This window comes from Algibacter sp. Ld11, assembly GCF_045066735.1.
Classification (GTDB): domain Bacteria; phylum Bacteroidota; class Bacteroidia; order Flavobacteriales; family Flavobacteriaceae; genus Algibacter.
In genome coordinates, this window is sequence record NZ_JBISHH010000025.1 from 173015 (window position 1) to 230685 (window position 57671).

Here is a 57671-nt window from a genome sequence, read left to right on the forward strand (position 1 = left end):
GATACGCAACATATTGGGCAGGGAAAACCCAAATGAAGATTGAAGGGTTTAATTTCGATGAAGGTTGCTTTACGCCCGGAGAAGGCTCCTATAACACGGCTATTCCAACTACTGATTTTAGATTGGAAACCAGAAAAGAAACAGGTAAAAAAGTGATTTACAATGCAGATACAAACAAAGCTTTAAATGCAAAGTCTTATGTGCAATCGGGTTGGTATTGGAAACCTCATGTTCAGTTGATGAATGACCCTGGCAACTCCGAAAAATATGAGTGGTGGCCAAATACAAAAAAATCTAAAAAAGAATTTGGTTTAAACACCTTTGGTCCAGATGTAGAGTTAGAATTTATTTTCGACTTTATGGAGAGAAAGCAAAAAGAAGATAAACCATTTTTTATTTATCATACCAGTCATTTGGGACACGATGCTTTCGATTTTTTAAATCCAGATTCTCATAACAAATGGCCTGGGACTCCAAAAATTAGTTGGAACGGTTCCAAATATACAAGAACAACACCAAATGTAACAGGAGATAAAGGTAAATACGATACACATGGAACGATAACGGAATCGGGTATTTATAATCATGTTAATTATTTAGATTATCAAATTTGGCTTTACATGAATAAGTTAAAAGAACTAGGTGTTGAAAACAATACTATTTTTATTTTTTGTGCCGATAATGGAACAAGCGGTTATGGAAAATCTAGTCCTGTTTCACAAAAAGGGACACATGTACCACTTATAATATACGCGCCAGGTTTAAATTTAACTAAAAAAGGTATGCAAGATGTTTTGGTAAATATGTCGGATATGCTTCCTACTATAGCCGATTTGGGAGGTGTAGAAATCCCAGATTCTTATGAGGTTAATGGAAAAAGTTTAATGCCTTTTTTAACAACCAATAAACCAAAGCACAGAGAATGGATTTATGCTTATCATAAAGATAATCAAATTGTTCGTGGGGATTTAGTATTGAAAGATGGCAAAAATATCTGGTGGGATGTTAGCGGAAATCCATCCGATTTGATTTCGTTTCCAAAAATTACAGATTGGAGTAAAGTTTCAGAAGCGCATAGAAAAGAACGTGATGAGTTGAAAAAAATTATTCCAAATTTTGATCTTCATGCCACGGAACATGATGCTCCTAAGGGAGGTTCGAAAGCCCCAGAGTCATTAAAGTTAAAAGCACATTAATTATATTTAGTTTTATTTAATTTCAAAAAGCAGTCTTTTTTAAAGATTGCTTTTTTTTATACAAATTCGGTTTTGTAGTTTTTTCAATCTGCATATTTTTTATTAAAAACAAACGGGTGAGAATAGACAAGTTTAACAGAAGTAATAGTAAATCATATGTAATTTAGAACAACCCATTTGTATTGTTGTTTTGAGGATTTAATGCGGATATTTATATTCAAACTAAACAAAACTAGACTGTTATGACTAAAAAAAGCACACAACTATTTTTTATTTGTTATTGCCTTTTTGCATTTACCACAAATTTGCGAGCTCAAAGTAATATTAATTATGGACCAGATTATATTGTTTTTGATGCGGAAGAAACCATTACGCCTTTAGGAAACCTATGGACCATTAGAGAGCCAAGTAGCAGTAGTTATTTAGAGTATTTATTCTATCCAGGAAATTCGCCAGCCCCAATAAACGATACCTATTTAGAGTACAGCGGACCTTGGCAAGGAGCAGGGAGTGAATTAGAGTATAAGTTTACTTGTCCTAAAACAGGTACTTATCAAGTCGCGATGCGCCTCCATACACCTCTAAGAGAATCTAACAACCTCAATAAAGGGAAATGGTTAACGCCTCCTGGAGAAACCGAGCCTGTTTGGTGGGAAAAGGGAGATTTAAGAAATGACTTCTTCATTAAAATGGAAGGCAGTTTTACAAGTGGATCTAGTAAACACACAGAAACAGATTTAAGAACATTTCATAAGTTTTTCGGTAGAGGAGCAAATAAATGGGGAACCTGTATTAACTTGGAACATAAAGGGAATAACGGTGTGTTCTATAATTTAACAGCAGGCGAGGAGTATACTTTTTATTTAAAAGGACGATCTGCTACCGCTATTGTGGATTATATCGCTTTTTATGATACATCGTACCTTGCACATAGTATTAACAATCAAGGTCCAGATTTGGCATTGCAATTACCTGAAGAAATTCGACCTTATGCTTTACCAACGGGGATAACATTAAATCCAAGTACTTCCGACGTTAGAGTTGGAACATCGTTTCAATTAGAAACAATTATGGTGCCTGCTAATGGAAATCCAAATACAATATGGAGTTCATCTAACAATGCTGTAGCTTCTGTAAATCAAAATGGTGTTGTAACAGCGCAGGGCTCTGTAGGTGAAAAAGCTACTGTAACGGCTATGAGTATTATGGATAATGCTTTAATAGCTACAAGCGAAATTACGCTAATTTCATTTTTTAATATACCCGTTAGTTCAATATCTATATCTCCAAACCAAGTTAATATTATTGAAAACGATTCTTATACGTTAAGTACGAGTATTTTACCTGAGGATGCCGATAATAAGAACATGATATGGTCTAGTGGTAATGAAGCGATAGCCACTGTAGATCAAAATGGTATTGTAACAGGATTAAAAAAAGGAACAGTGAAAATTAGAGCTACTTCTATTGAAAACAGTGCAATATTTGATGAAGCAGAGGTTAATGTAGCTCAACTTATACCTCAAGTTGCCAAGATTACAAAAATCAATGATATGACTGTGGATGCATTTAAAACACTTCGGAATAATCAAATCGAAATAGGGGAAGCATTAACCTTAGAAATAGCACATTCAAACATTACAGAGTTTAATAATTCAGGATTTGGAAGACTTGTTGTTAGATATGCAATAAATAATGGCGGTACTGCTGTTGGGCCAAATCTTAACATAGAGAATATTGCTGTTGGAGGAGAAGAAGTGACGCAAACAATAACTTATACCGTTGCAGATCCTGGAACAGTAAATAATCCAGAACCTGCTGTTTTACAAATTTTTGCAGCACAGAATTTTGCAGGTATTAATAGTTTGTATTCAGGGTTTGAATTAGTGCCTGCTGGAACGCTATCAATTAAAGACGAAATTCTTGATGATAGAATTACTTTATTTCCTAATCCAGCAAAGGATTTTGTAATTGTTGATAAAGACAGTTCTATATCATCATTAAAAGTTAATTTGTATAGTATAAACGGGGTCTTAATTCAAACCCATGTTATCAATTCTACAATCTATAAAATCCAAACAAATCAATTAAGATCTGGACTTTATATTTTACAGTTTAAAAGTGAAAAAGCAATAACCATAAAAAAACTGATTATAAAATAGCATTTAATATTTAATGCTTCGTAACTTAAAAAAAAATGACCTATTTTTATTAGCAGGTCATTTTTTTTATAAAATATTTTAAATGAATTGATTGAAAAATAAAAGCGTGTCTTTTACGTGTTCTTCCCAATAGTTCCACTCGTGCTTTCCCTTAAATTCTTGATAGGTATGTGGTATGTTTGAATCTATTAATTGTTTGTTTAAGCATCTATTAAAATCAATTAAAAGATCATCTTTTCCACAGTCAAATCGAAAAGGAGGTAACTGGTTTTTGTTTTCAAGCATGGTTTTATAAACGGAAGTTTCGGTATGTTCATTTTTAACATAAAGCGCTTCATCTTCTTCAACAAATAAATGCATTTGTGTGATATTGGTTATAGAAGAATGTCCAGAAATGGCTTTATATTTTTCTGAATATTTTGCTCCTAATCGCAATGCTCCATAGCCACCCATGGATAACCCAGAGATGAATAAATCGGATTTTTCACTGGTACATTCAATATTTTCAATAACGGCATTATTTACATCTTCTACTATCCATTTTTCAAAGTTTTTTTGATTATGTGGTAAATAGGCAGAGCCATCACCCCATAAACCGTCTGATGGCATGGCAATAACCATAGGTTTTATAAGCCCTGTTTCCATCATTTTTAAAGCCGTAAAATGCACGCCAGCCTTGTGTGCCCAAATCCAAGCACTTCCGTAAACGCCATGTAATAAGGTTACAATAGGAAGGTTTTTAAGATTTTTCATTGGAGGCACATACAGACAAATATCGCCTCGCCCTTTTAAATTTGGGGTTTTTACTGTAATAAACCGAAGATTATTACTTTCAAAATCTGGATTTGATAGTTCTGTAGTTCTAAATTTCGACGCCATATTTGGTGTTTATTTTACTGTAAGTGTATGGTTTGTTTTCTTAAAATTACCTGATGTTGTTGTAATATCAACGTTCCCTTTTTTATTTGATTGTACAAAAATAACAGCCTGACCATTAAAGAATTTGCGTTCTGGTTTCGATAAGTTTTGCAAGTTAGTTGGGTCTCCGTTTCCTGAGGCTAAAAAGCTAGCGGAACCTTGGACATCAATTTTCATGTTTTCATTGTAATGTGGGCATAAATTACCGTTATTATCAACCACAGAAATAACATAAACACCAACTTCTCCTTCGTTAATTGTTTTAATTTCTGGTTCTATGGTAATATGATGAGGTTCACCTGCTGTAACTCTTGTCATTTCTGCGACTTGTTTCCCTTTTTTGTTATAGGCTACCACTTTTACTTCACCTGGTTCGTATACCACGTCATCCCAAACAATAGCATAGGCTTTGGTTAAATTCCAACTTCCTCCTCCGGAGGCCTCAACATTAATATTTGTGTTTTCGAAATCTAAGGTACTTAAAGGTTTTTTCGTTTGTACGCCGTAGCTTTTTCCGTTTACGAATAATTCAGCTTTCTCATAAGAGGTATAGCAAACCACTGGAAATGATTTTACGTTTAAATCTGGCCATGTCCAATGTGGAAAAAAATGAAGTACTTCTTCGTCTTTTTTCCATTGGGTTTGATATAAATAATATTTGTCTTTTTCTAACCCAACAAAATCAACAGGCGCAAAATAGGAACTTCTAGATTTGGCCTCGTGATAAGGAGATGGCTCACCTAAATAATCATAACCTGTCCAAACAAACTCACCGTAAACCGATGTGTTTTTTTCTTGAGAAGCGAATTCTTTTACCGCAGGATATCCCCAAGGCACTTGAGTAGATTCATAATTACCAGGATGTCCATCAGGAAATACAAATGTATTTAGCGATGCACCCCTTTTGTTATGAAGTGTATCAAAAACTACAGGGAACTTGTAGCTGTTACGAACACTTACGGTACCTCCTGTTTCACTAGCATAGAATTTTAAATTAGGATGTTTTTTACGAATTGCTCCGTAAATACCCGGTTTGTAATTAAATCCTGCAACATCTACAGTGTAAGCCATTCCGCTTTTTAAAGCATTATTGGCAGAATTAAAACCGGCCGTAGTAGCTCGTGTTGTATCTAGTGATTTTACAATTTTATTTAAATAATCTGTGATATTGTTCGGGTCTAGTTTGTACTGCTCCATAATTTCGTTACCAATACTCCACATAATAACGCTTGGGTGGTTACGGTCTCTAACAATCATGTCTGTTAAATCTGTTTTTGCCCATTCATCAAAATGAATTGAGTAACCATTGATTACTTTTCCTATTTGCCATTCATCAAAAGCTTCATCGATGGCTAATAACCCCAACTCGTCACAAACATCTAAAGCTTCAGGAGCAGGTGGGTTATGAGAAAAACGAATGGCATTTACTCCCATAGCTTTCATCTTTTTCATCTGTCTCACAAATAGTTCTCTATGAAAAGCTGCCCCAGTTGGTCCTAAATCGTGATGCATGTTGACACCTTGGAATCGCGTTTTTTTATCATTTAAGTAAAACCCGTCTACTTCAAAACGAATGGTTCGAATTCCAAAAGTAGTTTCGTAAGTATCTATCATTGTCGAACCTTCTAAAACTGTTGTTTTTAAGGTGTATAAATTTGGGTTTTCCAAACTCCATAAATTAGGTTTAGAAATTTCGAATTCCTCTTTTACCGTTTTATTGTTTTTAATTACAACCGCTGATTTTTTAGTTGCTACTATTTTACCCTCTAAATTAAAAATTTCATTTTTGATTATAAAATCGCCACTTCCAACAAGTTCTAAATTAAGATTTACAATGGCTTTCTTTTTTGAAACCGACGGTGTTGTTACAAAGGTACCCCAAGTTTTAACATGGGTTTTATTTGTTTTAATTACAGATACTTTTCTGTATAAACCGGCTCCAGGGTACCAACGGGATTGTCTATTAAAATTTTCTAATCGAACTGCTATAGTATTGTCTCCTGCTTTTAAAAATTTTGTAATATCAAAATGAAAGGAAATATACCCAAAAGGACGTTCGCCAGCGTACTGACCATTTACATACACTTTGGCATTGCTCATGGCTCCATCAAAAAGTAGTTGTGTTTTTTGTTCTAAATTTTTTGATGATACAGAATAATTTGTTCTATACCAACCGATTCCTGTATAAGGTAAAGCTCCAGATCTACCCATACGCAGTCTAGGTTTAGATTCACCATCTTGTATTACCATGGTTAATTGTACATCGTTTGCAAAGTCGAAATCACCCTTTGCGGCCCAATCATGAGGTACAGTAACATTATCCCATTTGGAATCATTGAAATCTTCTTGAAAAGCCGCGCCGTAATCGTAATTGGAAAATTTCCAATCCTTTAAGAGTTCAACTGTTCGGGTTTGAGCCTTTAGAAGGTTAATTGTGCAAATTAATATTATAATTGATAGGTATTGTTTCATGTATTTTAAATGTTTTTTTAACCTTTATTGGTTTATTCTGCTTTGTTAATCAACTTATAGGTTCTTATATAATCTATTAGAGCAGTTCGGTCTTCTTTGTTGGCACTCGCAACTTTACCACCATTTTCTGGAATCGGATTCCAATCGTAACTTTCAATAGAAAAGTGTATAAATAGTTGTTGGTCAAAATCTACAGGAGGTTTTATGGTATAAACATTTTTTCCATCAAGGTAAAATAAAAGTTCGGTCGGGCTTTTCCACCAACATCCATAGGTATAAAATTGCTCTGAATTTTTAATCTCTGGAAGCATCATATCTTGACTTCTTGTGGCTTCGTTACATTCGGTTTTTCTGAAAATGGTATTGGAATGCATGATTTTGTCCCAGACCTTTCCCCAATCCTCAGTTAAAGGTGATACGCTTCCAACAGATTCTGTAATATCTATTTCGTGTTTTTTACCACAATTATTTCTAGACATTAACCAAAAGCCACCGCCCATTTCGGTTTTACTCATTTTGAATTTAGACTCAAAATAATGTCCGTATGAAATAGGTTGAACCGCTCTAATAATACCACCGTAATAGTTGTAAATAGATGGTGTTTTATACTTTAAGCTAGTGAAGGTTTTTTCTAATTTTCCGACTTCTATTTCCATAAAACCTTTGTTGACTTTTATAGAACTTTCTTTGAAAAGGGCAGGAGGTCTTCCAATCCATCCGAAGTCTGGATGCTTTTCAGGATCGCCTATCCATTTTTTATTATCTAATTTTTTTCCATTAAACTCATCGGAAAGATTGTCTATTTTTACCCGTCTTTTTCCTTCGGGAGCATCTATTTGTGCTAATAAAGTACTATTATAAAAGAGGCAAGAAAATATTATAAAATAGAGGTTTTTCATTATTAATAAAGTTCTTAGTTATTCAAAAACAATCACGCCTTTTGCGTTTTTACCAGCAAGCATATCGTCAAAAGCTTGTTGTAGATTTTCTAGAGGATAGGTTCTGGTAATCATTTCATCTAACATTAAATCACCTTTATCATACAGGTTTGTTAGTTTAGGGAAATCTATTTGTGGGCGGCACTTACCGTAAAGAGGATTGATATAAATTTTGTCCCATTCAAATAAGCGCATGTCGATGGTAATCTCTTCCTCAATGCCACTAACTTGAACTGCGGTTCCGGCATTTCTTACCATTGCTAATGGTGCGGCACCTAATTCTGGAATGGCAGTACATTCAAAAGCATAATCTGCACCTCTTCCGTTTGTCATTTTCTTAACTTCTTTTGCAGCTTTTGTTAAACCTTTATCGTTTTTATCAGCTAAAAATGTGTGTGTTGCACCAAATTGTTTTGCCATTTCTAATCGTTCTTTATTAATGTCGATAGCAATAATTTTAGCGGCACCAGAAATTCTAGCACCTTGAATAACGTTTAATCCAACGCCACCAGTACCTAAAACAACAGCAGAACTGCCTGCTTGCAATTTTGCTGAATTTACTACCGAGCCATAACCCGTCATAACACCACAACTTATAATACTTGCCGAAGCCATTGGCATATTACTTTCCAATTTAACGCAAGCCGATTCTTTTACTAAAGTGTATTCTGAAATGGTACCTATGTTGAATGATCGCTCTATTGGTTTTTCATTCCATAGCGTACCTTCTAAATGTGCATGACCTGGTGTATAGCCATTACCACCAGCGGTTACTGGAGAGTTGCTTTCACATATATGTTGGTTTCCTTCCTGGCATTGAAAGCACGTCATGCACGGTGTTGCCCAATTTAAAATAACAGCATCGCCCACGTTAACACTAGAAACAGCGCTACCTATTGCGGTAACAACTCCTGCACCTTCATGTCCCATAACAATGGGTTTTCCCCAGTTTAAAGAATCGTGGTCGGTATGGCACAAGCCAGCTGCTTTTATTTTTACAACAACTTCGTCTTGTTTTGGATTAGCAACGGTTACGGAATCAATAATAAATTGGCCATCTCCTGTGGCAATAGCTGCTTTTGATATTATAGGCATATTTTATTTTTTTAAGCTAAAAAGCTATTAGGTTTAAAAGGTATGGATAGATCTGCGAGTTTTGTTTGATCTAGTTTTTGTTTGGATTTGATAAATTTTGTGCCTAACACAAAGGCTTTAGCATAATTAACGGCGTCTACCGCCAGTAATTCATCATTTTTAAAATACCAAGCTGAAAAGCTGTTCTCGGCATCTTCGTTTCTAATAATAATATTATTGTAACCTTTTGAGAGGCCAACCATTTGAAGTTTGACATCAAATTGATCGGACCAAAACCATGGAATGGTATCGTAAACCACCTCTTGGCCACATATGGCTTTTGCTGCTGTTTTTGCTTGGTCTACAGCGTTTTGTACAGATTCCAAACGCACGTGATAGTTGTAATGCGGATTATAGTGATAGGTACAATCGCCAATAGCATAAATATCAGGATCATTTGTTCTAGCCATTTCATTTACCTTAATGCCATTTTCAATGGTTATTTGGGCTTCTTGAGCTAGTTCTGTATTTACTTTAATACCAACACCAACAACAATTAAATCGGCATCTAATTTGGTGCCGTCATCACAAATTACGACGCTATAATTTTCTTTATTTTCAATAGAAACTACATTTTTATTTGTGAGAATTTCTACGCTATTAATTCGGTGTAATTTGGTGAAAAAATCAGACATTACAGGAGCTGTAACTCTAGCTAACACACGTTCTTCTCGTTCTAAAATAGTGACATGGGCTCCTAATTTTTTTAATGATGCAGCTGTTTCCAGACCAATATAGCCACCACCAATAATTACGGCGCGTTTTTTTATCGAATTATTTATTGTTTTTCTAATATTTAGAGCATCTGCTGAGGTGCGCATTGGAAACACATTGCTCGCTAAGTGTATACCTTGAATAGGCGGGATAAACGGTCTTGCACCAGTTGCAATCACTAATTTATCATAATGTTGTAAACTTCCGTTATTAAGAATTATTGTTTTTTCTTCTCTATTTATGGTTTTTACAGCGATACCGAGTTTTAGAATTATGTTATCCGTTTTATAGTTTTCCTTGGGAAATAATAAACTCTGTTCCGTCCCTTCTTCACTAGTTAAATAAGCTTTGGATAGGGGAGGACGGTGATATGGGAATTCTAAATCGCTATCATAAAGGGTGATTTCCCCTTCCCAACCCTCTCTTCTCAGTGCAAAGGCAAAATTAACACCGGCATGGCTTGCTCCAATTATTATACAAACCTTATTTTGTGTTGTGCTGCTCATTAAAATATTATTTAGCAACTGTTAAGATAAGTCCATCTAGGTCTTCATTAATTTTCATTTGACAAGATAAACGACTGTATTCACTAACGTTATCGTCAAATTCTAACATATCATTTTCTAATTCATCCGGAGCTCCAGTTTTATCCCATTGCTCAGGATTAACATGCACATGGCAAGTTGCACATGAGCAAACGCCACCACAATCGCCATCGATACCTTTAATTTTATTTTGAACTGCCAATTCCATCACAGATCCTGTGTTTCCTTCTACAGTTGTTGTATTTCCATCACTTGTTATAAATGTTATTTTAGCCATGTTTATAAGTTTTAAAGTTTATTAAATTTTACTTGAATACTATCAAAGCCTACTTTGCGCTCAAATTCATCAAGATTTTCTATGTTTTCTTCGCAATCTAAAATTTCCATAGATTTTACTTTTTGCGTAAGTACAGTTAAAAGTATTTTCATGATTTGACGCGCATGGGTTGCGCCTAAACAGTTGTGAGTTCCGAAACCGAAAGCTACATGCGGATTTACTTTTCGGTCTAAAACGACTTCGTTAGCTTTTTCAAAAACACGTTCGTCTCTATTGGCCGAAGCCCAACACATAGATATTCTACTTTGTGCTTTTATCGCATGTTCGCAAACTTGTGTGTCTTCTGTAGCAACGCGTCCCATTTGTGTTAGTGGTGAAAAGTAGCGTATTAACTCTTCGATAGCTGTGTTCATAATTTCGGGTTCGTCACGTAAACGTTTTAAAGATTTTGGATGGTCTGCAAAATAAGCAATGGAATTTGTTACGGCATTAATAACGGTATCTCTTCCTCCGGCAAAGGTTAAAATCATGACACCTTTAGCTTCTTCTTTGGTTAATTTTTTACCATTAATTTCTGATGCCATTAACACGGAGTATAAATCGTTTCCTGGACTCGTAATGGCTTTATCAAGTTGATTATCAATGTAATCGTATAGTATGTTTGCTTTGTCGCTATCTAATGCTGTATCTTCACTTCTAAAGACGTGTGTTCCCCAGGAAATCCATAAATCTGCTTCTTTTGAAGGCACGTTTAATAATAGCGTTAAGGCTCTAGATTGAAGTTTTAAAGCGAATTCTTCAACAACCTCTAATGTTTCCTTTGAAAGGGCTTGGTCAACAACATCGTTAATTATTTGAGATAAATCTTCTTGGTAAGGAGCTTCTAATGGGCGCTTAAACCAAGGCTCTACTAAATCTCTATAGCCTTTATGTTCAGGTGGATCAACTTCAAAAGGAATTTGGCGAGTATCTCTTATATGCACCTCAGAAGGTACTACAATTCTGCCAACTTCTTCACCGCCAGATTGAAATGTTTTCCAGTTATGAGCGCATTTACGAACATCTTTATGGCCCAAAACCATTGTTACAGGATCGTTTTGATCGTTCATTTTTCCGAACCCTTTATCAAGTCGAGCTTCTTTAAACGGGTCTGAAATTTTGCTTTTTTCCATGAGTTGAATTTTTTTCAAAATTGGATATAAAATGTTATTTATTAATAGTGTTTTTTAGCATATAAGTAATCTATTCTGTTATTAAATGTGTATTTTTGAATTTATAGTGATATAATAGAATATTTATGGAGGCTGTATTGGAACAAATTGAGTTAGGGAAGAAGCAATCTATTTTGGCTTTTGAATATGAGGCCGATCATTTTGATACACCTTGGCACTTTCATCCGCAGCATGAGCTAACTTATATCGAAGAGAGTGTAGGTACCAAATATATTGGTGATTATGTTGGTTTTTATGAGCCTGGAGAATTGGTGTTGCTTCGTTCTAATTTACCACATTGCTGGAAAAACCATAGTGATGAGAGTAAACAATCTAAATCTATTGTAGTGCATTGGAATAAAGGTATTTATCCAAAAGTACCAGAATTGCAACCTATGTTTACTATGTTAACTACGGCATCGAGAGGTGTTGTTTTCGATAAAGAGGTTGCTGCATCTTTTTTACCAAGGATTAAAAAATTGACTGAACTAAAAAATTATAAACTATATATTGAGTTATTAAATTTGCTTTCAGATTTGTCGGATTGCAATTATAAAACATTATCTGAAGCTCATTTTATAGATGATTTGCCTGTTGAATTTGGTAGTAGAATGAGTAAAATTCATGATTTTATTGAAAAGCGATTTCATGAAAAAATCTATTTAAAGGAATTGGCAGATTTAGTGAGCATGTCCGAACAGTCGTTTTCACGGTTTTTTAGTAAAATGATGGGACGACCCTTTTTTACATTTCTAAATGAATACCGAATTAATATAGCAAGTAGAATGCTTATAGATACTGATTTGACTATTGCTCAAATTGGTTATGCTTGCGGTTATGAATCGTTACCGTTTTTTCATAAGCAATTCAATAAGTTTAAACAGTCTTCACCTTTAAAGTTTAGAAAAAAATATACTATCAAATAGAATTGGGAGTCTTAATGTTTAGCCTCAGGAAAAGCATCATTAGTATACCTATAAACTTCAGCTTTTCCGGTACCTCTGGCTTCTGTTATTTCAATTTTCCATTGATTTCTTAAAGTATTTAAAATCTCTGTATACTTTTGGTTATTAGCTAAGTTATGAAGTTCTGCGGGGTCATTTTTTAAATGGTATAATTCTTCATAAACAGGTTGCTCTCCATTTAAGGGAGCATCAATATAACCGCGATATACCGCAATAGCAGGGTCGTGCATGCTGTAAAGCATTTCGTTTACAGGTATTCCCAATTCTTTTGCGTATTTAATTTCTTTTAGAGCCGAAACATTATTGTTTTTATAATAACGGATGTATTTCCATTCTTTATTTTGAACAGCTTCGCAACGTGGATTTCCAAAATGTGTAGACCATAAATTTTCGGTGTATACATAATCTCTAACTTCTTTTTTATCGCCAAAAGCTAGGTTAGAAATATCTTGTCCTTGAAAACTGTCGGGTTTATTAATGCCTGCCATTTTTAACATAGTAGGAGCGATATCTATGGTTTGTACGAGTTCATCACTTTTTCTACCTCTATTTTTCTTAGGAAGGTTGGGATTGAAAATAATAATAGGAACATGTGTTGTTTGCTCATAACACAAAGCTTTACCTCCTAAACCTTGTTGTCCGCCAAATAAACCATGATCTGAAGTAAAAATAATTATTGTTTTTTTGTCTAGTTTTAAATCGTTTAGCTTTTTGGTGAGATTACCAACTAATCTATCAATCCCGGTCATAGCTTCTAGTTCGCGTATGTAGCGCTCTTTTATATCTTTTGGTGTATCTACATAATTGTAACCCGTTTGCCGATCTTCGGCATGTAAAAGGTCTTTAGGTAATTTTGGCTTTTTAATATCGGCTTTGGCAATATAATTTTCGTGCAACGGGATTTCTAAATCTCTATATAAGGTTTTATAAATTGCGTCATCAGACTCTTTTAGTTTCATGGTACGCGTACTTGCTCCATGAGGTAAATTAAAATTTATGGATAGCATAAAAGGCTTATCGGTTGGTCTGTTTTCAATAAAATGCAAAGCACCTTTTAATTTTCGTGCATTTGGATCTAAAAAATCATTAACACCTTCATTTATAATTTCAGGTTGCGTAAAAGCAATGGCATCATTAAAAATAGCATGGTTATCTTTTGGGTAAAACCCTAAATGACCATGACCTGCATACCAGTAATCAAAACTTTTTTCCATAAGTCCGCTATTATATCCTCCTTTGCCAATAGGAGCGTGGTTTTTACCAATCCAACCTGTGTAATAGCCATTATCACGCATAATTACGGGGTAAGAGTTTTTCCATGCAGCATCGGAAACGCTGGTGCCAGAGTTGAAGTTGACACCGTGTTTACGCTCGTATTGACTTAGTAAAATAGATATTCTACTTGGTGTGCAAATAGCACTTGTAACATGTGCATTGGTAAATAAAATACCGTTATTGGCTAGTTTATCGATATTTGGTGTTTGCACTATGGGGTTTCCTGTACAACCCAATAAATCATAAGATTGATCATCGGTTAAAATGAATATAATATTTGGTCGTTCTTGTGCATTTAAAAATGACGTAAAAACAAGATATATTAAAAAAAGCTTTTTCATTTTATTGATGTTATAATTTATTTAAAATTGAGGGTATGTAATGTTGTTTGGATTGATGATGTTATGGGTTTGTAGACCATAAAGCTGCACTTTTTAACATAGCTCTTCTAGGAAGTTTTAAACCGGCAAGAATCAGTTCAGCAAAATCTTCTGGTTGTAACACGCTATCTGCAGAACCCTTTTCTGCAATACCTGCTTCAATCGACATATCCGATTCTATGGTGCTTGGGGTTAATGTAACAACCCTGATATTATTTTTACGTACTTCCTTCATTAAGGATTCAGACATGCCAATAACTGCAAATTTTGATGCTGAATAAGCCGATGTGGTTGCATTTCCGTTTAATCCAGCTGTAGAAGATACATTAATAATATCGCCTTCATTTTTGGAAATTAAGTACGGTAAAACTTCTTTGGTCACATAATACATGCCCATGAGGTTAGTTTGTATAATTTGAGTCCATTGATCAACCGGCATGTCATTTAGTGCGCCAAAGCCTCCAATACCCGCGTTATTAACCAATATATCTACACCGCCTAAAGTGTCTATAATTTTTTTAATGCTTGGTTTTACATCGTCATAATTTCCAATATCAAATACAGCATATGTAGCTTTAATACCGTAAGTTTCTAACTCGGAAACGGTTGCTTTTAAAGTGCTTTCTGTTCTGCCAGTAATGGCTACATCAATACCTTCTTTGGCAAATGCTATGGCCGTTGCTTTTCCAAGTCCTCTGCCACCTCCAGTTATAATGGCTTTTTTATGTTTTAAATTTTTCATTTTTTTTAATTTTATTTGGTCCAATAATCTAATACTAAAACGTCGGCTATAATTGGGCCTATTTTACCCACCATGCTTAAATGAGCCTTGTGAAATAAGTAAATTTCTCTAGCATGTTCATCTTTAAAAGTTAGTGTAAAGCAATGGGTTAAGCCTTTTGAGTGCCCTTCGGTACTGTCGTTTAAACCCCATTCTAGATTGGCTATTTCTGGAATTTCATTTTTAAGATTAACAAAAGCGGCGACAGCTTCATTAACTTGTGCTTCGGTGGCATCTTCTTTATAAGTAAGGTTTACCATATGTCGCAAAACTTTGCCATCTCTATTAATTTTTGGAGCAATTTTATAGCTAGCTATTTTTCCTAAATCAAACCTGAAAGAACCAGCTATTAAGAAATTCTCATTTCCGATTTTGTGAGATCTTAAACCATAATAGATAGAGAAGCCAGTTTCTAAATAATTGATAGGGGTAAGCGCTCCTTTTTTATTCAGTTTTAATAACTGTATGCTCGCATCGTCTCTTGTGCCAACGGCTAAAACAGCTTCGTTGTTATCTGTAGATACAACTTCAATTCTTGTTTGGCCTTGTAGTTTTGTGGTTTCATCATCTTTAAGAACAAAATGAGGAACCAAAGCCCCTTTTTTATTCACCTTAAAAACACTAACACCATCACCATGATAAACAAAGTTTGGTCTTTTTATAAAACCACCTCTTTTGTAGTATTTATGATGTCTGTGCCCCACAATTACGTATTTATTTTCGCCTAGAGTAACACCAGTTACGGGGTATGCTCCTGTTAAGTATCGATCTGTAGTGTTATCACTAATGTTATTTATATTTTTAAAGGTACCATTATCATAAACTCTAAAGCTACTTACGCCATTATCTTGAAAACCACCTGTGTATAAAAATGTTTTTCCTTTTATGTTGTGAACATACATGCCTATAATACCATCTGTATGGATAGTTTCATCATCTTTCATAGACTGAACATGGGTTAGTTTGCCATCATCGTGTATTTTGAAACTGCTTAACCCTGGAGTTTCTTCTAAACCACCAATAAATAGGTATGATGCTTTTTTCATGTGAACAACCTGTAGCGTAATGGCAGTTCCTAAATAGGTTTCATTTGTGTCTTCAACTAAAGCAACACGTTCTAGGGATCCGTTGTTTAAAATTTTGAATGTTTCAATAACATTACCATGTTTGTTTGCTACAAAAAGAAAATCTGTACCGTTAATGTTATCGGCCACCATACCTCTTGCAGGGCCTTTTTTCATGTGAAGTTCATGGTTGCTAATTGGGGTCAATATACCATCTTTATCTAAGCTGTATACATCTACATTACCAACACCGCCTGCATAGACAAAATGCGATCCGTTTTTTTCGTAGCTCGTAACAGAAACTGTATTCTTTCCTGTTATATTCTTGAAGTCTGTTCTGTAAAGCATTAAATCATTACCTTCTTGTGAGAATGCTATTTGAGTTATAATTAAGATGCTAAAGAGAATAATATGTTTTATATGACTCATAATTTTTGTTTTTAAATGTTGATAATTAATTTATAACGGCATTTGCTCCTACAGTAGCAATATCATGATCTTCTTCTATAGTACCACCACTAACGCCAATAGCTCCAATAATAGTTCCGTTTTCGTCTTTTATTGGTACGCCTCCTGGAAATGTTATTAGACCACCGTTAGATAGTTCAATATTATAAACAATGCCACCCGGTTGGCTAATTTTTCCTAAATCTCCTGTAGCCATATTAAAATAGCGTGCTGTTTTTGCTTTTTTAATGGCGATGTCTATACTTCCTATAAAAGAATCGTCCATCCGAATAAAAGCTTTCAAATTTGCACCAGCATCTACGACAGCTATATTTTCTAAAACCCCTAATTTTTCTGCTTCTTTTTTTGCGGCTAAAAGTGCTTTTAAAGCTTCCTCATCCGAAAGATCATTTGATATTTGAGCTTGTACTGTATTTGATAGTAACGTTAGTAAAAGTGCAAAAGCACAAATTTTAAAATGTTTTAGTAAGTTCATTATTCTAATTTTTAGTTTGAACTACAAAAATTGTAAACTCGTTTGATAAAATAGTTGAACAAGTTCAACTCTAAAAAAATTACTCAATTTGAAACTGTTTTTTTATTTTACTTAAAAATTCGTGTCGAATACCTAGATAAGCTGCTATTTGTTTATCGGTTAGTTTTGATACGATAGCGGGGTACTTTTCAATAAAATGGCTATATCTTTCTTTTGCGGTAAAAGAATGATTGTTAATTAGGCGCCTTTGCCATGAAACCAAAGCTTTTTGCGACATAATTCTGAAAAGCTTTTCAACCTTCGGCAGCGTTTTGTATAACACCATTTTATCTTGTTTTTCAATTAATAACACTGTACTATCTTCTAAAGCTTGTATGTTTAAATTAGAAGGTATTTGGTTCATAAAACTATCTATATCCATTAACCACCAATCTTTAGCGGCAAAATAAAGAGTGTTTTCTTTTCCTTTTCTGTCTATAGTAAATATCCTGAAACAGCCTTCTAATACAAATCCTTCAAACTTGCATATTTCACCTTGAGTTAACAGGAAATCTTTTTTTTTGATTGATTTAGTATAAAATGGTTTGCAGAATTCTTCTGATTCCGTTTTGGAAAATTCTACATTTTTAGATATGTTTTTTATTAATAAATCGTTTATCATCTATGGTTTTACTTACGTTTTTTTTAAAATCTATTAGTTAAGAAGTCAAGCCTATAATAGACTTTCTTCTTAATTTAAACCCAAGCAAAATATAAACTAACTTGCGTATCACTTATTCTATATTTTATTGATATATGCGTAATATACCGTGTTAGGCTTATTTCTATTATCTATAAAGTTAGCTGAAAATTTGGTTTTTCCTGCTTTTAGAGAAATAGTGAATATTGTTGATATATCATTTTTATGGATTGCTTTTTCAGTTTTTAATTGATTTTCAAATTCAATAGCTGCACTAACATAATTTAAACTTTTGCCTTCAGGAATATCTTTTTCTAAACCATGTAGTTGTTTTTTAGTAATTGCAGGCGTTGTCGCATTTATTGCTAAATTTGATTCTTTAGGATACCTTCTTAACTCAACTTCATAATCTCCGCTTTCTATAATATTTACACTCCAATAACCTGTGCCATTAATGCCTTCTCTTATATAGATTTGGTTCCATGGGTAGGCCCCAGATTCTGCGTGAATATCGTGTGCCGTTAAGGTAATAGGGTTTTCATTTTTGGAACCTATTTTAAAATAGATTTCTTCATTAAAATCTTTAGAAACTTGCGTCCACCAATTTTCATAAAAGATTTTCATTTCATTTACTTTTTCAGGATATTCTGCTGCAATATCATTGAGCTGTCCCTGATCTGTAGAAATATTATATAATTCTTTTCCGTTTATTAACCTCCAGTTTTCTTGCATTACGGCAGAGTTTTTCCATTTTTTTGGATGTTGAACTCGTTGCGAGTCTGTTACCAGCATTCTGTTTTTTAAGGTATCTTTTCCTCTTAATAAAGGTACTAAACTTTGTCCGTCTAAAGGTTGATGGTTTTTTGGTAAATCAATACCACACAAATCGGCTAGAGTAGGCATGATATCTAATTGTGCTGTAAGGGTGTTAATATCTTTAGGCGTTGTGATTTCTCCATTTTTCCAATGGATAAAAAATGGCACTCTATGCCCGCCTTCATATTCACTTCCTTTTGTGCCTCTCATATTGGCATTAAATCCAGTTATTTTTCCTTTTTTGTTATAATATCCTGCCGAGGTGCCGTTGTCTGTCATAAAAATTAAAATAGTGTTATCGTCAACATTTAATTCTTTTAACCTATTTCTCAGTTTGCCAAAGTTGTCATCAACATTGGTTATCATGCCGTAAAAGCGCTTTTGGGTATCTGCTAAAACATTATCACCTAAATCTTTATACATATCATAATATTCAGGAGGCACATTGTATGGACCGTGTGGTGCGTTTGGTGCGATATAGCAGAAAAAAGGCTTGTCTTTATTCGTTTTTATAAAATTAATGGCTTGGTTAAAAAATACATCGGTACAATAACCTTTGTATTTTTGAGGTTTGCCATTATGGAAATAGGTGTCGTTAAAATAAGTATTATTCCAATAATCAGGTGTTTGTTGAACGCCTCCACCGCCATGCATTACAGTTTCTTGAAATCCTCTATCTTCTGGCCTAAATGGGTAATTGTCTCCCAAATGCCATTTTCCAAAGCCTCCAGTTTTATAACCCGCTTCGGCAAACATAGTAGCCATGGTTTTTTCGTTTTCTCTTAATAAAGACCATCCGCCAACGGTATGCCAAACACCAGTACTATTGGCGTATCGACCGGTCATTAAGCCAGATCGCGTAGGCGCACAAGTTGGACCCACATGAAAATTAGTTAAATGGTAACTTTCTTTATGAAAATTATCAATATTTGGGGTTTTTATAATGGTATTTCCATGGACGCCAACATCTCCATAACCTTGGTCGTCGGTAATAATAAGAATCACATTTGGTTTAGATGTGTTTTCTGTGTTTAGTTCGGTTTTTTTATGAGAATTACAGCTGTTTATCGCAATTAAGCTTACCAATACAAAGAAGTTGGTTTTTATCAAATTCATATAATTATTTTTTGTCATTAGTACTTTTGAATTTTAGAGTAACATCATCAGAACTATTCAATTTAAATTGTGATTTTATTCTATATTAACTTTTGTTTCGGCTCTTTTGTGATATGAAAAACATAATGAATTTCGGGTGTTTTTCATACTTAGCAATGTTAGAAAGGTGCCTGAAATTGTAATTAGATTTGATTTCCTAAAAAAGTTTGAAATTTAGATGGGTTTCCATCTTCATCACCGGTTATCAAGTAATAAATCATTCCGGCATCAGATATATCTGCTCTTTTTTCGTTGTGTTTTTTCATGCACTTCCAAATCCAAGAAATATCTTTGTTTTTATGATTTTTCAACCATTGCCAAACGCTCCAATCATGATTCGAACTCCAACCTTGATTAGGGTTGTCCCTTTTATTTTGATCTTTGATTCTTTTGAATTTAACTCTATTTCCACTTAAAGCAATAACTTGGTCAATTGTATGATGATTGGGTCTTCTTAAGTGATTATCATTATAATTGCTGTGCGATAAAATATATACATACGATAACGTATCTTCTTTTCCTTCCTTTAAAACTAGTTGAACGGCTTGATATAGAAATTCTGATGGCCCCATATTTATAAAATATAATGGGTTTTTATTGGTAGATTTTTCAATCTCTTTTTTTAGATGTTCGATGGCTTCTTTTTGTTGCGTTCCAACATCAAAGAAGATATTTTTATCAAAATTCCATCTTTTAATAGAGCCATCAACACCTTCTTTCATGTAGTTTCTAACTGTTGTATGAGGAGGAGAAGGCATAAAATTATTGTATGAAAAATGTACTAGTTTAGTATGTAAACGCTTTTTAGCAAGCATAGCAAGTGCAGCTGGTGTTGCACCCCAATCATCAGGGTCTGCATAGTTGTATTTACCAGTGTATTGTAAATCTGGTTGTGCATTCCCATCTGCACTGCAAGCAATTCTATTGTTATTATAGTTTAAGGCTTGTGCAACTAATAATTTAGGTAACAATACTATAAATACAAACGTAATTATGTTGATGTGTTTTTTCATGAAATTTATATAAGTTCGTTTTATTTTCTTTTTAAAGTTAACTTACACAATGCATTTTTAGGTAAATCAATATTTATTTCCTCTTCATCAATTATTAACTTTACAAATTGATTTGTTGATTTCTCATTCTGAATCAAAACTTTAATGTCGTTAGCGTTGTTTTTCGTGGATACAATGGTATGTTTAGAAATATGAGCAATTCTTTTATCACCTTTAACAATAGCGTTACTCGATAAATACATGGCGTTGTAATCTGGCGTATACTCAATGGCTCCATTTTTACGATTGATTACCATTAAAGAGTTTTGTTTCCAACCCCAAGCGCTTTTAGAGGTTTCATTTAAAATAAGATTCCAATAGCAATAGTTGGTGCTGCCTGCGTTTATATAATTTGCAATTTCAGCAATTCTTTCTTTAGCCTGTTTGGTAGAGTTATCACCATTATAACACTTAGTTTCAGTGTTCATGATTTTCATGTTAGGCGCTAGTAACGAAACTTCTCGCATAAAAGGCTCTAGAGCATATTGAAAACCAATACCGTCAAATTTATTTATAGTTTTTGCATTTAATATTTTATAATGATCGCCTCTATTAATCGTTCTAAAAGTACCTGCCCAAATACCGGTGTTTAGTTTTTTCTTTTTAAAAGCCGGAATGATATAATCTAAGCTTAATTCTTGCATTTGTTCCATAGACATATTACAACCAGGAAAAGGGGCGTAGGTGTCAGGTTCATTTTGCACACAAAATCGGTCAATTATAACATCTTCTTTTTTATAAGCTTCTATGTATTTTACTAAATAGGTTGCATATGCTGTGTAAATTTCTGGAGATTCTTTTAACCTACTTTTTGTTTTGTCTATATTATTTTTATCTATAGCATTGCTATATTTCATCCAAGCAGGTGGACTCCAAGGTGATGCTTGTAATAGCATATCGCTATTCTCTTTTAATGCCGCTTTTATAAATGGTAATAGGTATTTTTTATCTCTTTTTATAGAAAAGTGTTTCATTTTGTAATCTTCAGGAACCATACTGTAACTGTAAGCATCTAAAGAAAAATCACTTGCACCAATAGGCGTTCTATTAAAAACCAGATTTGCATTATTGGTGTTAAAGAGATTTTTTAAAACCTCGCGTTGTTTGTTTTCTGGTAAGCTAAATAATGCTTCACCGCCGTTTTCATTAAAGGCACCACCAATACCTTCAATAGTTTGAAATTCAATTTCAGGAATTAAAACAATAAAATCATTTTGATGAACTTTAGCATTAGGGTCTATTGTTGTTTCATAATTTTTTACTGGCGAAGCTTCGCCTTTTTCAAGTGATACATAAGACATTTCCACATTGTATTTTTGCGCATTTACGGCTGAAGTAAGCAATATGGCTGCTATTATTGTTTTGTAAAACCTCATTATTTTATTTGTTTTAGCTTAAATCCATTTAGCCATAACGTTCCCTTTTTGTTAATACTTTTAAATTTTAGAGTTATGGTCTTTGATCCATCTGATATAAACGTTGATTTTATAGCGATTGGTTGGCGTTCTCCACTGCTCGCATTATCATAATAATTCACAATATGATCATCGGAAACTCTGGTAAAACTACCTTCTACATCTTCTACAGTAACTTCTATATCATTGGTTAATTTAATATCAGTTTTTCTTGCATGGTGAAAGGTTTCAATAGCATATTTACCAGCTTTTAAGTTGGATAGCTTTAAAGTAATTTCGCCTTCTTCAACATAAACACCATCTGTACCTACAAAACTTAAATCACCAATCATGCTTGTGCCGTTTCCTAACCAATTTATTTTTTTGTTGACACTAATTTCTACTCGAGTATTTGTGTGCTTTAAAATGTAACTTAAATCGTTGTTAGAATTTCCTGTCCATTCCTGCCAATCAAATTGTACCAATTGCTTTTCTCCTCCAATATCTACGCGTTCAATAGGAAAATCATAAATAGGTTGGGCGTGGTTTGCAATTTCGTTGGTGTTATATTTTACGGTATTAATTGTTGCTTTTCCTGGCTTTAAGCCTTTCGCTTTTGCCGTAATGGTTATGTTACCTGTTGCATTAGATCCTTTTACGTAAATAGCGGCAACACCATTATAGACTTTAGCAGGGTTTGCATAAATTTTACCGTTATCAATTATTTCTCCAGCGCCAGTTATTGAGAACTGAACTTCGTTTTTAGTGTTGGTTACGACTTCGCCGTTTTCATCTAGAATAGAAGCGTATACCAATCTTATATCCGATCCGCCTGCATAAAATGGTTGATCTGTGATATTATATTCAACTTTTATATGATGCGGTTTGCTTTCTTTTTGTCTAGTAAATTCGGTTACCTTTTCACCGTTTGAATATCCGATAGCTTTTAATGTGCCACTTTTCCAATTGTGCTTAAAAGTAAATGAAGGATGATTTAAATTGGTTTTTGTAACGTCATTATCAGGTAGCTGCGTCGCAATAAGTTTACCATCTTGATATAATTCTACTTCTTGGCAGTTACTAAAAACTCTAACTTTTCCGTCTTTAGAAGCTGTTTCGTCTGCAATATGTATTATTGGTTTTTTTACTAATTCCGATTGATACCAATAATAAACCGGTTTGGGTACTCTATAAGGCGAAAGAACGCCATAAGTAGTCATAAAATCTCTAGACCATTGGTCGTCTACAATATCTGGTTGTAAATGATTGTAATCTGCACCCAACCAAGTAATAGCTGCAAAATTGTTTTTGTTGCCTTTATATCTTGAAATATGAAATTGATTGACTTCGGCATTTGGTGAACTACCATGTTCCATAACCATGGTAAAGGCACTCTCAGGGAACTCTGTTCTTCGATAATCCATAGTGGCATGCACATCGGTTATGCCTTCGTTTTTAGGGCCATCCCACGGGGCAGAAGCAGAGGCTGTTAATCTAAACGGATCTTCTTCTTTGGCAACAGTTTGCATTCGTGGTACAGGACCTCTATGGTTAATTCCTGCTCCCCAAACAATAATAGATGGATGGTTTCTATGATTACGAATCATGGTTCTGGTTGCTTTCTCTAAATTTGAAAACCAATTATCATCACCCCATTCTATCCATGTAGAAGGTTCTTCATAAATAAATATTCCTAATTCATCACAGGCTTTAATAAAAGCATCGTCTTGTGTGTAATGAGATAGCCTGATGATGTTCATACCTGCTTTTTTGTATTGTAAAGCTTCATTATAATGAAATGAATTTGGAACAGCATCTCCTATATTAGGGTAGCTTTGATGGCGGTTTGCACCTACTAAAAACAGTGGCTCACCATTTAGAACAAATCCTTTGCCTTTTTCTAAAGAAAATTTTCTGAAACCAAATGTGTTTTCTACAAAATCAACAGGTGTTTCATTATCATAAATTACAGAATTTATACGATAGAGATATGGTGAGTCTGGAGACCATAAGTGATAATCTTCTTCAACGGTTGCAGACTGCCTAAAGGTATGGACAGAATTTGCCGCAATATTAATTTCAGATATTAATTTCTTTACAACAAATCCGTCTTTATTAATAATATTCGTGATTATTTTACTTCTCTTATTTGTAGAATTTTCATTTTTCACAGTAGTTTTAATGGTAACTGTTCCATTATTTTTATTAACGGTTGGTGTTGTAATATGCACACCAGCATCAAAAGCCTCCCAATTGTAGTTTACATGTAGTTTATTGGTGGTCACTAAATATACATCTCTATAAAGTCCACCAAATTTGACATAATCTGTTCTATGTGGATCTGGAGCAATAGTTTGGTTATAGGTGTTATCTGCTTTAATGGCAATGGTGTTTTCTTCTCCAAATTTCACGAAGTTCGTAATGTCAAAATGAAAAGGTGTGTATCCGTTTACGGCATAGTTTCCCGCTTTTTTACCATTAACCCATAATTCAGTTGCATTATGAACAGCTTCAAATTCTATAAATACTTTTTGAGAGGCATCTGCTGTAATTTTTATTTTTTTGCGATACCAGCTTACATCACGAAGGTATTTTTCTTGCACCCAAGTTTCTTTTATACTATCTAATTCATAAGAAACTAATTGAGGATTGTGAGGTACAGAAACATCTTTCCAAGAGCTATCATCAAAATTAATAGCTGTAGGATTAGTTTTAAGATCTCCTAAATGGAATTTCCAACCAATGTTTAGGTTTGTTTTTGTTCTATTTCCAGTCTCAAAACCATTAGGAAGCGTTTGTGCCTTAACTAGTAAAGACAATAATACCAAAATTACAAGGGTATATGTTTTTCTCATTTTCTGTTTTTTTATTTCCAAACTCTAAAATATTTTACATGATATGCTCCGTCTAACTTGTTGTTATCTGGTAGGGCTCCAAACCACTTATTTGATTCGCAATTAAAATTGATTTCTAAAGGCTGGTGCCAATGGGTGTTTTTTGCTTCTCTAAATAATATACCATCTATATAAAATCTTATATATTCTTTGGTCCATTCTAAACCCCAAACATGGTAATCTTTTTGTAATTCATGGGGGAAATAGTATTTCTTAGTTCGTGAAAAATGTTTTTTAACATCGCCTTGATCTTGAGGAGATTTAAAGACATGAATATTCGAATTTAAATCGTGACGATTATAATCTACTCCTGGAGCATTTTCGCAAATATCAATTTCGGTCCACCAATCTTTATCTACATTTGTCATCCAAAAACCAGAAACCCAAGGAGCATCCATTAGTTTAGCTTCAGCTTCAAAATAGCCATATAGGAATTTGTTTTTGCTTTTTATAAAACCTGTGGAATGCGTAAAATCTTCAGGTAGGTTTTCTTCTCCGTGCTTATTCACTCTAATTACTAATTCTCCATTTTCTAAGTTTACATTGGAGCCATGAAAATAGGTTGGTGGTCGTCCCTTCCATTTGGGGTTGTTAGGGTACCATTTGTCTTCATTCAATTTTTTATTATCAAATTCATCAGAGTATTTTTTAAGTAATTTCCAATGTTCATTGTTTTTTTGATCAGATAAAGGATAACTAGAATTTAAGCGTTGTATTCTGTTTTCTAATTGGATAGAATCAACATAGTTCTTTGGTGGTATTGTTAAATTTTGAGCTCCAGTTTTGACGACTGCAAGTAAGAAAGCCAAAATATAAAAGGGTTTTATGGATCTCATTTTATGTAGATATTTTAAAGTATAAAAATATTCATAATCCGATATTTATTAAATTAGAAATGTACAGAATGCTATCACATATGGTTAAATGTTATTACCGTTATAAATAAATTGAATCAGTACGGGTAATTCACGTATTTATATAAAAAAGAATATAAAAAAAAAGCTTTGAGTTTTTATTCAAAGCCTTTTTTTATTGATATGCACAAGTTATTTTAATTCTAACTCTTTAATTTCTACTTTCTCTGTTCCTCTTAATTTTTCATAAGTAGCAATCATTTCAGCTAATTTCTCTTTGTTGGTTTCAGCAAGGTTGTTTTGTTGATCAAAATCTTCTTTTAAATTATATAGCTGATAGTTACTTGATACACCTAATTCTATGTTTACTTGTTTATTAATTGGTTGTCCTTTATATGGAGGAATTAGCGCCCAATTACCACTACGAAGCGCAGTTTTTTGTCCGGCTTCTAAAATTAAATCTGTTCTACCATTTTTAGATTTTCCTAAAAGAGCATCCATTATTTGTTTACTATCATCAGTTTTAACCGTACTTCCTGTTAAGTTAGCTAAAGAATTTAGTAAATCTATTTGGCAAACTAAAGCATCTGAAACAGTGGGTTTAATAGTGCCTTTCCAATAGGTTATAAATGGTACGTGTGTACCAGCATCAAACAAGCTATATTTTCCACCTCTTAATCCGCCTGTTGGTGTATGTTTTCCTAATTTTTCAACAGCATCATCATAATAACCATCATTGAGAACTGGGCCATTATCACTAGATAAAACAATTAATGTGTTTTCTAATAAATTTTCTTCTTCTAAAGTTTTTATAAACTCTCCAATAACCCAATCGGCTTCTAAAATAACATCGCCTCTTGGCCCCATACCAGATTTACCAACAAAGCGCGGATGTGGTGTTCGAGGTACATGTGGTTGTTGAAGTGCATAGTATAAAAAGAAGGGAGCATCTTTATGATCTTTTACGTAGGCTTGAGCTTTATTTAAAAAATGATCAGCCATATCTACGTCGCTCCATTTTGCCGCTTCTCCACCTTTCATGTATCCAATTCTTGGAATGCCGTTTACAATACTATTGTTGTGTCCATGATGCCATTTCATAGATAAAAGTTCTGGGTTTTCTTTTCCGGTAGGTTGTCCATTAAAGTTTTTACCATAGTTAACTTGAATAGGATCATTAGGATCTAAGCCATCAACATGTCCATCTTTTATATATACGGTTGGTACACGGTCTTGTGTGGCAGCCATAATGTATGAATAGTCGAAACCAACCTCATTTGGGCCTGGAGAAACACGTTCATTCCAGTTTACATGGCCAGCACCTAAGCCTAGGTGCCATTTACCAACGATACCGGTTTGATAACCTTGTTGTTTTAGCATTTTAGGAACTGTCGTTTGTTCCGTACTTATAATTAAAGGAGCTGTGCCAGGTAAAATTTGTGCGTCTTTATTTCTCCATGGATAAATACCTGTTAGTATTCCAAATCGGCTAGGCGTACAGGTCGCCGAGGTTGCATAACCATTTGTAAAACGAACACCTCCATTCGCTAACTTATCGATATTGGGTGTATTAATTTCTGTTGCACCATTAGCACTAATATCGCCATAACCTAAATCGTCTAAATAAATAAATACAATATTGGGTTTTACGATTTCTTCAAGATTGGTTTCGGTATTTTGTACCCCTTGGTTTTTATTATCCTTACAGCTCCATGCTGAAACGACTAGAGCAGATGCAAGTAAGAATTTTGAAGTTGTTATTAGCTTATAAAAATGTTTCATTTTGGTTTATGTTTACGGTAGAGAAATGTATGAAGTTATTTGTTTTTTAGAGATTTTTTTCGAGTATTTTCCCAAAGTTTTTCTTCTTTTTTAACATTTTCAGCATGCGGATCGTACCATCCAGGAGCCATGTTTTTTGCATCCCAAGCTTTATAAGTTTTTTCTAAATCAGCAATGATTTCAGGATGTTCACTTGCAATATCATTACGTTCAAGATGATCTTTTTCTAAATCGAAAAGTAATGTTTTGTCTTTGTAGGCACTTTTGTATAATTTAAATTTTCCTTTTCTAACGGCATATTCAAAATTACCAGATGACCTCCAGAATAACACGTCGTGCGGATTTCCTTTGTTTGTATTATGAATGAAAGGCATTAAATCTACACCATCTAATTGTGGTTCTTTCGAAATATCACCTTGGGCTGCATTTAGTAATGTTGGAAATAAATCTAACGAAGAAATAGGTTTTGAGTACGTTTGCCCTCCATTAATTTTATTTGGCCAATTAATGAAAAATGGCACTTTAATACCTCCTTCAAATAGCATGCCTTTATGCCCTCTATTTGGTCTGTTGTCTGCATGCTGCATTCTTCCTCCGTTATCGCTCAAAAATACGACAATAGTATTGTCTTTAATACCGTTGGCAACTAAGGTAGAATCAATTTTACCAACATTAGTATCTACTGCATTTACCATGGCTGCATAAACACTTCTTCCTGCATATTCAATATGTTTGGTTTTTTCTAAATATGCTCGAGTAGCATGATCTGGTGCGTGTGGTGCATTATAAGCTAAATACATAAAAAAGGGTTTGTCATCTTTTTTAGAAATGAATTTAATAGCTTCGTTAGTAAAATCATCGGTTAGGTAAGATAATTCACTTTCTGGTACAATTTTTCTATCTCTGTATACGGTATGAATATCATCTGTAGAATTTCCCCAATAGTTCATGCCTCCACCTGGAAAACCAAACCAATGGTCGAAACCTTGCGCAGGTGGGTACAAATCGGGATGATCTCCTAGATGCCATTTACCAATAGCGCTTGTTCTATAACCTTGCTCTTTTAATGCTTCAGGAATCAATTTTTCTGATAGAGGTGTGCCAACGGTTTCGTCGTTTTCTACTTTATATGGCATGTTGCAATCGTGTCCGAAACGAGCTTGGTAGCGGCCTGTTAATAATCCTGCTCTTGAAGGGCTGCAATAAGGGTGTGAAACATACCCGTTAGAAAATATAACACCTTGTGATGCTAGTCTGTCTAGATTGTCGGTTGGTATATCTGTTGCTCCGTTGAACCCGACATCGGCCCAGCCTTGGTCGTCGGTTAAAATAACAATAATGTTAGGCTTGGTCTGAGAAAACGCCTTACTTGCAGCAATAAATACAATTGCTACAAGTAATATTTTTACTCTTTCTTTATTTAAAATCATCTTTTATTTGGTATTTACTATAATGTTATCTATTTGTAAACCTTCAGAAGTGGCTTTTATGTTAATTGTTCCGCTTTCTGTGGAACCTTTTACTATTACTAAGCATTTTCCATAAAAAGCTTTTATGAAATTTTCTTGAAAAGATTCTAATGATGCAGAATTACCATTACCTACGGCTTCTAAAACACCATTTCCTGTAACTTCAAAGCTTACTAAGTTTTCTGCATTTGGACATAAGTTACCATCTTTATCTTCAACTCTTACAGATATAAATGATAGGTCTTTTCCGTCTGCATCAATTTCAGATCTATCTGCGATTAACTTAATTTTAGCTGGCTTTCCTGCGGTTGTAATTTGTTTTGTTGCAACTTCTTTTCCGTTTTTGTACGCAACAACTTTAATGTTTCCAGGTTGGTAAGGTACGTTCCAAGATAACCTGTATTTAGACTTGTAAATGCCTCTTTTAAAGCCATATCCTGAATCTAAAAATCCTCTGTATTCCGTTTGAACATCTGTTAAATCTTTACCTTTTACTTTTTTGCCGTAAGATTTTCCGTTTACGAATAATTCTACCTCATCGCAGTTGGTATAAGCAAACACAGGGATAGTTTCACCTTCTTTACCTTCCCAATTCCAATGTGGTAAAACGTGAACCATAGGTTTTGTTGTCCATTGACTTTGATATAAGTAAAAACGATCTTTAGGGAAACCACATAGATCTACTGGTGCAAAGTATGAGGCGTGTGACGGCCAATCGTCATTCCAATAGCCATTTGTAGAATTATCTCTACCACCATATGGCGTTGGTTCTCCTAAATAATCGAAACCTGTCCAAATAAACTCACCCAAAGAGTGTGGGTTTGCTTCTTGTGCTGCAAATTCAATATCAGGAGAATATGCCCATGGCGGCCCTACAGTAACATCGTAACTAGATACTTGGTTTGTTTCTTTTTTTACTTCAAAATCTAGAGGTAAATCATAATAACCTCTTGTACTTGTTTGAGAAGAGGTTTCAGAACCATAAAAAATCATATCTGGATTTTCTTCTCTAATTTGTCCATAATAAGAAGGCTTGTAATTTACACCTACAACATCAATTTGATATGCTAACTTGTTTTTAAAAGAAGCAGGGTAGTGGTTAAAGCCTGCTGTTGTTGGGCGAGTGTTATCTTCGTCCTTACAAATGTCATTTAACATTTTAGCTGTTTTCCATCCGTCTGGTTTACCTTGTTCTAAAATTTCGTTACCAATACTCCACATAATAATAGATGGGTGATTACGGTCTCTTTTAATCATATCACGTAAATCAATTTCTGCCCATTCATCAAAATAATTACTGTAGCCATTAGGTACTTTTGGTAATTTCCACTCATCAAAGGCTTCATCAATAACAACAATTCCTAGCCTATCACAAACTTGTAACATTTCTGTAGATGGTGGGTTGTGGCTTGTTCTTAGAGCATTGGCCCCCATATCTTGCATAATTTGCATTTGGCGTTCGGTTGCTCTGTAATTTACGGCGGCACCCAAAGGACCTAAATCATGATGCATACAAACACCATTAAGTTCTACAGCTTTTCCGTTAAGGTAAAAACCTTCTTTTTTAAATTCAATATGTCTAATTCCAAATTCAGATTCATACTCATCCACAATTTCCCCATCAACTTTTACTCGACTAATAGCTCTATATAGATTTGGTACACCAATATCCCAAAGTTCTGGATTGTTTACTTCTATATCTTGAATTTGCTTTCCTTCGGAATTTTTTTCAAGATTAATAGATTTGGTAGATACCGCAATACTATTGTTATTCGTGTCTAAAATGGTAGTTTCTAAAGTAGCTTCTTTATTGGAGTTGGAAGCGTTTTTAATTTTAGTTTCAATTTTAATTAGAGCTTGTTTTGATGTTGCTACTGGCGTTGTAATATACGTTCCCCATTGTGGAATATGAACTGCATTGTTTATTTTTAAACGCACATTACGATAAATACCAGCACCAGGATACCATCTTTCTGATAGGACTTGCGGAGCACATTGTACAGCAATAAGGTTGTCTTCTCCAAACTTGATATGTGGTGTTAAATCGTACTCAAAACCACTGTAGCCATAATGCCTTTTACCAACATTATGACCATTAATAAATACGGTAGAGTTATCCATTACACCATCAAACTCTATAGAGATTTTCTTGTTTTTATGATTAGAATCAACAGTAAAATGTTTTCTATACCAAGCAATGCCATCTATTGGTAAACCGCCGTTTCGGGCATTGTGCTTATTATCAAAAGGACCTTCAATAGCCCAATCGTGAGGTACATTTAATTTTCTCCAACTACTATCATCTAGTGCGATGTTTTCACCTTGAGGAATAGTGTCTTTTTTGAATAACCAATTTTTGTTAAAATCTTGGTCGGTAATGACATTTACTTCTTTTTCTTGACATGAAAGTATCAAAAAAATAAGCATTGCTGCTAGAAGAGATGTTGGTTTTAATTTAATCATTTTTGTGATTTTTTTTCAATTAATTTAGTTGGTAGCGTAACAATCGGTAATATCTAGAGGGTCGTCCATTTCTTTTTGCAGCTTAAGCAAGTTTTTAAAAAGGGATTTTACTCTTTCTTTTTGTTCTGGGTTTTTAGAAATGTCTTTTATTTCTTCAGGATCATTTTCAAGATTGAATAATAGTACTTTTTTTAGTTGTGGATAGACCATTAATTTATATCCGTCTTTTCTAATCATTCTTTGAACATCTAAATAGGCACCATAAATGGCATCATATTTACTTTTTGTTTCTTTCCCTTTTGCAATATCTAGGAAGCTATTAAACTCGATGTATTTCGGTTTTTCAATGCCGGCAATATCAAGTGAGGTTGCCATGGCATCTTGCAGATAAACATCAATATTTGATTTTTTATTCTTAGGAATTGTTGGTCCAAGAATAATCATTGGAGGTCTAATACTATGATCGAACAAACTCTGTTTACCTAATAAACCATGTCTTCCCATTGCTAAACCATGATCTGCAGTAAAAATAATGTATGTATTATCCATTTTACCTGAAGTTTTAAGTGCTTCAATAATTTTTCCAATTTGTGCATCTACATGTGTTATACTAGCATAGTATTCTTTAGTATGCGTTTTAATGGCAAGTTCTGTTCTTGGAAAAGGAGCTAAAGCTTCATCCCTTAAATTATCACTATTAGCAATTTGATGTCTAAACGGATATTCTGGCATATAGCTTTCGGGAATACTAATATTTTCCAAACTATACATGTCTTGAAATTGTTGTGGTGCTTGCCTTGGGTCGTGAGGCGCATTAAAGGCTAAATACATAAAGAACGGATTGTCTTTGGATTTAGCTTTGTCTATAAAAGAAATAGCATCGTCTTTTAAAACTTCGCTCCAGTGTGTTCCACCTTGCCAGAAACCTCCTTTAGAAGTATCAGTAGCAGACCAAGATGTATCATTTATAGAGAGCGGTCTATTATAGCCATTCGGCATTATACTGGCAGACTTTGCGTTTTTTATTTTCGATAAAGAGTCAAACTTAGCAACCATTTTTCCATGATCCCAAGCATCTTTTGGCATTCCGGGCCTTACGTGTGTTACATTCTGAAAAACGCTAGTGGCTGGTGCATCAACGTGCCATTTGCCCGTCATGTAAGTGTCGTATCCGCCAGATTCTAAAATTTTTCCCCAAGATTTATTTAGAGAATCTCTTTTAACCCAATTTTGCCTAAAGCTATTTGCTTTCCAAACCGATCTCCCTGAAATTAACATAGCTCTAGAAGCAGCACAAACAGCCCCGCTCCAAGATCCCATATTATAAGCATGAGTAAACGTAGTTCCCTCTTTAACGAGCAAATCCATGGTTGGTGTAATAATTTCGTTATTACCTAAGGCATGAATAGAGGAGTAGGTTTGATCGTCTGTGAAAATGAAAACAATATTTGGTTTTGTTTGCTTTTCTTCTTTTTTGCTACAAGCCAATAACAATAATGAAAGTATTAAAAGAAAAGCTTTATTTGATATATGCATATTTTTATAAAAACTATTTTAAACTGTTTGTTTTGTATTAAAAAAAGTACCTCAAAAGAATAATTCTATTTTCAAGAAATTATTATTGCAAATTTGAGATATCTATTTATAATTACTAATCACAGATGGTTTTTATAAGGGAACAAATGTTTTAAGCTTCTCTTTGTCTATCTAAAGGTCTTCATTATTTTTAAGTTTCACGTATTTACTAGGGATTACTCCAAATTGTTTTTTAAAGCACTTAGAGAAATATGAGGCTGTGTTAAACCCTGTTCGGTACATGATTTCTTTAACAGAAAGGTCGCTACTTTCAAAAAGTTGAACAGCTCGTTTTAAACGAATGTTTCTAATAAATTCACTTGAAGAAAGTCCTGTGAGTTCTTTTGTTTTTAAGTACAAGTTACTTCTGCTCATGTTCATTTCCTTAACGAGCATTTCAACACTAAATTCAGAATTCATCATATGCTTTTCTACAATTTCAATAGCATTTTGCAGAAAGATCTCATCGGATGATGTTACCGTAACTTCATTAGGTTGTAAAGTGATTTCTCTATTAAATCGTTTTCTTAGTTCTTCACGATGTTTTAAGATGTTCGAAATTTTTAATTCGAGTAATTCCAAATCAAAAGGTTTTCTTATGTAAGCATCTGCACCTGTTTTTAAACCTTCGATTTCTTTTTCTTGTGAGATTTTGGCGGTGAGCATAACAACCGGAATATGGCTAGTTTCTTGAGAGCTTTTTAATTTGTTACAAAACTCTATACCGTCCATTACAGGCATCATAAGGTCTGTAATAACAATGTTAGGCATAACTTTATGGGCTAAGTCTAAACCAATTTGTCCATTTTCTGCTTCATAAACATAATACTTTTCTCCGAAGCCTTTTTTGATGAAAGATCTTATGTCTGCATTATCGTCTATTATTAACAAAATGGGTAGTTTAGATCTGGATCTAGATATGTTTTGATCTGCAATATCATCCATAAAGCTAATAGCATGAGAATCTGCATCTTCTTTTGTGAGAAAGGTGTTAGATTCAAAAACTTCATGAAAATTGATACCTGTTTTAGTATCGAAATTTTCTTTTTCTTTAGGTAGCCAAACAATAAATGTCGAGCCATTTTCAGAATCGCTTTTTACTTTAATAATACCTTGGTGTAACTCTACTAAGTTTTTAGTGAAGGAAAGCCCAATACCTGTGCCTTTTGCATTAGTTTGTTTGGTTATACCAATTTCGGTATAAAAACGTTCAAAAATATGTTGAATTCTATGCGCTGGTATTCCAGGCCCGGAATCTTTTACTTGTATAACAATGTATTTTGATTGGTCTATATCTACCTCGATATCTTCGGGTTGTTTAAAATCGTTACCGTCATAAATATTTAAAGTTATATAACCTGCTTCTGGTGTAAATTTAAAAGCATTTGATAATAGGTTATTTATAATTTTTTCGATAGCATCTGGATCAAACCAAGATAGAATTGAATCTTTTGATGCGCTTATTTCAAATAAAATATTCTTCTTTTTACTTAAAAACTGAAATGGTTCTCCTATTTCTTTTAAAAAGTTAACAATATTGCCTTTGCTTAAATTTAGGCTCATTTTGCCTTGGTCCATTTTTCTGAAGTCCAAAAGCTGATTTATTAAGCGTAATAAATAATCTGTATTTTTTTGCATAATTCCGTACTGGTCTTTTGTTTCCTTCGGACTAATGCTTTCTCCTTTTTTTATTAAATAATTTAAAGGCCCTTTAATTAAGGTTAATGGCGTTCTAAATTCATGAGATATGTTTGTGAAAAATTCAAGTTTTAATCGGTGTATTTCTTCATTTTTTTCTTTTTCTAAATGATCAAGTTCTAATAAATGTTTTTTAGTTGAGCGTATTATGGTGTATCTTCTATAAGCCAGAAGTAGTCCTATAGCGATAAGTATATAGAAAAATTGAGCTGCATTTGTTCTATACCACGGCGGAACAACATTAATTCGTAATTCTACCGGTGTTTCGTCCCAGATATTATCATTGTTAGAGGCTTTAACTTTAAGAGTATATTTTCCTGGTTCTAAATTGGTATAAGTGGCGTATCTATTATCCGAGGTTGTATAGACCCAATCTTTGTTAAAACCTTCTAATTTGTAAGCATATTTGTTTTTGCTTGGAGCAGCATAGTGCAGTGCTGCAAATTCAAACGAAAAACTGTTTTCAATGTATTTAAGCTCAATTTCGTTAATTAAGTTTATGGACTGATTTAAAATAACGCGGCCATTTATTTTTTCACCAATGCTAACAGGCTTATTAAATATAGAAAAGTTGGTTAGAACAGTTTCTGCTTTAATTTTATTGCTTAAAATATCTTCAGGATAAAAAGCATTAAAACCATTAACGCCTCCAAAAAGCATTAAGCCTTCTTTCGTTTTTAATGCAGATAACTCACTAAACTCATTACTTTGTAAGCCGTCGTTTACATCATAATTTTGAAATGTTTCCTTCGAAGGGTCAAATTTTGATAATCCTTTATTTGTAGATAGCCACAGGTTGCCTTCGTTATCGTCTAAAATACCTTTTATAACATTATTAGGTAATCCATTTTTCTCTAAATAGGCTTTAAAAATAAGATTATCACTTTCTGTTGATGTCATTAATTTATTCAATCCGCCACCAAAAGTACCTACCCAAATATCACCAGCAGTGCTCTCAAAAACTGTTAAAATGTAATTATGGCTTATTGAGTTTTCATCATTAGGATCGTGTTGGTACTTGTCGAATTTCGGCTTTTTAGAATGTATTTGATCTGGTTTTAAGCGGCTTAAACCACCTCCCGTAGCAAACCAGATATTTCCTTTTGAATCTTGAAAAATGTCTCGGATAATATCGTTCGGAATACTAAATTGATAATTGGAATTGTAATTAAGTACATCTTTTGTGAAGGTAGTACCATCTTCGTTAATTAACCACCTATACACTCCGCCATTGTAAGTGCCAATCCAAATATTTCGCTCCCGATCTTGTAGCAGAGAAAAGACGCCATTAGGAAAATCTTTTATTGGTATTAAATCTTCATTAGTGAGCGGTCTATTTTGTGTTACGTCTATTTCAAAAAGTCCGGGAGAACCTTCTCCTCCAATAAATAATTTTTTTGAATTTTTTAATTGTATTTCTTCAATAGCAAATACTTTATTGAAGTTTGTAAAATGTTGAAACTTATCGTAGTTGTTATCAACGGCTTCTTTATTTAAAAAATTTAACCCGCCACCTTCGGTTCCAACCCATATGTTTTGTTCACTATCTTCGTAAATAGAGCGTACCTTGTCGTTACTTAAACTTTCCGGATCTAAATTATTTTTAATATGTAAAAACTGTTTTTTATAGGGGTCAAAAATATTAACGCCTCCACCATTAGTTCCAGCCCAAATAATGCCTGAATGATCAATAAATAGAGATCTTACTGCATTTTTACTTAAACTTGTGGTCGGGTTTTTGGGATCGTATTTATAGATGGCTACAAGTTCTGGTGTTCTAGTTTTTGAATAATTGGTGAATTCAAAAAGTCCATCTTCTGATCCTGCCCAAATGCTATTGTTATCAATTGAAATAGCATTAAATACACCTTTGTATAGGCGTTGGATTTGGTCCAATTCATTATTGGGTAAATAGCGGTATAAGCCGTTGTTGGTTCCTAAAATTAAATTGCCATAACTATCTTCGGCTATGGTTTTTACATCACCATTTGGTAAATTAATAAGTTTGTTAACGTGTTGAAAATAAATATCCCCATTCTTGTCTCGTGATAGTTTCGATAAACCATGTAGGCCTCCAAACCAAACTTGGTGTTTACTATCTTCGTAAAAAACGCTATTGTTGTTTCCGTTTCTTGCTGGTTTAGAGCTGTTTTGGTATAGGTTAAAGTGTTGGAATTTTAAAGAATCTATTGGCTTCGATAAATCTGCCATATCAATGCCTTTGGAGTGTCCAACCCATAATCTATTGCTACTATCATGAAAAAGCACTCTAATATGATTGCTTTCTATACTATGAGGGTTTTCGGGATCACTTTTAAAAGCTTTAAATTCTTCAGTTTTTTTATCAAAGTAATTTAAGCCTCCACCTGTAGTACCAATCCATAAGTTACCTGTATCATCATCAATAATTTTCCATATTAAATTACTACTAATGCTTTTTGGGTTTTTAGCATCGGGCTTAAAAACAGTGAAATTGTATCCGTCGTATTTATTAAGTCCATCGTGTGTACCAAACCACATAAATAAATTGTTGTCTTGAAAAATGGTGTTAACATCACTTTGTGATAATCCATTTTCGGTGGTAAGGTGATCAAATTTTATTGCATTTTGAGAATAGCAATATTGTAAAGTGATCAATAATAAATTGATCACCAAAAATACATATACTCGAAATAAACGTGTGTTTGTCATACTAACAAATATATAAATTAAACAGATAAAATTTTAGATGTTTATCTAATTTTGATTGTTAGCGTTTATGTTTTACAGGTGTAGTTTGTTGTGCGTTAAACGCTTATTGCTATTTGATAGTTGAAGATACAACATATGTTCTACGTTTTAAAACATATACTGTATTTTAAAACGGTTTAATAATCGAACTTTACAGCATTATTAGGTTTGAGTTATTTAAGACTGATAATAAAAGTAAGTAAATAGTTATAAGAAAATTTTATCTAGTAAAAAATGAAATATATAGTTTGTGAAAAACCAGGAGAGTTTCTTTTGAAAGAAAAAGAAGCTCCGGTAAGAAAAGAAAATGAAGCCCTATTAAAAATAAATAAAGTGGGTATCTGTGGAACCGATTTACATGCTTATGGAGGTAATCAAGCTTTTTTTACTTACCCAAGAATTTTAGGACATGAGTTAGCTTCTGAAGTTTTAGAAATAGGGGAAAACAAAAGAGGTATTAAAGCGGGAGATAAAGTGGTAGTGATGCCGTACGTTAGCTGTGGAGAATGTATTGCTTGCAGAAATGGAAAAACCAATTGCTGTACTAATATAAAAGTTTTGGGTGTACATACCGATGGTGGTATGCAAGAACAAATAGCTGTTCCAGCAGATATTTTATTACCTGCAAACAATTTAACAAACGACCAAATGGCAATTGTTGAGCCTTTAGCAATTGGTGCTCACGCAGTGAGGCGAGCAGATATTAAAAAAGGAGAAATTGTAGCGGTTGTAGGTTGTGGACCTATAGGTATTGGTATCATGAAACTTGCTCAAATAGCAGGAGCAAAGGTAATTGCTATTGATATGAATGAGCAACGATTAACATATGCAAAAGAAAAAATAGGGGTAGACTATATTGTAAAAGCTGGAGATAATGCAGCTACTGAAATTTCTGAAATAACAAACGGTGATTTATGTACCGCAGTATTTGATGCTTCTGGTAATAAATATGCTTTAGAAGCTTGTCCAGATTATATGTCTCATGGTGGGCGTTTTGTTTTAGTAGGGCTTTCTAAAGGTGAGTTAACTTATACACATCCAAAGGTTCATGCTAAAGAAATGACATTAATGTGCAGTAGAAACGCAACTACCGAAGATTTTGAGCATGTTATTAATGTACTAGATCAGTTTCCTACCGATTCTTTTATAACACACAATGTACCCTTTACAGAAATGATAGTAAATTTTGATAGTTGGTTAGACCCAAAAACAGGCGTTATAAAAGCTACTGTAAACTTTAATTAATATAGATGTCGAAGAATTACGTTCAAATAGATCCTAAAGACAATATTATTGTTGCCATAACACCTTTAGAAAAGGGTTTAACAGCTATGGTAGCAGGTAAAGAAGTTGTTTTAAAAGAAAATATAAAACAAAAACATAAATTTTCATTAAACAATTTTAATGTTGGGGACCAGATTTTTATGTACGGTGTTCTAATTGGGAAAGCAGTAAAATCAATTCCCGAAGGATCTGCCATAACCATTGATAATGTTAAGCATGCATCTGCAGAATTTGAAGATTCTAAAGAACAATTCACATGGTCTGCACCAGATGTTTCAAAATTTAAAGAGCGTACCTTTAATGGCTACCATAGAAAGGACGGTAAAGTAGGTACTGCCAATTACTGGTTAGTAATCCCTTTAACCTTTTGTGAAAACAGAAATTTAGATGTTTTAGAAGGTGCGTTGTCAGAAAAATTAGGCTACGAAACCAAAAAAGATTTCGCTGTAGATACGGATGCTTTAATTCGTCAATATAAATCTGGGGCAACATCCGAAGAAATTTTTAATACATCAATTATCACAACCAAGGAAGAGTTGTCTCAAAACCGATTGTTCCCAAATGTCGATGGTATAAAATTTTTAAAACACGACGGAGGTTGTGGAGGAATTCGTCAAGACTCTGAAGTTCTCGTTAAATTATTAGCAGGTTATATCACGAACCCTAACGTTGCAGGAGCTACAGTATTCAGTTTGGGATGTCAAAATGCACAAATAAGTATGTTGCAAGATGCCATAAAAGCTATTGCTCCTAACAATGCAAAGCCAGTTCATTACTTAGAACAACAAAAAAGCGCAAGCGAAAGGCAACTTATTGAAGAAGCAGTAAAGCATACATTTATTGGTTTAACCGAAGCTAATAAAATTGAACGAAAATCAGCACCATTGAGTAAGTTGGTTCTTGGGTTAGAATGTGGGGGCTCAGATGGTTTTTCGGGTATATCTGCGAATCCTGCTTTGGGATATACATCCGATTTATTGGTTGCTTTAGGAGGAAGCCCTGTGCTTTCGGAATTTCCAGAGTTAAACGGTGTAGAGCAAGAATTGATCAATAGATGTGAAACGCCCGAAGATTCTAAAAAGTTTTACAATTTAATGCGTGCATATTCTGCAGCAGCAGTAGCTGTAGGATCTGGATTCGAAAATAATCCTTCACCAGGAAATATAAAAGATGGTTTAATTACAGATGCCATGAAATCTGCCGGAGCAGCAAAAAAAGGTGGAACATCGCCGGTTGTTCAAGTTTTAGATTATACCGAGCAAGTCACAAAACCAGGATTAAACTTATTATGTACGCCAGGGAATGATGTAGAATCTACAACAGGTTTAGTGGGTTCTGGCTGTAATGTTGTGGTGTTTACAACCGGTTTAGGCACGCCAACAGGAAATCCTGTAGCGCCTGTTTTAAAAATGTCTAGTAATACCAATTTATATGAACGAATGAATGATATTATTGATATAAACGCAGGAACTGTAATAACTGGTGAGGATTCTATAGCGTCCATGGGCGAAAAAATTTTAGAGCATATTATTAAGGTGGCTAGTGGGGAAGTGGCTTCAAAAGCTGTTCTTCATGGTAATAACGATTTTATTCCGTGGAAACGCGGTGTTTCTTTATAAGAATAAGAATTTTAAAAATGAAAAAACTAAATAGAACTACAACAAACAAAGCCGTAATACATCCTGTAAAAGTCATGCAGTTTGGCGGAGGTAACTTTTTAAGAGCCTTTTGCGATTGGATGTTTGATGTATTAAATAAAACAACAGATTTTAATGGCAGTGTAGCCGTAGTAAAGCCAACTGAAAGAGGCGATTATACAGAACTGAGAGCGCAGGAAGGTTTGTTTCATGTGGCATTAGACGGTGTTAGACAAGGCAAATTAGTTTCCGAAACCGTTTTAGTCGAATCTGTAAGTCAAGTAATTCAGCCATATACACAGTGGCAAGACTATTTAGCTTTGGCAGAACAGCCGGAAATGCGTTTCATGGTTTCTAATACAACAGAAGCAGGTATTAAGTTTTCCGAAACAGATAAGCAAACAGATATGCCGCCGCACGAGTTTCCTGCCAAATTAACCTTGTGGTTGCACCATAGATTTGTTCATTTTAATGGAGCTGAAGATAAAGGCTGTATTTTACTGCCTTGTGAACTCATTGAGAATAATGGAGTGGCCTTGCTAAAAACAGTTTTAGAATATGCAAATCTCTGGAATTTAAATGAAGACTTTACTACTTGGGTTACTACCTGTAATTATTTTTGTAGTACGCTTGTCGATAGAATAGTATCTGGCTTTCCAGAAGCTAGGCAAGATGCTATTACAGAGCAAATAGGTTATAATGATGATTTATTAGTAGCAGGAGAAGATTACCATAGTTGGGTTATTAAAGGGCCTGCCTTAGTGCAAAAAGAACTGCCATTTGCTCAAACAAATTTAAACGTTCAGTTTGTAGACGACTTGTCTGATTACAGAGAAATGAAAGTTAGAATATTAAATGGCGCTCATACGTCTTTAGTTCCTGTAGGATACTTAGCAGGATTAAGAACAGTAATGGAATGCATGGAAGATGCTGTGGTGTCTAATCATGTGTTACAAGTATTGTCTTCAGAAATAAAACCAACATTAACTAATTTTTCTGAAAAAGAAGTTGATGCGTTTATTAATGCCGTTATCGATCGTTTTAAAAACCCAACATTAAAGCATTTTCTTATTGCTATTTCTTTAAATAGTACTTCTAAATTTCAAGCACGTTTATTGCCTGCGTTTAAGGAATATACAGCTGCAAAAGGGCATTTTCCTGAGCGTATTGCTTTTTCTTTAGCATGTATGATTCGTTTTTATAAAGGGACTTTTCAAAATGAATCGATTGCTGTTAATGATAATGCATCGGTATTAGAATTCTTTGATAAGCAATGGAGCCAGGTCGATGCCGGAGACCAAACCTTGGCAGAATTAGTTCAAAATATCTTATCAAACCAAAGTATAGTAGGTGATAATTTATCTAATTACGAGGGACTAGTTGCTTACGTTTCAGAAAAAATCAAAGAGATAGAACATAGTGGCGTTCATGCTGCTCTTAACGCATTAAATTCTTAATATGATTATTGACTCACATCAACATTTTTGGTATTATAACTCTGAAAAGCATAGCTGGATAGACGATAGTATGTCTGTTATTCGACGAGATTTTATGCCTTCAGATTTGCAAAAAGTATATCAGGAAAATAATATTGACGGATGCGTAGCTGTGCAGGCGGATCAAACTTTAATCGAAACTGAATTTCTGCTGGACTTAGCAGTTAAAAATAGTTTTATCAAAGGTATTGTTGGCTGGGTAGATTTACGAAGTGATGATATAGGTGCTGTTTTAGAGGAATATGGTGGTTACAAAGAAATAAAAGGCTTTAGACATGTTGTGCAAGGCGAAGCGGATCCTAATTTTTTGTTGAGGCCACAATTTCTTAAAGGCATTTCTGGTTTAGAAAAACATGGTTTTACTTACGATATTCTAATATTTCCGCATCAACTAGCAGCTGCATTAGAGTTTGTTAAAGCCTTTCCTAATCAAAAATTTGTTATCGATCATATCGCAAAACCTTATATAAAAGATGGCTTTTTTGATGGCTGGGAAGTTTTGATAAAAGAAATTTCTAAATATGAAAATGTATACTGCAAATTGTCTGGGATGATTACGGAAGCAGATTTTAAGACATGGACACCAACACAAATAGAACCTTATATGAATGTTATTCTAAATGCTTTTGGCTGTAAAAGGATATTATTTGGTTCAGACTGGCCTGTTTGTTTGGTTGCTGGAAATTACAAACAAGTAAAACAATTAGTTACAAATTTTATAGCCGATTTGAGTAAAGACGAACAGGCAGATATTATGGGTAATAACGCAATTAAATTTTATAATTTATAATATGGATTTAGGATTAAAAGGAAAAGTAGTTGTCGTAACAGGCGCTGCAGGAATAAAAGGGAGTATAGGAGAAACAATTGTTCAATCTTTAGCAAATGAAGGCGCAATTCCTGTTATCGTTTGTAGAAACGATAGAGGTTTTGGCTATGAAAAAGAATTGCAAGAAAAGGGTATTGATGCATTGTTTGTGAAAACAGATTTATCTGATTATAAACAAATAGAAGCTGCGGCAAAAACCATTGAAGCTAAATATGGCAGAATAGATGCCTTAATTAATAATGTTGGTGTTAATGATGGTGCTGGATTAGATGCTTCTATAGACGATTTTATGTATTCATTAAAATTGAATATGGTAAGCTATTTTGCTATGGCGAAATATTGCCTACCTATGATAAAAAAAGCTAAAGGAAATATATTGAATATAGGTTCTAAAGTGGCGCTTACAGGTCAAGGAGGAACATCTGGTTATGCTGCATCCAAAGGTGGTGTATTTGGTTTAACAAGAGAATGGGCAGTGGATTTAATTAGCTTTGGAATTCGCTCAAACGCTATTGTTATAGCAGAAAGTTGGACGCCAGCTTATGACAACTGGATTAAAACTTTAGAGGATGGTGAGGAAAAATTAAAGAATATTGTAAAGAAAATTCCTTTAGAAAATAGAATGACCACGCCAGAAGAAATTGCAGACCAATGTTTGTTCACTATTTCAGAAAAATCTTCGCACACAACGGGGCAGTTTATAACTGTAGATGGTGGGTATGTACATTTAGATAGGTCTTTATTAACTGAGTAATTAAACAAATACAAACTAAACAACCAAATTAATGAGTAACTTAAAAAAAATACCAGTAGTTAGAAAAGAGCTATTGTTCCCTTTTGTAATTATAACCTCTTTGTTTGCACTCTGGGGAATAGCAAACGATTTAACAAATCCTATGGTTTCTGCATTTAAAAAAGTAATGCCTGAACTATCTAATATGCAAGCCTCTTTGGTGCAATTTGCTTTTTATTTTGGCTATTTCTTTATGGCGCTTCCTGCTGCTTTATTTATTAGAAAATACACTTATAAATCTGGTATTATTTTAGGGTTGTCTTTATATGCTATCGGGGCGTTTTTGTTTTATCCTGCTGCTGCTAACGAAACGTTTACTTATTTTTTAATTTCACTTTGGGTTATTACTTGTGGATTGGCTTTTTTAGAAACAACTTCAAATCCTTTAATTTTGGCATTAGGAGATAAAGAAACAGCAACCCAACGTTTAAATTTAGCACAGGCTTTTAACCCTATTGGGTCTTTAACAGGCATGATAATCGCACAAGTTTTTGTAATTAGTGCTTTGCGTTCTGATGATTATACAATAGAGGCTTATAATGCTTTAACCTCTGATGAGTTAGCTGCTGTTAGAGAAAATGATTTGGGAATTATTAGTGTACCTTATATTGGTTTAGGTATTTTGGTTTTAGTTATTATGTCTATTATCATTTTTACTAAAATGCCAAAAACGGCTGCAGAAGATAAAATGTCTCTTTCAGAATCTTTTAATAAATTATTTTCCAATAGTAATTATAAGTTTGGTGTTGTAGCTCAAGCCTTTTATGTAGGTGCTCAAATTATGTGTTGGACTTATATTTTTCAGTATGTAGATAACATTAATGAAACATTGGGTACGGAACTTACAGCGACTTATTTTAATGTTGCAGCTATGATTTCTTTCTTGGCTGGGCGTTGGATTGGTACTGCATTAATGAGAACTATAAATCCTTCGAAAATGTTGATGATGTTTGGTATTGGTGGTGTGGTTTGCTGTGCAGGAGCTATTTTGTTATCAGGAATGCCAGGATTAATTTCTTTAGTTACCGTATCAGTATTTATGTCTATAATGTTTCCAACAATCTATGGTATTGCATTAAAAGATATGGGTGATGAAGCTAAAATTGGGTCGGCTGGTCTAGTTATGGCTATTGTTGGTGGTGCGCTAATGCCAGTTTTACAAGGAAGTATTTTAGATTGGGGTGGACCCGGTTTTGCAGATGAAAAAATACTAGGTTTTATTCCAGAGGTAAACTTCTCTTTTGTTCTGCCTTTAATTTGTTTAGCCGTAGTTGCTTTTTACGGTTATAGTACTAACAAGAAACAACTAAACTAAGATTTTTATGAGCACACAAAGATATTGTTATTCTTGCGACTTAAAAGATGATTCAAAATTAATAGCAGAATATAAGGCCTATCATGCAGCAGGTAATGCTTGGCCAGAAATAACCAAAAGTATAAAGGGAGCAGGAATTGTAGATATGGAAATTTATCTGACAGGAAATCGTATGTTTATGATTATGGAAGTCGATGAAACATTTGACCCTGTAAAGAAAGCCGAAATGGATGCTAACAATCCAAAAGTACAAGAATGGGAAAACTTGATGTGGAACTACCAACAAGAATTGCCATGGGCAAAAGATGGTGAAAAGTGGATTGCACTAGAACAGGTTTTTAAATTGGCTTAAAAGCAGTTTTTAAGCTCCGTAAATTTTATAAAAAGCTTGACTTTAAGAAAAACTTAGAGTTAAGCTTTTATTTTTTGGACTTACATATTACTACTTTTAAAAAGAAAAACCTCTAAAAAAAAAGTATGCCTATAGTCATTAGTTTCTCACGCTTCTTGTATACTTTAACAGCGCTTTTTTCAATTCCAAAGTGTTTGAATTTTAGTAATAAAGAAAACCTTAGTAGATGTCTTTCTAAAATACCATGTGTCTCTTTTTTTTGTGTTTGAAATATAATTTATAAACGAGATATGTTATGATTTAAAATCATTAAGGATTAAATTTGTGAATGGCTTTATTCTTTGAGAATAAAGAATAATTTAAAAGATGAAATAAGTAGGTGTTAAATGAAATTATTTGAAGACCAGGATTTTATGTTTCCAATAGCTTTTGAGGAAATTCTACAACGCGTTAGAAATATCGACCCTGTTAAATATAGTTCTACAAGAAATTACATAAACGGAGCAGTCACTTATTTATCGCCGTATATATCGAGGGGTATTATTTCTACTCAATATATACTTAATGAAATTCTAGCCCGCGGCTACCAACCTTACAATATTGAGAAATTTGTACAGGAATTAGCTTGGCGAGATTATTGGCAACAAGTATGGATTGCTAAGGGTAATGCCATAAATCGAGATTTAAAACACGAACAAAAGTCAATATCAAATACGCTTATTCCTAATGCTATTGTAAATGCAAACACAGGAATTGAAGCTATAGATTTGGCTATTAATGAGTTTTATGAAACGGGTTACATCCATAATCACCTACGTATGTACGTTGCATCAATAGCTTGTAATATAGGACAAAGTCATTGGAAAGTTCCAGCACAATGGATGTATTACCATCTTTTAGATGCAGATTGGGCTAGTAATGCTTTAAGTTGGCAATGGGTTGCAGGAACTAATGCCAATAAAAAATATGTTGCTAATCAAGACAATATAAATAAATATTGCTTTACACAGCAAAAGGATACTTTTTTAGATGTGCCTTATGAAGCTTTTAGTGGTATGCAAATCCCTGAGATTTTAAAGGATATGTCTCGGTTAGAGTTAAAAACAATTTTACCAAAAAATGAAGTTATTAAGATTGATAAATCTCAACCAACTTGTATCTATAATTTTTACAATTTAGATCCTCTTTGGAAAAAAGATATCTCGGTTAATAGAGTTTTGTTATTAGAACCGTCTCATTTTAAAGACTATCCCGTGTCACAAAAAACAATCGATTTTATTGTTGCTTTTGTAAAAGCAAACATTTCCAATGTTCAGATTTATACAGGTGAATTTAATGATCTTATTAACAATTATAACTGTGGTGAAATCTATTATAAAGAGCACCCATTAAATAACCATTACGATGGTATTGAAGAAGACAGAGATTGGATGTTTACTGTAAAAGGGTATTATCCGTCATTTTTCGCTTTTTGGAAAAAATGCAAGAAAGAGCTTCGTTATTAAACTTTTATGCAATTCGTGTTTTGGTAATAGTTGGAAAGCAATTTAAGGTGTTTAGTGTTCATCTATCGATTTTTTCGAATTACAAAAACACTAATATATTTAATTGAAGAGCAGGTTTTTTAATGCTTTAGCCAATATTGTTAAGTATATTTGTATTCGGTTTTGCAAGAACTTCATTATCCATATCTGCAAATTTGAATAACCTTAAAAAGGTTTTATAAAACTTAGCCTAAAATTAAATAGAATGAATATTTTAAGTATAGCAGTCTTTTTATCTAGTGGAGCTTTTTTTTTCTATGGTATTAATTGTTTAATTTCTCAAAAAATGGCAGATGAGTTTGTTAGGTTTGGTTTAAACAAACCACAAAGGATATTAACAGGTTGCTTGCAATTATTGGGTGCTCTAGGGGTATTTTTAGGTTATTTTTTTCTGCCTGATTTAGTTTTTATCGCTTCGGCTGGATTAACACTTTTAATGCTTATGGGGTTTGCAGTGAGGTTGAAGATAAAGGATAACCTCATACAATCTTTACCCTCATTTGTGTTTGTGCTTATTAATCTATATATCTGCTTAGAGTATTATGATAGCCTTACTTTAATTAAAATTTAAAGGAAAGCGATTACCAAGCACATTATTAAAAATAGTGCTGCTGGAAAAGATTTTATTAAAGGGTCATTTATTTTGAGATGCATTATTATCGATCCTGTTAAAAAAGCGGCTAAACCTAAAGCCGCAGGTTGCTTTAAAGCCGGATACCATATGGCAATTATGAGTAATATAGCGAGTGTTACTTTCACAAAACCTATAACATAGCATAGCGCAGGGGGCAAGCCATATTCTTTAAATTCTTCTAAAATAGTTATAGCATTTCCACCACGCCATTTTGTTGGTTTTTTGTTTTGTACGAGCCACACATTCAAAATACTAATTCCTACGATAATCTGACAAGCAATAATTAAATAATTCATATCTTAAAGTTTTATTTGTTTTGTTAAAAGTTAGATTAACTATAGGTGCTTCGTTATTTTAGAGCTCATCGGCTTTAAAATAGAAAAGAAATAATCTATTAATTTTCCTTCATCATCAACTAGATATTTTTGAAAATTCCATTTTACACTAGAATCTGATGTTCCGTTAAGCTCTTTTGTTGTAAGCCATTTATATAGAGGATGCTGGTCGCTACCTTTTACATCTATCTTTTCTGAAATTAAAAATGTAACGCCATAATTACGTTCACAAAACGTTTGTATTTCGTCTGAATTACCAGGTTCTTGCCCGCCAAATTGGTTACAAGGCAATCCAATAACAACGAGTTTATCTTTAAAGGTATCGCTTAACTGTTGTAACTCTTTGTATTGGCTAGTAAACCCGCATTTTGAAGCTACATTTACAAATAAAATATGTTTCCCTTTAAACGAAGTTAGGTCTATAGGCTTTCCATTAAGGCCATTAATATTTATATCATAAAGAGATATCATTGAGTTATTGACTGGTTTTCTATTGGAAACTGTTTTCGCTGTACTAATTGTTTTCATCTTAATGGCTGTTTAGATAGTTCTGTAATTCCGCTATTTTATTTGGTGTGTTAAATACACCGCCATAAAAAGAAGTTATAGTAGTAGATGTATCATCTTTAATACCACGAGATGAAACACATAAATGTTTGGCATCTATAATAACAGCAACATCTTTGGTGTCCAATATTTTAGTGAGTTCAGTAGCTATTTGGTTCGTTAATCGTTCTTGTACTTGAGGTCTTTTTGCGTAATATTGTACTATTCTATTTAGTTTAGAGAGACCAATAACTTTACCCGAGGAAATATAAGCAACGTGTGCTTTACCGATAATTGGCACAAAGTGATGCTCACAATTAGAGTAAAACGTAATGTTTTTTTCGACTAGCATTTGGTTGTATTGATATTTATTGTCAAACAATGCTACTTTAGGTTTGTTGGCAGGGTTTAAGCCTGAAAAAATTTCATCGATGTACATTTTTGCAACCCGATTTGGGGTACCTTTTAATGAATCGTCGCTGAGGTCTAAGCCCATAACATCCATTATTTGTGAAAATAAATCTGCAATTTTATCTTTCTTTTCATCGTCAGATATTTCAAAAGCATTCAATTTCATTGGTGTTTCAAGACCTGTGTAAATATGGTCATCACCAATTTCTTCTTCAGAAAAACCATCAATTTGGTTTTCTTTAATAAGGGTATTCAACATAGTTTCTTGGTGTTTCATAAAGCTTTATCTTTAAATCTAGTGTCGGGTCAATCTCTGGTTTTAGCAAGTTGTATATTACTATGGCAATATTTTCGGCCGTAGGGTTTAGATCTGTAAATTCCTCAGTATCTAGGTTCAAGTTTTTATGGTCAAATCTGTTAAGTATTTTTTCTTTTATAATATGTGATAAAATTTTGGTATCTATTACATAGCCGATTTCTGCATTGCAAACACCAATAACTTTTACTTCTAATTCGTAATTATGGCCGTGATAATTTGGGTTATTACATTTTCCGAAAATTTCCTTGTTCTTTTCGTCACTCCAATTCTTATTATGTAATCTGTGTGCTGCATTAAAATGTTCACACCTAACAATTGCTGTTTTGTCCATAGAGTTAAACTTTCTTTGTTTTTTGAAATGCTTATATCACAAAAATACTTATTTTTGTTTAATGTTTAGCTATTAAAGTTAAACAAAATAATAAAACTTATAACTTTGCATAGTTAACCAATGCTTTAATTTTTAGATGTCAATGAACAATTCAGAATACAAAATACACATTGTAGGGGCAGGAGTTAGTGGTTTAATAGCTGCTACCGTTTTTGAAAAAAATGGATTTTCTCCTGTTATTATTGAGGCAACTGATACCGTTGGCGGAAGGGTAAAAACAGATATTGTTAATGGCTATCAATTAGATCATGGTTTTCAAGTACTACTCACGGCATATCCTGCAGCTCAAAAATATCTCGATTTCGAAGCTTTGGAATTACAAAAGTTCTTGCCAGGTGCTACTATTTTTAAAAGCGGGGAAGGCATAAATATAGGAGATCCGTTAAGAGACGCCTCATTATTATTATCAACATTATTCTCGGGAATAGGTACTTTTTCTGATAAGATTAAAATACTTAAGCTAAATAATAACTTAAAGAATAAAACTGTATTAGATATTTTTTCTGAGAAAGAACAATCTACACTTTCTTATTTAAAAGACTTCGGCTTTTCTTTACCAATGATAGAAGATTTTTTTATGCCTTTTTTTAGCGGTATATTTTTAGAGAATACATTGGAGACATCGAGTAGAATGTTCGAGTTTGTGTATAAAATGTTTGGTGAAGGCTATGCCACATTACCTAAGGCAGGTATAGGAGCTATACCCGAGCAATTATCTCAAAATTTGAAAAACACATTATTTAAATTTAATACCAAAGTAAAATCAATAAAAGATAGAGAAATAGAACTCTCTAATGGTGATAAATTGGAAAGTCATTTTACGGTAGTAGCAACAGATGCAAGTCATCTTATACCAAATTTAAAAAAACAAGCAACGCAATGGAAATCTTGTGATACATTGTATTTTGAAACTTCTAATCGGGTTATTAAAAAACCGCTTATCGGGCTTATTCCAAAATATGGAACTCTTATTAATAATATATTTTATCATACCAGCTTAGGGACTAGCTCAAAAGTTAATAAGGAGTTACTTTCTGTTACTGTTGTAGATAATCAAAATTTAACTAAAGATGTTCTAATTAAACGTGTGCAAAAGGAATTAAATGAACACTGCAACATCGAATCGTGTAAATTTATTAAGCATTATGAGATACCGATGTCTTTACCGAATATGAATAATTTACAGTATGAAATGGCACCCTCTGAAACACGATTAAATTCGAGTATTTTTCTTGCTGGAGATATGCAACTCAATGGATCGCTCAATGCTGCTATGATATCTGGTGAAAGGGCTGCACTTGGAGTGATAGAGGTTTTGTCTAATAATATTGAGGCTTCAAATATAACCTCTGAATATTGTTAATTAGATATTTCATACTTCTTTAATAACTCCAAAGTTGTATAGTTTAAAGCTTTTTGATGTGTTGATTCTAGAATAACAAAAGGGGCTTTACCAGCACGCTCAGCTTCCAACCATCTTGATATGCATAAACACCATTTTGAACCTGGTATCAAACCAGGAAAATCCCATTGAGGTATAGGTGTAGAAAGGTTGTTACCACGGAGCTTAGTGAAATCTAAAAATTCTTTTGTAACCACTGCGCAAATAACATGTGTTCCAGAGTCTTCTTGAATAGTTCTACAATATCCATCTCTAAAATACCCTGTTGCCGGATTAGTACAACAGGGTTTTAGTGCTGTTCCGAGTACATTTAATTCAATGTTAGACATACAATTATAATCCTGAACTTGGTCTACCTTTTAATCGAACATCAATTCTTTTTTTCTTGACGGTTAAGCGTTTCATCGTATCCATCAATTTTGAATCTTTAGTTTTCTTGTAAATTTCATTAATAGCTAAAATAAGTCGTTTAGCTTCTCTTGAGGCCATTACTCTATCACTTGTTGACATATGGCTCATTTTTTCATTTTCAAATAATGTAGCTTCTTTTAAAATATCCATATTTTTTTGTTTAAAGATATGTAAATATAGTTAAACAAAATTAAATTTGCAATTACTACTTCTTGTTTATCAATTGTTTGATGTTAAAAAAAGAAAAAATTAAAATAGACTGTTAAAAAAGAGGGCGCTGTTGCAGCTAGAATCTAAGATGGCTTTTATTTTATATGTTTTGTCGAAAATGTACATAGACGTGAGTAGAAGCTTAAGTTTTTGGTTTTTTTGTGGTAAAGAGAAGTCTTAGGTTAGGTGTTAAAAGATAATTTTAATTATTTTTTATCTTTTAAAATCATCTTTTATGCGAAAGCAAACTTCAAGCATTTGGTATAAATCGGGATGCTTTTTCTTCATTCTTTCAGGTTGTTCAAAAAAATATTCTGAAGCTACAGCTAAAAATTCGGCTTCATTAGTACCTCCGTAATTTCTAATGTCAGACTTATTGTTATTAATATCCTCCATTTCTTTATGGATAATTTTTAGCCAAGGAATAACATAGGGCTGCTGTATTAATGTTTCTGGTACACCATCTGTTAAGCCATCTAGTTTGTCTATTAAGTGTACAAACTCATGAATACCTGTGTTGTGAATATGAGATTTTTTCTGAAAGCCGTTATGCAATGCTTTTCGTGATAAAATCATTTGATGCTCAAATTGTCCGGTACCAACCATACCAGCAATTTGTCGGTTTTCATCGGTTTGAGCAAAACCTAAATTTTCATTAAAATGGTCTGGGTAAACTAAAACGGTACTTAGATTTTTATAATGCCATTCTGAAAAATTAAAAACAGGAATAACAGCGCTACAAGCAATTAATATTTTATCAATGTCTTCGAGATTGAAACCAACACTTTCTATGTTTACTTCGCTTAAAAACACCATAACACGTTTCTGAAATCGTTTTTGCTCAGCGATTGATAAAACTTTATAAAAATTAACATGCTGCATAATTTGAGTATGCCAATTTGCGGGGAATTTTTCTGCCTTTTTCTTTTTGGTGGTATAAAGAGTATAAAGAGCGAAAGTCACTAATAGTATAAAAGCAATAATAAATGCCATAAAGTAATGTGTTAGTTTGCTGTAAAGGTATTCTATTTTATAAATAACGTAAATTACTGTCTATATTGCAGTGCTTTTTTACTACATCATAAAAATGAACTGAACTTACTTTCTCCTAAAAAATGAAAGTCCTCCAAACAAAAACATAACAATTGCCATTAGTAATAATCCGTAAGCTTCTCGTGCTTCTTCTACATTTTTAATATCTCCTTTTCCAATTTCAAAGCCTTCAAAACTTTCAGGGTAGGCAATTATAAAACCCATTAAAAAAGCACCTCCTAATATTAACAATAGCTTGTATGGCACTTTATTGAAGGCAGAGGCGAAACTTACGGCCGAAGCAATACAGTAAATACATATCCATAAAAACGGGTCGGGATCATTATATTGAACGATTGCTCCAAAAATAAATAAAATACCAAATGTGATTCCGAGTACTTTTAACAAAATATTCATTCTAATTTTAATGTTGTTAATGATTTTTAAAATTTAAAGATAAGCGTAACTATTTTTTATCGCGTGTATATACGTGATGTTTTTATTGAAATTTCTAAATGAATTTTCTTTGTTTTTATGCTAAGCTTTTAAATATCAGTGAGAAATACATAGAAGCACATTACTTATTTTTTTGGAGGTTTGCCATATTTTGATAATATACATTTAGAGTATTGAATGAATTAAACATTATATTTATCCTGAATGTATAAAATTAGCTTATCAATATTTAGGTGTTATTTCGTATAAATGTTATATCTGTTGGGTATTACATCATTGATGCTGTTATTAATGTAGCACCTAGTTTAGTTGTGAATACTAACTGTAATTTATCGTTCATCGAGTATGAAAATGTTTCAATACCGTTTAAAAAATAACCTTTAATATAATGAACTTCTATAGAATTCTCTTAGCTGCTTTTATTCTTTTGGCGATGTCTTGTGGATCTTCATCCAATATTAAATTTATAAATGAAGGTACTTTTGTACGCGCAAAATCTAATCCTATAATTTATCCTGAGATGGAAGGGTTGAAGGGACGTATTGGAGAAAACATAAATGGACCTTCTGTTATTAAAGTTCCTAAATGGATAGAAAATCCACTTGGTAAGTATTACATGTATTTTGCACATCATCATGGAAAGTTTATACGATTGGCTTATGCTAATAATCCGTTGGGACCATGGACTATTTACAAACCCGGTGTGTTACATATAGATAAAACTTCAGCTAGAGGACATATTGCTTCACCAGACATTATTATAGATGAAGAAACCATGAGTATTAGACTGTATTTTCATGGATATAATGAGGATAAATCAGGACAGAAAACCTTTGTAAGCACTTCTAAAAATGGATTGGATTTTATTGCTTCAGAAACGGTATTAGGACCTTCTTATTTTCGTGGTTTTAAATACAAATCGACATATTATGCCTTAGTTAAAGGCTCTTTTTATCGTTCGGAAGATGGTTTAAAATCTTATTCGAAAGGCGCGTCTATATTACCGAAAGCCAGGCATACTGCGGTAACTTTGTATCAAGATAATCTTGTTGTTTTTTATTCGCAAAAAGGTGATGCTCCTGAACGCATTCTTAGTTGTGAGGTAAACCTTGCTGAAGGGACTTGGAAAAACTGGAAGGCTAGTACTGCAAGAGAAATATTAAAACCAGAAATAGACTACGAAGGTGTTAATCTGCCTATTAAAAAATCTGTTAAAGGCTCTTCTAAAAAACCAGTGCATGAATTAAGAGATCCTGCTATTCTAATAGATAATGGAGAGGTTTATCTTTATTATTCGGTTTCGGGTGAGTTTGGCATTGCAGTTGCGAAACTCAAAAAATAAGCAAATATTCTTTCACAATTTTTATTAACCTAATAAAATCTAAAAGTAGTTGTAACAGAAATAGTTGGTGTTGGTTAGAATGTCTCGCCTTTATTTTTGGATGATAAGGAATAAGGTAAAGGTTGGAATTTGAAAATATCTAAAACTTATTTGGGTTAATTAAAAGATTAAACGTAGTAACATATTGATATATTAAACCGTTTATTTGTGGCTAGATATAAATTATGATTTTTATTACCTGCGTATTTTTTGGATTTATTATTGCTGCTTCTGGCAGTATTGTGCCTAGTTTTTTAAACCTTACTGTAGTTAAGTTTAGTTTAAAAAGTGGCCAGAAATCGGCATTTTATCTCATAGGTGGTTTTGCCACCGTATTATTTTTTCAAGCTAATATTGGAGCCTATCTCTCCAGTGTTTTAATGAAGAATTCGGAATATATTACGCTGCTACAGAAGGTAGGTACGGCTATTTTAATCTTATTAGCTATTAATTTTTTTAGATTATATTTTACTTCTAAAAAGCAAATAAAAAAACAAGAAATCGATAAATCTAAAGCTTATGCACACGGTATAGGTATGTCTTTACTTAATACCTTTGCTATTCCGTTTTATTTTACATCTATTTCGTTATTAATAGGGCTAGAATATTTTGAATACTCTCTTCTTAATAGTTTATATTTTTCTATAGGTTCTACGGCGGGCTCATTTACGTTGTATGCGCTTTATGCCACAGTAGCAACAAGAATTGAGCACAAACTTACTTATATAGCAACAAAAATGGATTTTATTTTAGGCTGTTTAACAGGAGTTGTTGGAGTTGGGAACCTGATTTATTTACTGTAATATTTTAAAAATGATATTGCTATTTCAATCTTAAGTTGAAGCGAGTATCATTTTTCATTTTGTAAAGTTTTTATATCATTTATGAGTGCCTCCATATCCAAAGCTACGGTGCCATTATAAACACCACGAATCCTTTTAGTTTGGTCTACTAAAATTAAATGTTCTGTATGTAGAAACTCTGTACTATCTCTGCTGAAACCAATATCTTCTTCGGCGTAATAAGATTGCCTAGCTAATTTATAAATGTCACTTTTTGAACCCGTTAGAAATTGCCAATTCTCGTTTGTAATATCATGGTTTTTCTTGTAAGCCTTTAATTTACTAGGCGTATCTATCCAAGGTGTAACAGAATACGATAGAAAAACAAGATCTTGATTGTTTTGCAAGCTATCACTTACTATTTTTAAATGATCTGTCATTACCGGGCAAATACTGCCACAAGTGGTGAAAATAAAATTAGCAACGTGTATTTTGTTTTGAATTATACTTTGATTCACTAAAATACTATCCTGATTTAAGAATTCAAAATCATCAATAGTATGCGTGATTTCTTTTTGAATGCTAGATTTATCCTTTATAAATACCGGTGTAAAAGTCGGGTCATTATAGTAAGGTAAAGCTGTGTTCTCTTCCGTATTCTGAGGCTTTTTTTTGCTTCCGTTACAACTAATTAATAAAACACTACTTATTAATAAAAATACTATCCGATACATTTACACAATTTTTAGTTCCTAATAATCCATATCTCTTACCACTAATGATAACGTAGTTTGCTCTAATTTTTCCATTATCATACCATAGTTTTTGAGAGCCTTCCTCTTGTCCGTTTAAATAATGAGCCAAATGAAATAAAAAGCCATCGCTATTCCATTCTTTTAATTCGCCTTCATAGGCATCATTTTTAGCGGTATATTCAAACCTTTTATTTCCGTTTTTCCAAAATGCAATTTGCTTCCCGTTTTTTTGTCCAGACGAATAATGACGTAATTCCTTTAACTTATTGTTGGTATACCATTTTTTTGATGTATCTTCTTTTAAGCCATTGTAATAACCTTCTAATAAAAGAGTATCCGCAGTTTCTGGGTGTAGTTCGTAAACAAAACCTGAATAGATGCTACCTTCAGCATAAAGTAAACTTGCTTTTGTTATAGTTTTTGATCTTAAAACAAATGAAACAGGAATGTTTTTAATAATGCCAGTTTCATTTGTTTTGTTTTTACAAGAACAAACACAAAAAATCAAGAAAAATAAATAGGCGTATTTCATTACTGCGTTACAGTTCCAGGTGTTCCGTAATATCCGTTTCCGTTTATGTAAGGATCTGTATTAGTAATATGATAATGGTAAATTCCATCAGGATAATCTTCGGTAGCGTGACTATGGCCATGGTAGGCATCCAATCCGGTAACGTCTATTCCGTTTTCTTCAGGACCATAAACAGGAAAACCGTCTAATAGAAAACCAAGTAGGGCAGACTTTGTGGCTGTTACCGTTGTTAAATATAGTGGCTCAATATGATAGTGAAACGTTCCATTTCCTGTTGGATGCCCCCAGTATTTATCAAAACTTTGAAACTCATCGGTAAGTGGTTGGTTAGGTCCTGCATATTGATTAAAAAGAGGCACACCGTTTAAAGATACTCCTATGGCACCAAGTGGCGTAGCGGCTTGGTTAGTCGCTACTGTTGGGTTTAAAGGTATTTTAAAAGTATAATCGAATGAAGCGATGGTATTTGGGTTTTTTACAAAATCGTAGCCTTCAAAAGTAGTACCACTAAAATCTTCGTATAATTCACTTGAAGTTGGGTAATACACACTTTTATGGTCTGGCATACCATTCGTGTTTATTGTAATATAAGTACCATCACTTGTAATACTTGTTGCGCCGTAAATTTTAAAATACACATCGGGAACTTCTATAGTTTCATTGGTTGTTACCTTATCGTCTTCACTACAACTAACTAGGCCTAAAAATATCATTATTATGGCTGCGATTTTAATATATTTTGCTTTCATATACATTTTATTTTATTCGTTTATGTTGTTTGGGGTATATTAATATTATTTTAAATATATAGTTTTTATTCTATTATTCTTACGCATCGTACAAAATTGTACACGTAACGAACATCTCCTTGTGGACCAAAAAACTGAGGAAAATTATTTTTATTTCCACTTTTAGGGTCGCTTCTTTGGCAGCCTGCACCATGCACATCCATTAGAGTTCCTCTCATTTCTCCTTGTCCTTCGCCAAAAGCAATATAAGCAGCGCTAGCAGATGGGTTTCTACCATCTAAATGTGTTGTGCTAGTCCAGAAATAAGGGTATTGGCCAGATTTTCCTTTTGGATCATTTATTTCTGTTGTGTCGAATATCGGGTTTATAGCCGGAGAATTTGTTGTTTGAGGAGATCTTGAGTAATCTACAATACTTTGTAACGCTTTGGCATTGGGTAAACGCCAATCGTTATAGTTTGCGAGTTCTAGGTTTTCTGCATAGTTTAAAGATGTTTCCCAATCTCGTCCTTTTCCATCATCTGCTTTTTGCCACATTAA

Annotated in this window: 49 protein-coding genes (2 of these 49 running past the window's edge); 15 read left to right on the forward strand and 34 right to left on the reverse strand. The window is 33.4% G+C overall.

The annotated features are described in order from the left end of the window. Positions 1–1196, forward strand: partial view of a sulfatase-like hydrolase/transferase gene (locus ACJJV4_RS14380; protein ID WP_405295645.1) — the 3' portion only. It extends 421 nt beyond the left edge of the window; 1196 of the gene's 1617 nt are visible here — the last part of the coding sequence; its start codon lies off the left edge, out of view; it ends in the stop codon at positions 1194–1196. A gap of 242 nt (positions 1197–1438) precedes the next feature. Then, positions 1439–3358 carry an Ig-like domain-containing protein gene (locus ACJJV4_RS14385; protein WP_405295647.1) on the forward strand — a complete coding sequence of 640 codons (1920 nt, stop codon included), beginning with the start codon at positions 1439–1441 and terminating at the stop codon, positions 3356–3358. A 78-nt stretch (positions 3359–3436) separates the two neighbouring features. On the opposite strand, the gene ACJJV4_RS14390 is transcribed toward ACJJV4_RS14385, so the two are convergent. Genes ACJJV4_RS14390 through ACJJV4_RS14420 form a run of 7 tightly spaced genes read right to left on the reverse strand, consistent with a single transcriptional unit; the run spans position 3437 to position 11528 of the window. Further along, a complete protein-coding gene (locus ACJJV4_RS14390) occupies positions 3437–4237 on the reverse strand; it encodes an alpha/beta hydrolase (RefSeq protein ID WP_405295649.1) in 801 nt (266 codons plus the stop codon). A 9-nt stretch (positions 4238–4246) separates the two neighbouring features. Continuing rightward, positions 4247–6748 (reverse strand): glycoside hydrolase family 2 TIM barrel-domain containing protein, encoded by a 2502-nt coding sequence (locus ACJJV4_RS14395; RefSeq protein WP_405295651.1) that lies wholly within the window; start codon positions 6746–6748, stop codon positions 4247–4249. A 32-nt stretch (positions 6749–6780) separates the two neighbouring features. Continuing rightward, a complete protein-coding gene (locus ACJJV4_RS14400; RefSeq protein WP_405295653.1) occupies positions 6781–7647 on the reverse strand; it encodes a glycosyl hydrolase in 867 nt (288 codons plus the stop codon). Between the two features lie 18 nt (positions 7648–7665). After that, the gene (locus ACJJV4_RS14405) at positions 7666–8781 is read right to left on the reverse strand and encodes a Zn-dependent alcohol dehydrogenase (protein WP_405295655.1); all 1116 of its coding nucleotides are present in this window, start codon (positions 8779–8781) and stop codon (positions 7666–7668) included. A gap of 11 nt (positions 8782–8792) precedes the next feature. Next, the gene (locus ACJJV4_RS14410) at positions 8793–10040 is read right to left on the reverse strand and encodes an NAD(P)/FAD-dependent oxidoreductase (protein ID WP_405295657.1); all 1248 of its coding nucleotides are present in this window, start codon (positions 10038–10040) and stop codon (positions 8793–8795) included. Between the two features lie 7 nt (positions 10041–10047). After that, positions 10048–10356: a 2Fe-2S iron-sulfur cluster-binding protein gene (locus ACJJV4_RS14415; RefSeq protein ID WP_405295659.1), complete on the reverse strand. Its 309-nt coding sequence runs from the start codon at positions 10354–10356 to the stop codon at positions 10048–10050. 11 nt (positions 10357–10367) lie between these two features. Next, a complete protein-coding gene (locus ACJJV4_RS14420) occupies positions 10368–11528 on the reverse strand; it encodes a cytochrome P450 (RefSeq protein ID WP_405295661.1) in 1161 nt (386 codons plus the stop codon). 125 nt (positions 11529–11653) lie between these two features. Here ACJJV4_RS14420 and ACJJV4_RS14425 point away from each other — a divergent pair, with 125 nt between their 5' ends. Beyond that, entirely contained in the window at positions 11654–12493 is an 840-nt protein-coding gene (locus tag ACJJV4_RS14425) for an AraC family transcriptional regulator (protein ID WP_405295663.1), read from the forward strand. An 11-nt stretch (positions 12494–12504) separates the two neighbouring features. On the opposite strand, the gene ACJJV4_RS14430 is transcribed toward ACJJV4_RS14425, so the two are convergent. The 15 genes from ACJJV4_RS14430 to ACJJV4_RS14500 all read right to left on the reverse strand — a co-directional run bounded on the left by ACJJV4_RS14430 (position 12505) and on the right by ACJJV4_RS14500 (position 37497). Then, positions 12505–14148 carry a sulfatase-like hydrolase/transferase gene (locus tag ACJJV4_RS14430; protein ID WP_405295665.1) on the reverse strand — a complete coding sequence of 548 codons (1644 nt, stop codon included), beginning with the start codon at positions 14146–14148 and terminating at the stop codon, positions 12505–12507. Positions 14149–14209: 61 nt separating this feature from the next. Then, entirely contained in the window at positions 14210–14929 is a 720-nt protein-coding gene (locus ACJJV4_RS14435) for a 3-ketoacyl-ACP reductase (RefSeq protein WP_405295667.1), read from the reverse strand. 11 nt (positions 14930–14940) lie between these two features. Further along, on the reverse strand, positions 14941–16461 hold the full coding sequence (locus tag ACJJV4_RS14440; RefSeq protein WP_405295669.1) for a Dabb family protein: 1521 nt from the start codon (positions 16459–16461) through the stop codon (positions 14941–14943). Between the two features lie 25 nt (positions 16462–16486). Beyond that, the gene (locus ACJJV4_RS14445) at positions 16487–16975 is read right to left on the reverse strand and encodes a heme-binding protein (protein ID WP_304404237.1); all 489 of its coding nucleotides are present in this window, start codon (positions 16973–16975) and stop codon (positions 16487–16489) included. Between the two features lie 79 nt (positions 16976–17054). Continuing rightward, positions 17055–17636 carry a Crp/Fnr family transcriptional regulator gene (locus ACJJV4_RS14450; protein ID WP_405295671.1) on the reverse strand — a complete coding sequence of 194 codons (582 nt, stop codon included), beginning with the start codon at positions 17634–17636 and terminating at the stop codon, positions 17055–17057. A 117-nt stretch (positions 17637–17753) separates the two neighbouring features. Further along, complete coding sequence (locus ACJJV4_RS14455; protein WP_405295673.1) at positions 17754–19586, reverse strand: arylsulfatase; 1833 nt, start codon at positions 19584–19586, stop codon at positions 17754–17756. 182 nt (positions 19587–19768) lie between these two features. Continuing rightward, positions 19769–20638, reverse strand: coding sequence for a hypothetical protein (locus tag ACJJV4_RS14460; RefSeq protein WP_405295675.1), 870 nt, complete (start codon positions 20636–20638; stop codon positions 19769–19771). 20 nt (positions 20639–20658) lie between these two features. Beyond that, on the reverse strand, positions 20659–22053 hold the full coding sequence (locus ACJJV4_RS14465; RefSeq protein WP_405295677.1) for a glycoside hydrolase family 30 protein: 1395 nt from the start codon (positions 22051–22053) through the stop codon (positions 20659–20661). Further along, complete coding sequence (locus tag ACJJV4_RS14470) at positions 22053–24926, reverse strand: sugar-binding domain-containing protein (RefSeq protein WP_405295679.1); 2874 nt, start codon at positions 24924–24926, stop codon at positions 22053–22055. The genes ACJJV4_RS14465 and ACJJV4_RS14470 overlap by 1 nt, the downstream gene beginning before the upstream one ends. 11 nt (positions 24927–24937) lie before the next feature. Continuing rightward, the gene (locus ACJJV4_RS14475) at positions 24938–25801 is read right to left on the reverse strand and encodes a family 16 glycosylhydrolase (protein WP_405295681.1); all 864 of its coding nucleotides are present in this window, start codon (positions 25799–25801) and stop codon (positions 24938–24940) included. A 210-nt stretch (positions 25802–26011) separates the two neighbouring features. Further along, positions 26012–27601 carry an arylsulfatase gene (locus tag ACJJV4_RS14480; RefSeq protein ID WP_405295683.1) on the reverse strand — a complete coding sequence of 530 codons (1590 nt, stop codon included), beginning with the start codon at positions 27599–27601 and terminating at the stop codon, positions 26012–26014. Between the two features lie 35 nt (positions 27602–27636). Further along, a complete protein-coding gene (locus ACJJV4_RS14485) occupies positions 27637–29031 on the reverse strand; it encodes a sulfatase-like hydrolase/transferase (RefSeq protein ID WP_405295685.1) in 1395 nt (464 codons plus the stop codon). Between the two features lie 3 nt (positions 29032–29034). Then, positions 29035–31533 (reverse strand): glycoside hydrolase family 2 TIM barrel-domain containing protein, encoded by a 2499-nt coding sequence (locus tag ACJJV4_RS14490; RefSeq protein WP_405295687.1) that lies wholly within the window; start codon positions 31531–31533, stop codon positions 29035–29037. A 24-nt stretch (positions 31534–31557) separates the two neighbouring features. Further along, a complete protein-coding gene (locus ACJJV4_RS14495) occupies positions 31558–33069 on the reverse strand; it encodes a sulfatase-like hydrolase/transferase (RefSeq protein WP_405295689.1) in 1512 nt (503 codons plus the stop codon). Between the two features lie 171 nt (positions 33070–33240). Further along, complete coding sequence (locus ACJJV4_RS14500; RefSeq protein ID WP_405295691.1) at positions 33241–37497, reverse strand: two-component regulator propeller domain-containing protein; 4257 nt, start codon at positions 37495–37497, stop codon at positions 33241–33243. A gap of 273 nt (positions 37498–37770) precedes the next feature. Here ACJJV4_RS14500 and ACJJV4_RS14505 point away from each other — a divergent pair, with 273 nt between their 5' ends. From ACJJV4_RS14505 to ACJJV4_RS14545, 9 genes are all read left to right on the forward strand, one after another. Continuing rightward, positions 37771–38781, forward strand: a complete 1011-nt coding sequence (locus tag ACJJV4_RS14505; protein WP_405295693.1) for a zinc-binding alcohol dehydrogenase family protein — start codon at positions 37771–37773, stop codon at positions 38779–38781. A gap of 5 nt (positions 38782–38786) precedes the next feature. Then, on the forward strand, positions 38787–40439 hold the full coding sequence (locus tag ACJJV4_RS14510; RefSeq protein ID WP_405295695.1) for a UxaA family hydrolase: 1653 nt from the start codon (positions 38787–38789) through the stop codon (positions 40437–40439). A 17-nt stretch (positions 40440–40456) separates the two neighbouring features. Then, a complete protein-coding gene (locus ACJJV4_RS14515; RefSeq protein WP_405295697.1) occupies positions 40457–41914 on the forward strand; it encodes a tagaturonate reductase in 1458 nt (485 codons plus the stop codon). Between the two features lies 1 nt (position 41915). After that, positions 41916–42743 (forward strand): amidohydrolase family protein, encoded by an 828-nt coding sequence (locus ACJJV4_RS14520; protein WP_405295699.1) that lies wholly within the window; start codon positions 41916–41918, stop codon positions 42741–42743. 1 nt (position 42744) lies between these two features. After that, entirely contained in the window at positions 42745–43536 is a 792-nt protein-coding gene (locus ACJJV4_RS14525) for an SDR family oxidoreductase (protein WP_405295701.1), read from the forward strand. A gap of 31 nt (positions 43537–43567) precedes the next feature. Continuing rightward, entirely contained in the window at positions 43568–44890 is a 1323-nt protein-coding gene (gene fucP / locus ACJJV4_RS14530; protein ID WP_405295703.1) for an L-fucose:H+ symporter permease, read from the forward strand. A gap of 7 nt (positions 44891–44897) precedes the next feature. Next, the gene (locus ACJJV4_RS14535; RefSeq protein WP_405295705.1) at positions 44898–45242 is read left to right on the forward strand and encodes an L-rhamnose mutarotase; all 345 of its coding nucleotides are present in this window, start codon (positions 44898–44900) and stop codon (positions 45240–45242) included. 386 nt (positions 45243–45628) lie between these two features. Then, entirely contained in the window at positions 45629–46747 is a 1119-nt protein-coding gene (locus ACJJV4_RS14540; protein WP_405295707.1) for an FAD-binding domain-containing protein, read from the forward strand. Positions 46748–46991: 244 nt separating this feature from the next. Then, positions 46992–47357 (forward strand): DoxX family protein, encoded by a 366-nt coding sequence (locus ACJJV4_RS14545; protein WP_405295708.1) that lies wholly within the window; start codon positions 46992–46994, stop codon positions 47355–47357. Here the strand turns inward: ACJJV4_RS14545 and ACJJV4_RS14550 are convergent. From ACJJV4_RS14550 to ACJJV4_RS14565, 4 genes are read right to left on the reverse strand one after another with little or no spacing between them, the layout of a single operon-like run. Next, entirely contained in the window at positions 47354–47716 is a 363-nt protein-coding gene (locus ACJJV4_RS14550; RefSeq protein ID WP_405295710.1) for a DoxX family protein, read from the reverse strand. The genes ACJJV4_RS14545 and ACJJV4_RS14550 overlap by 4 nt on opposite strands. 39 nt (positions 47717–47755) lie before the next feature. Continuing rightward, entirely contained in the window at positions 47756–48283 is a 528-nt protein-coding gene (locus ACJJV4_RS14555; protein WP_405295712.1) for a glutathione peroxidase, read from the reverse strand. 1 nt (position 48284) lies between these two features. Then, positions 48285–48989, reverse strand: a complete 705-nt coding sequence (folE, locus tag ACJJV4_RS14560) for a GTP cyclohydrolase I FolE (protein ID WP_405295714.1) — start codon at positions 48987–48989, stop codon at positions 48285–48287. Beyond that, a complete protein-coding gene (locus tag ACJJV4_RS14565) occupies positions 48952–49362 on the reverse strand; it encodes a 6-pyruvoyl trahydropterin synthase family protein (RefSeq protein ID WP_405295716.1) in 411 nt (136 codons plus the stop codon). Before ACJJV4_RS14565 ends, folE begins: the two co-directional genes overlap by 38 nt. A gap of 142 nt (positions 49363–49504) precedes the next feature. Here ACJJV4_RS14565 and ACJJV4_RS14570 point away from each other — a divergent pair, with 142 nt between their 5' ends. Further along, positions 49505–50785, forward strand: a complete 1281-nt coding sequence (locus ACJJV4_RS14570) for an FAD-dependent oxidoreductase (protein ID WP_405295718.1) — start codon at positions 49505–49507, stop codon at positions 50783–50785. Here ACJJV4_RS14570 and ACJJV4_RS14575 read toward each other — a convergent pair. The 4 genes from ACJJV4_RS14575 to ACJJV4_RS14590 all read right to left on the reverse strand — a co-directional run bounded on the left by ACJJV4_RS14575 (position 50782) and on the right by ACJJV4_RS14590 (position 52894). Further along, positions 50782–51153: a DUF2237 family protein gene (locus tag ACJJV4_RS14575; RefSeq protein ID WP_405295720.1), complete on the reverse strand. Its 372-nt coding sequence runs from the start codon at positions 51151–51153 to the stop codon at positions 50782–50784. The genes ACJJV4_RS14570 and ACJJV4_RS14575 overlap by 4 nt on opposite strands. Before the next feature lie 4 nt (positions 51154–51157). Then, a complete protein-coding gene (locus ACJJV4_RS14580; RefSeq protein WP_405295722.1) occupies positions 51158–51385 on the reverse strand; it encodes a hypothetical protein in 228 nt (75 codons plus the stop codon). A gap of 273 nt (positions 51386–51658) precedes the next feature. Then, positions 51659–52438 (reverse strand): zinc-dependent peptidase, encoded by a 780-nt coding sequence (locus ACJJV4_RS14585; protein WP_405295724.1) that lies wholly within the window; start codon positions 52436–52438, stop codon positions 51659–51661. Positions 52439–52543: 105 nt separating this feature from the next. Next, positions 52544–52894, reverse strand: a complete 351-nt coding sequence (locus ACJJV4_RS14590; protein ID WP_405295726.1) for a transmembrane 220 family protein — start codon at positions 52892–52894, stop codon at positions 52544–52546. A gap of 427 nt (positions 52895–53321) precedes the next feature. On the opposite strand from ACJJV4_RS14590, the gene ACJJV4_RS14595 reads away from it, so the two are divergent. Both ACJJV4_RS14595 and ACJJV4_RS14600 read left to right on the forward strand, forming a co-directional pair. Beyond that, the gene (locus ACJJV4_RS14595; protein WP_405295728.1) at positions 53322–54275 is read left to right on the forward strand and encodes a hypothetical protein; all 954 of its coding nucleotides are present in this window, start codon (positions 53322–53324) and stop codon (positions 54273–54275) included. Positions 54276–54499: 224 nt separating this feature from the next. Next, entirely contained in the window at positions 54500–55117 is a 618-nt protein-coding gene (locus ACJJV4_RS14600) for a LysE family translocator (protein ID WP_405295730.1), read from the forward strand. Positions 55118–55164: 47 nt separating this feature from the next. On the opposite strand, the gene ACJJV4_RS14605 is transcribed toward ACJJV4_RS14600, so the two are convergent. The 4 genes from ACJJV4_RS14605 to ACJJV4_RS14620 form a co-directional block, all read right to left on the reverse strand. Then, positions 55165–55830, reverse strand: coding sequence for an SCO family protein (locus ACJJV4_RS14605; protein ID WP_405295732.1), 666 nt, complete (start codon positions 55828–55830; stop codon positions 55165–55167). After that, positions 55799–56383 (reverse strand): toxin-antitoxin system YwqK family antitoxin, encoded by a 585-nt coding sequence (locus ACJJV4_RS14610; protein ID WP_405295735.1) that lies wholly within the window; start codon positions 56381–56383, stop codon positions 55799–55801. Before ACJJV4_RS14610 ends, ACJJV4_RS14605 begins: the two co-directional genes overlap by 32 nt. Further along, positions 56383–57132, reverse strand: a complete 750-nt coding sequence (locus ACJJV4_RS14615) for a YHYH protein (protein WP_405295737.1) — start codon at positions 57130–57132, stop codon at positions 56383–56385. The genes ACJJV4_RS14610 and ACJJV4_RS14615 overlap by 1 nt, the downstream gene beginning before the upstream one ends. 65 nt (positions 57133–57197) lie before the next feature. Beyond that, positions 57198–57671 carry the final stretch of a DUF1566 domain-containing protein gene (locus tag ACJJV4_RS14620; protein WP_405295739.1) on the reverse strand. It continues 711 nt past the right edge of the window, so 474 of the gene's 1185 nt are visible here — the last part of the coding sequence; its start codon lies beyond the right edge, outside the window; it ends in the stop codon at positions 57198–57200.

Bases quoted from the DNA above. Each gene is read 5' to 3' on its own strand.
- ACJJV4_RS14385 (WP_405295647.1), top strand. From the start codon at position 1,439: ATGACTAAAAAAAGCACACAACTATTTTTTATTTGTTATTGCCTTTTT.
- ACJJV4_RS14390 (WP_405295649.1), bottom strand. From the start codon at position 4,237: ATGGCGTCGAAATTTAGAACTACAGAACTATCAAATCCAGATTTTGAA.
- ACJJV4_RS14395 (WP_405295651.1), bottom strand. From the start codon at position 6,748: ATGAAACAATACCTATCAATTATAATATTAATTTGCACAATTAACCTT.
- ACJJV4_RS14400 (WP_405295653.1), bottom strand. From the start codon at position 7,647: ATGAAAAACCTCTATTTTATAATATTTTCTTGCCTCTTTTATAATAGT.
- ACJJV4_RS14405 (WP_405295655.1), bottom strand. From the start codon at position 8,781: ATGCCTATAATATCAAAAGCAGCTATTGCCACAGGAGATGGCCAATTT.
- ACJJV4_RS14410 (WP_405295657.1), bottom strand. From the start codon at position 10,040: ATGAGCAGCACAACACAAAATAAGGTTTGTATAATAATTGGAGCAAGC.
- ACJJV4_RS14415 (WP_405295659.1), bottom strand. From the start codon at position 10,356: ATGGCTAAAATAACATTTATAACAAGTGATGGAAATACAACAACTGTA.
- ACJJV4_RS14420 (WP_405295661.1), bottom strand. From the start codon at position 11,528: ATGGAAAAAAGCAAAATTTCAGACCCGTTTAAAGAAGCTCGACTTGAT.
- ACJJV4_RS14425 (WP_405295663.1), top strand. From the start codon at position 11,654: ATGGAGGCTGTATTGGAACAAATTGAGTTAGGGAAGAAGCAATCTATT.
- ACJJV4_RS14430 (WP_405295665.1), bottom strand. From the start codon at position 14,148: ATGAAAAAGCTTTTTTTAATATATCTTGTTTTTACGTCATTTTTAAAT.
- ACJJV4_RS14435 (WP_405295667.1), bottom strand. From the start codon at position 14,929: ATGAAAAATTTAAAACATAAAAAAGCCATTATAACTGGAGGTGGCAGA.
- ACJJV4_RS14440 (WP_405295669.1), bottom strand. From the start codon at position 16,461: ATGAGTCATATAAAACATATTATTCTCTTTAGCATCTTAATTATAACT.
- ACJJV4_RS14445 (WP_304404237.1), bottom strand. From the start codon at position 16,975: ATGAACTTACTAAAACATTTTAAAATTTGTGCTTTTGCACTTTTACTA.
- ACJJV4_RS14450 (WP_405295671.1), bottom strand. From the start codon at position 17,636: ATGATAAACGATTTATTAATAAAAAACATATCTAAAAATGTAGAATTT.
- ACJJV4_RS14455 (WP_405295673.1), bottom strand. From the start codon at position 19,586: ATGAATTTGATAAAAACCAACTTCTTTGTATTGGTAAGCTTAATTGCG.
- ACJJV4_RS14460 (WP_405295675.1), bottom strand. From the start codon at position 20,638: ATGAAAAAACACATCAACATAATTACGTTTGTATTTATAGTATTGTTA.
- ACJJV4_RS14465 (WP_405295677.1), bottom strand. From the start codon at position 22,053: ATGAGGTTTTACAAAACAATAATAGCAGCCATATTGCTTACTTCAGCC.
- ACJJV4_RS14470 (WP_405295679.1), bottom strand. From the start codon at position 24,926: ATGAGAAAAACATATACCCTTGTAATTTTGGTATTATTGTCTTTACTA.
- ACJJV4_RS14475 (WP_405295681.1), bottom strand. From the start codon at position 25,801: ATGAGATCCATAAAACCCTTTTATATTTTGGCTTTCTTACTTGCAGTC.
- ACJJV4_RS14480 (WP_405295683.1), bottom strand. From the start codon at position 27,601: ATGAAACATTTTTATAAGCTAATAACAACTTCAAAATTCTTACTTGCA.
- ACJJV4_RS14485 (WP_405295685.1), bottom strand. From the start codon at position 29,031: ATGATTTTAAATAAAGAAAGAGTAAAAATATTACTTGTAGCAATTGTA.
- ACJJV4_RS14490 (WP_405295687.1), bottom strand. From the start codon at position 31,533: ATGATTAAATTAAAACCAACATCTCTTCTAGCAGCAATGCTTATTTTT.
- ACJJV4_RS14495 (WP_405295689.1), bottom strand. From the start codon at position 33,069: ATGCATATATCAAATAAAGCTTTTCTTTTAATACTTTCATTATTGTTA.
- ACJJV4_RS14500 (WP_405295691.1), bottom strand. From the start codon at position 37,497: ATGACAAACACACGTTTATTTCGAGTATATGTATTTTTGGTGATCAAT.
- ACJJV4_RS14505 (WP_405295693.1), top strand. From the start codon at position 37,771: ATGAAATATATAGTTTGTGAAAAACCAGGAGAGTTTCTTTTGAAAGAA.
- ACJJV4_RS14510 (WP_405295695.1), top strand. From the start codon at position 38,787: ATGTCGAAGAATTACGTTCAAATAGATCCTAAAGACAATATTATTGTT.
- ACJJV4_RS14515 (WP_405295697.1), top strand. From the start codon at position 40,457: ATGAAAAAACTAAATAGAACTACAACAAACAAAGCCGTAATACATCCT.
- ACJJV4_RS14520 (WP_405295699.1), top strand. From the start codon at position 41,916: ATGATTATTGACTCACATCAACATTTTTGGTATTATAACTCTGAAAAG.
- ACJJV4_RS14525 (WP_405295701.1), top strand. From the start codon at position 42,745: ATGGATTTAGGATTAAAAGGAAAAGTAGTTGTCGTAACAGGCGCTGCA.
- fucP (WP_405295703.1), top strand. From the start codon at position 43,568: ATGAGTAACTTAAAAAAAATACCAGTAGTTAGAAAAGAGCTATTGTTC.
- ACJJV4_RS14535 (WP_405295705.1), top strand. From the start codon at position 44,898: ATGAGCACACAAAGATATTGTTATTCTTGCGACTTAAAAGATGATTCA.
- ACJJV4_RS14540 (WP_405295707.1), top strand. From the start codon at position 45,629: ATGAAATTATTTGAAGACCAGGATTTTATGTTTCCAATAGCTTTTGAG.
- ACJJV4_RS14545 (WP_405295708.1), top strand. From the start codon at position 46,992: ATGAATATTTTAAGTATAGCAGTCTTTTTATCTAGTGGAGCTTTTTTT.
- ACJJV4_RS14550 (WP_405295710.1), bottom strand. From the start codon at position 47,716: ATGAATTATTTAATTATTGCTTGTCAGATTATCGTAGGAATTAGTATT.
- ACJJV4_RS14555 (WP_405295712.1), bottom strand. From the start codon at position 48,283: ATGAAAACAATTAGTACAGCGAAAACAGTTTCCAATAGAAAACCAGTC.
- folE (WP_405295714.1), bottom strand. From the start codon at position 48,989: ATGAAACACCAAGAAACTATGTTGAATACCCTTATTAAAGAAAACCAA.
- ACJJV4_RS14565 (WP_405295716.1), bottom strand. From the start codon at position 49,362: ATGGACAAAACAGCAATTGTTAGGTGTGAACATTTTAATGCAGCACAC.
- ACJJV4_RS14570 (WP_405295718.1), top strand. From the start codon at position 49,505: ATGAACAATTCAGAATACAAAATACACATTGTAGGGGCAGGAGTTAGT.
- ACJJV4_RS14575 (WP_405295720.1), bottom strand. From the start codon at position 51,153: ATGTCTAACATTGAATTAAATGTACTCGGAACAGCACTAAAACCCTGT.
- ACJJV4_RS14580 (WP_405295722.1), bottom strand. From the start codon at position 51,385: ATGGATATTTTAAAAGAAGCTACATTATTTGAAAATGAAAAAATGAGC.
- ACJJV4_RS14585 (WP_405295724.1), bottom strand. From the start codon at position 52,438: ATGGCATTTATTATTGCTTTTATACTATTAGTGACTTTCGCTCTTTAT.
- ACJJV4_RS14590 (WP_405295726.1), bottom strand. From the start codon at position 52,894: ATGAATATTTTGTTAAAAGTACTCGGAATCACATTTGGTATTTTATTT.
- ACJJV4_RS14595 (WP_405295728.1), top strand. From the start codon at position 53,322: ATGAACTTCTATAGAATTCTCTTAGCTGCTTTTATTCTTTTGGCGATG.
- ACJJV4_RS14600 (WP_405295730.1), top strand. From the start codon at position 54,500: ATGATTTTTATTACCTGCGTATTTTTTGGATTTATTATTGCTGCTTCT.
- ACJJV4_RS14605 (WP_405295732.1), bottom strand. From the start codon at position 55,830: ATGTATCGGATAGTATTTTTATTAATAAGTAGTGTTTTATTAATTAGT.
- ACJJV4_RS14610 (WP_405295735.1), bottom strand. From the start codon at position 56,383: ATGAAATACGCCTATTTATTTTTCTTGATTTTTTGTGTTTGTTCTTGT.
- ACJJV4_RS14615 (WP_405295737.1), bottom strand. From the start codon at position 57,132: ATGAAAGCAAAATATATTAAAATCGCAGCCATAATAATGATATTTTTA.